Here is a 57,671-nt window from a genome sequence, read left to right on the forward strand (position 1 = left end):
TGATAACGAAATTATTGTGGTTCCGGCGGGTCAGATTTTTTCTCTCGAAAACGTCAACAACATTCACAAAGGCTATATATGTCAGTTTCATCCGGATATTTTAATTCAGAAATATGGCAGCCGCGAAATGATTAATGAATTTGATTTCATGAAAATTTCCGGTAATCCGAAAGTTACTTTAACGCCTGAAGATGTTCCGAATATTACGGCTATTTTGAGCCGTCTTCAAAAAGAATATTCTGAAACCTCAACCGCAAACCTGAATATTGTTCAGTCGTATTTGATTACTTTGTTTTACGAAATGAATAAATATTCGGTTAAAACTTCTAAAAGTATTTCGGCTGCTGAGGCTATTACCAATAAGTTTAAAGAATTAATTCATCAGAATATCAAAACCCATCATTTGGTTCAATATTATGCTTCGCTGCTGAATGTTACGCCTAATCATTTGAATAAATCGGTTCGAACGGTTACGGGTAAATCAGCTGCGAAATGGATTGACGAGACCATATTGCTTGAAGCTAAATATTTACTTTTTCAAACTACACTTTCTGTAAGTGAAATCGCAATTCAGGTAGGCCACGAAGACCAATCGTACTTTAGTCGTTTCTTTAAAAAGCATGAAGGAATTAGTCCTATTCAATACCGAAAAATGATTGATAAGTCCTAATTATTGATTATTGAATCCTAATAAACAGCTGTATGTTTTTCAGAAATTTGCCACTTTAAAAAGTACGAATTATGATTTATGTATTTAAAACTTCTGTTGACAGCCTTTCAAAATTTGAGTCGGCTTCTGCCCTGCTTCATGAATTACTGCCTGATACTTTATGGAATTTTGATCTTGAGGATTGTGATAATATTTTAAGAATCGACAGCGAACTTGATATTCCGTCTTTAATTGAAAACAATGGCATTTTTGACTGCGTTGAATTAGAATAAAATTCGAATTACTTTATCTTTCTTTTATAGTTTCAGGTTTCAGTTTTTAGTCTTTTATTCATTTGGAACTTTGTCAAAGTTTAAAACTCTGATAAAGTTGATAGAAACTGATTTGTTTTACGCAAAAAAGGATGCAAAACGCATCCCTTTTTTTAACTAAATATGAAAAAAATGAATTTATTAATCTAACCAGCGAGGATCTCCAATTTGGTTGTCGATCAGGGTTTGATTTTTAACTGTAAAATCACCTCCGGCTGCATTTACAAATTGCGGATCAGCTGTTGTTCCAGATACATCAATTTTATTTAAGTTGATTGTCGCATCCATAAAACTTGGTGCATTGTAATAGTAGTTTTTACTAAATGTTGGAGCCGTAGTTCCGTTTTGATTCGTATAAATTGCAGTTGTTCCAGCTATTAAAGTGTTTTTTACTGTTGAAGCATTGCTTGCAAAACGAACGTATAAAATTCTTTTTGGAGCTGCAGTATTTGAAACATTATACAATGTACAGCTATCGATTAATACATTTGTTGTTAAACCAGTTCCAGAGAATCCATTTGCAGGAGCTACAGCATCTGCACGAACAAAATCACGTCCTGTTGAACAGGTATCAAATGTGCTGTTTTTAAGTACTATGCTTGCTGCGTATGTATTTCTGAAATCGATAAAATCTGCACCCGCGTTTGTATTTACGTTTTTAACGATACTATTATCTACTGTAAACGAAGTTACTTTAGATGCGCTTGCGTTTGCTGCGATTAAGGCACGTGTGTAATCATGTACTTTACTGCTACTGATTAAAATATCACCATACGTTGTACTTGCTCCGGAAATGGTAATTACAGCTGCATTGTCCATTCCGGTTCCGTCTAAATCCAAATCAATTAATGATAAATTTGAAGTTCCGGCATTTACCGTAAATTTTACATACAATTTTGGTTTATCCGAAGTACGTAAACCTCTTATCGTAATTGATTTATTTAAAGCAATTTCTCCTTTAAATACCTGATAATCTCCCGGCATTAAAACTAATATTGCACCAGAAGCTGCTTCTGTTATTTTAGCATTTAAATCATCTTCTGGTTTAACCAAAATTCCAGTTCCAATATCAATTCCTGTCGTAAAAGTTACTACGCCTCTTTTCTTAGATCCGTTTAATAAAGTTGCGGTATAAGACGTTTCGCCTGTAAGTCCTGTTACGACTGCAACTCCAGCCGTTTTTTCTGCAGCTGTAATAGTATGAGTAATGGCGCCCGGCTCAACAGTAATTTGTGTTACAGCACTATTTGGAGTCCATCTTAAAGTAACTTGTTTAGCCTCAACATCAGCATCCTGAACTGCTGAAAACAATTGTTCTGTTAATGTTGTCGCTGTAACGACAGACCATTTAGAATCTGCTAAACCAGTCGAGCTAACTGCTTTTACCCTAATTGAATAAACAGTTTCTCCTTCTAATGGCACCTGAATTGGCAACTCTGCAGCCGTTACATTTATGGTTTTATAAATGGTTTTAAATTCAGCATCATCTGCACTAAATTCTACAACATAATGATCTGCATCTTCGTCTTCTTTTATAGTCCAGTTTAACTCAACTGTAGTCTGGTTTCTCACTTTTGCTGTTAAGCCTATTGGAGAAAATTCTCTGCTGACATTTAAGGTGTCAATAACGCCTTCGTTATAACTTTCGCAACCAGATATAAGAGCTGTTAGTAATACTCCAGCTATTAATCCTTTTAGTATATATTTTGTTTTCATAAACATAATGCCTTATAATTAATAAATAACTGTGTGAGATTAATAACCGTAATCGTTAACTAGTTTACCGTTACTTCCGTCAATAAACACCTGCCAGATTGGCCAGAATTGTCTGTTATCAGGATTTGCTCCGGCTTTATACAAAGTACTGATTTTTGTATCGGCAGCAGCTCCTGTCCATGTCCATGCGAATGAGGTATAATCTGCACCCGGATTTGTAGTTTCTCCACGGTTTAATCCGTAAATATCCAGACTCACATTATCCGTTTTATATTTATAATATAAGGTTGTTGGTACTGTCGCATATTCTCCCGAACGCTGCGATAAGTTTGTCATTTTGACTTTGGCTTCGTCTAATTTTGTTTTTAGAAGATTCCAGCGAATAAGCGCTTGTTTGCGTTCCATTTCTCCTGTAAACTCAAATTTATTTTCTTCTACAAGCGCATTAAACATAGCTGTTTTGCTTGTTAAAGCATTTACGTAAGCATCTACTTTTGTGGCATGAACTGCTGTTGGGAATGCTCTTTGGCGAATTTCTTTTAAATATGGTGCTGCCGCACTTGGGCCCTCTAACTCGTTTGCTGCTTCTGCTGCAATTAAAAGAACTTCTGCATAACGCATATAAATTTTGTTTACACCATCGTCGTTTGTTGACGTTACAAAACGCGTCATCCATTCGTAACGGTATTTTCCAAAATACCAAGTATTTAAAGCTCCTAATTCTTGTTTCGCAATATTGTTTACTGCTGTTCCGTATTTGTAAGGAACGCAGGTTACATCTCTTCTTGTATCAGCCTGATCGTAATCATAAAAAACAATTGGAAGCGGTCCTGCAGTTCCTCCACGGTTTGCTCCATTGGCATGAAACTGGTCATTTGTTGTATGACGAACGGCAAACGTAAATAACATACGCCCGCGGCCTTCTGAAAATGGAAGTTCCCAAAGAGATTCTCCTCCTGCTACTAAATATTCCTGATTGTATTTTTTCCAGAATGTTTCAAAAGAAGATTCTAAATGTGCAGATCCGCTGGCAATTACTGAGCGGCATTCTGATAAAGCCAATGCGTACATATTGGCTACTGAAAGCTGCGGATCTGTACTTCTTCTAACTCCGTCAGGATATTGCTGATAACCGCTGGCCGCCATTGCTAAACGTGCACGGAATCCTTTTACGAAAGCTTTATTGATTCTTTCTACACTACTTGTTGCTGTTGTTTCTCCCGGCCATGGCACTAATGTGGCAGCTTCTCCTAAATCGGCCAAAAGCTGTTTGTAGATTTCATCACGGCTGGTTTTGGCAACATACAAGTTATTATTGTTTAAGGGTTCAAATCGGTACGGAACATCTCCCCATGCTTTTACTAAATCGGCATAATAAATGGCTCTTAATGTTAAGGCTTCACCAAGTAAATAGCCTAATTCTGAACCCGGAGTTGGGTTTCCGTAAGCACGTAAACCGCGAATGCAGATATTGGCACGTTCTATACCTGAATACATCATGGCCCAGGCATTGTTTGTGGTATTCATCTGCGAATTATTTGCTTTTGCATCATATGTACATAAATCAGATGCATCACTTACCGTCTGCGAAGAGTTGTACCATTCTGTATCTGTATTCAATCCATAAAAAGGAAGAAAACGACCTCTGTATGAATTGGTTTCTGCAAACGGAATTTTAATTCCGTCAATGGCTCCTGCCGCTAAATCAGGGCTTGAAAAAATAACTGATTCATCTAAGGTTGATTGTGCCGGAGCGTCTAAATAATCGTCTGAACAGGAAGTAAAAATACTCGCTAAAATTAATCCTGCTATTAATATCTTATGTTTCATCTTGTGAAAGTTTTACTGAATTAAAAATTAAGGTTTAAACCAAATATCAACTGTCTGCTTCTTGGATAAGCTGAATAATCAACTCCCGGAGTAAGCGGCGTGTTTCTTCTTGTTGAAGCTTCAGGATCCGGGCCTGTGTATTTTGTCCAGACAAAAACGTTGCTTGCTGTAAGATAAAATCTTAGCTTAGAAACGCCTAAAGCAGAAGTTAATTCATTTGGAGTTGTGTACCCTAAACTCAAAGTATTAAGTCTCAAGAATGATCCGTCTTCTACAGCCCAGTCACTAAAAACATAACGAGGCATATAAGGAGACCACATGGTAGTGTTTGCATTTAATGAAGCCAATGCTGTAGGATCTGTTACTAATTGTCCTGTGTTTGGATCAAAGTTTGTCCATCTTGTTCCGTCGGCCATTTCAGAATTTAAATTTCTGTATTGTCCGTTTGGAATTGAAGTAGAAAATTCAACTTTATTGGCATTATAAACATCATTTCCGATGCTGTAGTTGAATGCCGCTGCAAGATCAAATCCATAAGCATTTGCATTCAATACAAAACCTCCGGTACTTTTCGGGTTAGCATTTCCAATAACTGTAAGGTCGTTGGCATTTACTTTTCCATCTCCATCAATATCTTTTAATTTCATAGCACCCGGTTTCATTGGACCTACAATTGTAGTTCCGTCCGGCACTCCGGCTTTTAAAGTATAAGTTCCTGCGTTATAATCGAAATCTGAAACTTCATAACGCCCGTCGCTTTTATATCCGTACATGATACCGATTGGCTGACCTACATTTACTAAATAATCATTTCCGATAGCGGTAGAAGCCCATCCTGAACTTGCTCCAAAATTGCTCATTACACCAAGAGAATTAATTCTGTTTGTGTTGAATCCTGCATTAAAAGACAAACTCACACCGTATTTTTCTCTTTCGATAAGATTAAGATTTAAAGTAGCTTCTATACCGCTGTTTTCAACTTCTCCCATATTTCTGTATTGGAAATCATATCCTCCGGAAATCGGGAAATTGATTAATAAATCTTTGGTCACATTTTTATAGAACTCTACAGATCCTGTTACTTTGTTTTTGAATAAGTCAAAATCTAAACCTATATTTTGTGTTACTGTCGTTTCCCATTTTAAATCAGGATTTGCCATAGTTTTTGATGCTGCCCAGTAATTATCAACACCATTAATCCATGTAGAAGTTGAAGAAATGAAACTTTGAACCATTTGTCCTGTTGGGATATTATTATTTCCAGCTTCTCCATAACTTACTCTTAATTTAAGAAGGTTAATCCATGAAGCATTTTTCATAAATTCTTCTCCTGAGATTTTCCAGGCTGCTGCGGCTGCCGGAAAAAAGCCCCATTTGTTATCTCCTAAAAATTTACTAGAACCATCGGCACGATAGGTTGCGGTAAATAAGTAGCGATCTTTATAATCGTAATTTACACGACCAAAGAAAGAAAGTAATTTATCATCCGGGAAATAGAAATTATCAACTGCAACCGGAGTTCCCTGTGTAGTTAATTTTTTTGCCTGATCTAAGCCAAAAGTTAATGGATAACCGTGAATAGCTGTATTTACGTCGTTTCTTTTATATTCAATTGATTCTTCTCCAAAAAGAAGTTTTAAACTGTGATTTTCACCCACTATTTTTTTCAAATCATAGTTAAGGGTGTTGGCATTTCTAAAACGAGTATCTTTTCTGTCTCCTAAAATCATGGCTGGCATTCCTTGTCTTTCTGCAGCCGGATTATTTTTTACGTAGTAAGTTGAACGTCCGAAATAACGATAATCTAAATAATTGTAGTTATCTAAACCTAATTCTGTTTTAAAAACTAAATCAGAAGTAAGTTTCCAAGAAAAACTTCCCAGCATATTAAAGTTTTTTCTGAATTGCTGGCGATCTGTATCTGCAATAGCCACAAAAGGATGTGTCAAATTTTCAGAGACTGCTTCATCAGTATCATCTGTCGTTAATCCCGGAACCGGAATTGGAGCGTATCCTACCACATTTTTTAAACGTGAATCTGCAGAAGAAACCTCGTTTTGTTCATTCATACCACCTCCGTTAATTTCGGTATCAGAGTAACGCATTGTAAAACTTAAATCAACTTTATCAGAAGCTTTGCTGTTTAAAGCCAAAGACAAGTTATTTCTGTTAAAATCTGAACCCATCATAATGGCTTTTTCATCATAATGAGCATAGTTGAAATTATAATTCATTTTATCCGAACCACCACGAATAGATAAATCACGGCTTTGAACTTCGCCTGTACGTCCAAAAACCTGTCTCTGCCAGTTATTTCCTTTCATGCCTTTGTACATATCGTAATCCTGCCATGAACCAAAATACTTTTCATAAGAACTTAAGTCTGTATTGTCTTTAAGCAAAGCATATTCGTACTGCCATTTTACATAATCATCCGGAGCAGTAACATCAATAGTTTTTGCTATTTTTTTCATTCCGTAAAACATATTATAGTTTACAGAGATTTTTCCGTCTTTACCTTTTTTAGTGGTAACAATAACAACACCATAAGCTCCTCTTGATCCGTAGATTGCTGTAGACGATGCATCTTTTAAGATTGTCATCGTTTCAATATCAGAAGATGAAATATCATTAATGTTATTTACCGGAAATCCGTCAACAATGTATAAAGGAGAAGCATCTTGTGTTAAAGAACCATTCCCGCGAATTCTAATCTGAACGTTTGAATCCGGAGAACCTTCAGAAGAAGTTACCTGAACTCCGGCTACACGTCCTGTTAAAGCTTCGGCTACGTTTGGAACCGGAATTTTTCGCATTTCATTCCCCGAAAATGTAGATACAGCACCAGTCAAATCAGACTTTTTTGAAGTTCCGTATCCAATTACAACAACCTCATTCAAGTTATTAGAATCTTCAGACATCGTAGCATCTACTTTACTTTTTCCTGCTGCAGAAACTTCGATTGTTTTAAATCCTATAAAAGTAAAGCTTAATACAGCTTTCGGATTGGTCAGTTTTAATTTATAATGACCGTCAAAATCAGTAGAAGTTCCGTTCTTAGTTCCTTTCTCCAGGACATTTACGCCCGGAAGAGAAAGCCCTGCTGCGTCTTTCACGGTTCCCTCTATAGTTGTGGTCTGCGCGTGTATTTGACTGCCGATCAATAAGCACAGTAAGAAAACAAGTTTAAAGCAAAAATCTGCTCCTTTGTTTAATAGTTCTTTAAAGTTCATTGGTTGATTGTTTAAGTTATTAATTGTTTAAAGTGGTTTTTTGTGGTTTCATTTTTCAGTTTTCAAGCTCTGCTTTACTCATCATCATCCAGCGTCTTCTCTATCAAGCGATGCCTTTTTCGATTATAGTTTTTGTAAGAAGTCAAAGTTTTATTTAACATTTACAAAAAAGTTGTAATCGATTACACAAACATAGATATTTTTTTTATATAAAAAATTATAATTCATAAAAATTTCCTAAATAAAATTATATATCAAAAATAAATACGGTTTTTTATACGACATGTGCAATTTTATCCACTTATAAATATTAAATATATTATTGTAATTCTAAGTTTTAATGCATTTTTTCTAAAAAAAACAATCGATTACAAGCTTACAATTTAAAATATTTTAAGTGTAATTTTAACATTTAATTAAAGTCTAATAAACACCTCATTCTTTCCTTTCTATTAATTTTTAACAAGTTTTTCTTTTAAAAAGAAATTTCTAACAGGCATTTAAAACTTTATTTAAACACTAAAAAACATTTTATAAAACCTTAAACAACTCTAAAAAAACTGTTGAACATAAAAAAACCCTTAGAAATTAATCTAAGGGTTTTAATAAAATATTGAAGTATAAAAACTTACGCTCTTTGAAGCTGTAAATTATTTTTGCGCATTCTAATTAATGTAATTGTAATCATCATTCCAACAATCGACATTCCAACACCAACAAGATTTGGCGATTCAAAACTATATCCAGCCGTTAACGGCAGACCTCCAAGAAAAGCACCTAAGGCATTTCCGATATTAAAACTTCCCTGCAAAGAAGCCGAAGCGATCATCTCTGCTCCTTTTGCAGTACGAATCATCAGCATTTGAATTGGCGCAATGACTGAGAAAGAAATAGCTCCGGTTAAGAAAGTTAAAAACAATGAAATATATTGGTTTGAAGAAAAGAAATAAACCATTATCAAATCAACCGACATGACAAACAACAATGCCAGTGTTGTGGGTGCAGGCGAATATTTATCTGCCAGTTTACCTCCGGCAAAATTTCCAACTACCATTCCAAGGCCAGCCAGAATTAAAATGTAGGATACATCTCCTTCGGCAAATTTTGAAACATTGGTTAACAAAGGTGCAATATAACTTATCCAGGCAAACAAACCACCAAAACCAATTGCGGTGATTCCTATAATCAGCCAGGCTTCTGTTCTTTTAAAGAATCCAAGTTGTTCTTTCATATTTACCGTTTCTCCTTTTTCAAGCTGCGGCATCCATAATGAAATAAATAATAAGGTAAGCGAACCTACAATAGCAATTAATACAAATGTATATCGCCAGATAAAATTATGACCAATATAAGTACCAATAGGAACTCCTATTAAATTGGCCAGTGTTAAACCTGAAAACATGATTGCAATTGCCTGTGCTTCTTTGCCTTTATCTGCTAAACGGCTTGCAACTACAGCACCAACTCCAAAAAATGCTCCATGAGGTAATCCCGATAAAAACCTCGAAGCAAATAAAAAATTATAAGTAGGCGCTATAATTGAAAGCGCATTAAATACTGTCAACATCAATGCTAAAATTAAAAGCATTTTTTTTGGTGGAAAATTTCTTCCAAGAATTACCAATAAAGGAGCACCAATAACAACTCCAAGTGCATAAGCTGAAATTAAATATCCTGCAACCGGAATACTAACTTTCATATCTGAAGCAATATCAGGAAGAAGACCCATCATTACAAATTCGGTAATACCGATTGTTAAACCTCCAAAAGAGAGTGCAATAAGACTTTTTTTCATTTTGATTTCATGAGAAAGGGAAAGACTTTCTACGTTGCAAATTTACTACCATTATAAAAGAAAAAAGTTGTACATTTACAACATAAACTTGTAATAATAAAACATGCCGAAATTAAATCAGTTTGAAACTCTTGTGATTCACGAGTTCGAAGATGAAAAATTTCATCTGCCACCGCATACGCATACTTATTATGAAATCATTTATATAAAGAAAGGAAGCGGCGTGCATCACCTCAACAATAATCTTCTTCCTTATAAATCTGGAGACTTGTTTGTGATCTCTCCAGAAGACGAACATTATTTTGACATTAAAAAATCAACTCGTTTTGTTTATATCAAGTTTACCGACAATTATTTCAATTCGAAACAAAATTTAACCTGTGATGAATTCCTGATTCATACGCCGGAAAATTTTATGCGGGATAAATTATTAAAAGAAACCGTTCTAAAATTAGACGATCCGTGTAAAACGATTCTCAAAAATACTATTGAAAATATAACGGCTTATAACTGTAAAGCCGATATCTCAACTTCGCCCATAATATTTTATCAGATTCTTTCGATTTTTGGTTTAATTAAGGAAACTATAAAGTGTATGAATTTGCGAATGGAATCGACACATATAGATAATGAGCAAATTGCGACTTACATTCATCAAAATATTTATAATCCAAAACTGGTTCAGATAAAAGTTATTGCCAGTCATTTTAATATTGCCGAAACGTATTTTAGTGCTTATTTTAAAAGGACATTTTCTATCAGTTATCGTGAATACATTAACAATCTGCGCACGACTCTTATCGAAAAACGTATTCATAATGACAAACTTTCTATAAAACAAATTGCCTATGAATTTGGTTTTACAGATGAAAGTCATCTTTCGAATTATTTTAAAAAGAAGAAAAAAATGAAACCGACTGATTTTAAGAAAACATAAAATTTGAAATCTTAAATAAAGAACAGCTCTTAGAAAAATTATCTAAATTTGTATTTCAAAAGCATTTTCATTGAAGAAAAAAATCCACATATTATTTTTTATTTTAACTCTTGGTTTCTTTTTGATGTCCAATTCAGGTTATGCATGTGGAAAATCTTCTGAAAAAACTTCGTGTGAAAAGAAAGCTGTTTCTAAAAAAGAAAAATCCCATTCTTGTCAGGAAGATTGCTGCAAGAAAGGTCATGACTCTAAAGATCAGCATGGCTGCAGCGGAAAATGTGATCATTCGAGCTGTACAACAACTGGTTTACAATTTAGTTTGATAACAACAAACGAATTTGAATTCGAAAATAATCTCTTTAACTTTTCTTCAGAGAAATCTATTTCTTACTATAAAACCGCCAGTATTTCTGATGGTTTTACTTCTATTTGGTTAATTCCTAAAATAAACTAATTCTATTTCTGACAGCCATAGTTGCGTCTGGTTTAACCGCAAAGAATGCAATGATTTACGCAAAGTTCGCAAAGTCTTTTTGCGATAGAGAAACAAAAAAATCTAAATTTAAATATTAGGAATTTAAATTCCTCTTTAATAAAATTACATAAAATGAAAAATTCAACATCAACTATAGCCGCAATAATCATATTATTATTTTCTGCAAATACTATTCAGGCAAATACAATTAAAACAACAAAGACAGGAATTGAAATCGCTGATTCAAGTCAGTTACAATCTGTTTATGATGCTTATTTTACTGTAAAAGATGCTTTAATTAAAAGTGATTCGAAATTAACTTCGGCGAAAGCCAAAGATTTATTGAATGCCATTACTGCGGTAAAAATGGACAAACTAAAAAGCGATGAACATACTGCCTGGATGAAAGTAGTTAAAAAATTAACTGCCGATGCCAAAAGTATTTCAACAACTGCAGATCTTAAAAAGCAGCGCGAAACTTTTAAATCATTATCTAAAAATACTTACACTTTAATTAAAGTTTCAAAATCTGGCGAAACTGTTTACAAACAATATTGTCCAATGGCCGATGCCGACTGGTTAAGCAAAGAAAAAGCAGTTAAAAATCCGTATTACGGTTCTTCTATGTTAACGTGTGGAAACGTGGTTGAAACCATTAAATAACATGACGCTTTACATCAAAAATATGGTGTGCGCCCGCTGCAAAATGGTTGTGAAGTCTGAATTTGAAAAACTCGGACTTCAGACTGTTTCTGTAGAATTGGGCGAAGTTGAACTTCAGGATGAAATCAATGATGCTCAAAAAGAAATTTTACTCAAAAACCTACAGTCTTTAGGTTTTGATTTTCTGGATGACAAAAAGACCAAAACAATAGAAAAGATAAAAAATCTAATTGTCGATTTGGTTCATCAAAAAAATGGAGAACTTAAAACCAATTTGTCTGATTATCTTGCAGAAAATCTAAATCAGGATTATAATTCGTTGAGCAATCTTTTTTCGGAAATTGAAAATACAACCATCGAAAAGTATTTTATAAGTCAAAAAATTGAGAAAGTAAAAGAATTATTGATTTACAATGAGCTTTCTTTAAGTGAAATTGCTGATATTTTAAATTACAGCAATGTGGCACATTTAAGTAATCAATTCAAAAAAATTACGGGCTTTACTCCTACTTCTTTCAAACAATCAAAAGATAAAATGCGTATTCAGATCGAGAATTTGTAGTTTTTTTTATTTAACCGCAAAGAGCGCAAAGGTTTACGCAAGGTTCGCAAAGATGTTTTAAGACAAAGCTTTGCGAACTTTGCGTTTTTATATAAACCCCAGCATATCAAAAATTCTTACGTGCTTTGCGGTTAATAAAATAGTAAATCTTACAAATCATTCCCAAAATTCTACAAACCGTTGTAAATCTTACTTCGGAAATTTGCATTGTAATATCCTAAAAACTAAAACAATGACTCACCAATATATAATTTCAGGAATGTCTTGCAACGGATGCCGAACTAAAGTGGAGAAAACGTTAAATGAAATAGAAGGAATTCATGCAGAAGTAACATTAGACCCGCCATTGGCAACCATAACAATGGAAAAACATGTTCCGACAGAAAAGTTTCAGGAAGTTTTATCTGCTGCCGGAAAATATACCATTGAAATGGATTCTCGTAAAAACGAATCTGAGATAAAATCATGTTGTTCAGCTCATAAAAAAGAAGATCATTCCGGACATTTTCACAAAAAAGAAAAAGCTGCAATACATAATGCAACAGGAGTTTTTTACTGCCCAATGCATTGTGAAGGCGATAAAACCTACAACAAACCAGGAGATTGTCCAGTTTGTGGAATGGATTTGGTACCGCAAATTGCCATTGGAACTCAGTATACATGCCCAATGCATCCAGAGGTTATTTCGAATGAGCCAGGCGACTGCCCAATCTGCGGAATGGATTTATTGCCAATGCAGGCATCTGAATCTGAAGAAAATAAAACGTATACCGACTTATTGAAGAAAATGAAGATTGCGACCTTGTTTACGCTTCCTGTTTTCATTATATCCATGTCGGAAATGATTCCTGATAATCCACTTTTTAAAATAATGTCAATTGAAAAATGGAACTGGGTTCAATTTCTGTTTTCAATTCCGGTTTTGTTTTATGCCGGATGGATGTTTTTTGTACGTGCTTACAAATCAATTGTAACCTGGAATTTAAATATGTTCACTCTAATCGGAATTGGAACCAGCGTCGCTTTTCTATTCAGCATTGCAGGAATGTTTTTTCCTGATCTTTTTCCAGCTGAATTCAAATCACATCACGGAACTATTCATCTTTATTTTGAAGCTGCAACCGTTATTATAACATTGGTTTTATTAGGTCAATTATTAGAAGCCAAAGCGCACGGACAAACAAACGGGGCTATTAAAGCATTATTAAAATTAGCGCCAACCGAAGCGACTTTGGTAGAAAACGGAACTGACAGAACCATATCTATTCACGACATTAAAAAAGGCGATTTATTACGAGTAAAACCGGGAGAAAAAATTCCGGTTGACGGAAAAATAACTTCTGGCGAAAGCAGTATTGATGAAGCCATGATTACAGGAGAACCTATTCCGTTGGATAAAAAAACAGGTGACGCCGTAATTTCGGGAACCATCAACGGAACCAAATCTTTTGTTATGACGGCTGAAAAAGTAGGTTCAGAAACTTTGCTTTCGCAGATTATTCAAATGGTAAATGATGCAAGCCGTTCGAGAGCGCCAATTCAAAAACTGGCAGACCGCGTTGCTAAATATTTTGTCCCAACAGTTGTTGCCATTGCTATTTTGACTTTTATTATCTGGGCAAAATTTGGCCCTGAACCTTCTTATATATACGGATTAATAAATGCGATTGCTGTTTTAATTATTGCCTGTCCTTGTGCTTTAGGATTAGCAACTCCAATGTCGGTTATGGTTGGTGTTGGAAAAGGTGCACAACACGGAATTTTGATAAAAAATGCCGAGGCGCTCGAAAACATGAACAAAATCGATGTTTTAATTACCGATAAAACCGGAACAATTACAGAAGGAAAACCAACTGTCGAGAAAATTTATGCGATCGATAATAATGAAGACTTTCTACTTCAAAATATTGCTTCTCTAAATCAGCACAGCGAACATCCTTTGGCGCAAGCCGTTGTTAATTTTGCTAAAGATAAAAATCAATCTTTCCTTAAAGTTCCGGATTTTGAAGCCGTTGCCGGAAAAGGAGTTTTAGGAACCGTAAATAATTCAAAAATTGCATTAGGAAATAAAAAGCTGATGGAACAGATTAAAGCTTCGGTTTCTGATGATTTTGAAAGCAAAATTACAGCCGAACAAAATCTGGGAAAAACAGTTTCGTACATCGCAGTAAATAACATCGTTTCGGGTTACGTAACTATTACAGACGCCATAAAAACAAACAGTGCCAAAGCAATCAAAGATTTAATCGATCAGGGCGTTGAAGTGATTATGCTTACGGGAGATAATAAAAACACAGCCAAAGCGGTGGCAGATCAACTTCATTTAAGTTCTTTTAAAGCCGAATGTCTTCCCGAAGACAAACTGAAAGAAATCGAACGTTTACAAGCCGAAGGAAAAGTTGTAGCGATGGCGGGCGACGGAATCAACGATGCTCCGGCTTTAGCCAAAGCTGATATTGGAATTGCAATGGGAACCGGAACTGATGTTGCGATCGAAAGTGCTAAAATTACACTCGTAAAAGGAGATTTAAACGGCATTGTAAAAGCTAAAAAATTAAGTTTCTCTGTGATGAAAAACATTAAGCAAAATTTATTTTTTGCCTTTATATACAATGTTTTGGGCGTACCTGTTGCGGCAGGAATTTTATATCCTGTATTCGGGATTTTGCTTTCGCCAATGCTGGCCGCGCTGGCTATGAGTTTAAGTTCCGTTTCTGTAATTGCAAATGCTTTACGCTTGCGAAATCAAAACCTTTAAAAAATCAATATGAAACTATATACTTTTCTAATAGTCTTTCTAATTGCTTTGAGTGTAAAAGCGCAAAAAGTAGTTCGTTACGATCTGCATGTTCGTGATACGATTGTCAATTTTTCGGGTAAAGAAAAACGTGCGATTGCAGTAAACGGGCAAATTCCGATGCCAACACTCACTTTTACCGAAGGCGATATTGCCGAAATTTATGTACATAACGAACTAAAAAATGAAGATACAGCGATGCATTGGCATGGATTATTTCTTCCTAATAAAGAAGACGGCGTTCCGTATTTAACGCAAATGCCTATTAAACCCGGAACAACTCATAAATATACTTTCCCCATTATTCAAAATGGAACGTATTGGTATCACAGTCATTCGGGACTTCAGGAACAAATTGGTTTGTACGGGCTTTTTATCATTAACAAAAAGAAAGACGACCAAACTTTTAGAAAAGGAATTGACGACTTGCCGACTGTTCCAGTTATTTTAAGTGAATGGTCTGATTTAAAACCAGAGAATATTCAACGAATGCTGCACAATGCCAATGATTGGTTTGCGATAAAAAAAGGAACTACTCAAAGTTATTTTGAAGCTCTTAAACAAGGTCAGTTTTCTACCAAAGTCATTAACGAATGGAAACGAATGAATGCTATGGACGTAAGTGATGTGTATTATGAAAAATTCTTAATTAACGGAAAAAACGAAGATCAGCTTTCGCAGTTTAAAGCCGGAGACAAAGTCAGATTGCGAATTGCAAATGGAGGTGCTTCAAGTTATTTCTGGCTTACTTACGGCGGCGGAAAAATCACAGTCGTTGCCAGCGACGGAAATGATGTTGAACCTGTAGAAGTCGATCGTTTGATTATTGCCGTTTCTGAAACTTATGATGTTGTCGTTACGATTCCCGAAAATAAAAAATCTTTTGCTTTTTTGGCTACAGCCGAAGACAGAACAGGATCGGCTTCTTTATTTTTAGGAAATGGCGAAAAACAGCCTGTTCATCATCTTCCCAAATTAAAATATTTTGAAGGAATGAAAATGATGAACGATATGATGAAAATGAATGGCGACATGAATGATATGGGCATGAATATGTCGCTGAATAAAATGGACATGAATGCCGTAATGTATCCTGAAATTTCCGGAGAAGAAGAATCTGAAAAAACAGAAGATCATTCGATGCATATGGAAGGTATGGAAATGTCAAATGATTCTACGAGTACTTCTGAAATTGTAACATTGAATTACGGAATGCTGAAATCTCCAACCAAAACAACATTACCAAAAGATGCTCCGGTAAAAGAATTACGCTTTGAATTATCCGGAAATATGAATCGTTATGTTTGGAGTTTAGATAATAAGGTAGTTTCTGAAACGGATAAAATTTTAATTAAAAAAGGAGAAATCGTTCGTATTACTTTGTACAACGGTTCTATGATGCGTCATCCAATGCATTTACACGGACATGATTTTAGGGTTTTAAACGAACATGGCGATTATTCTCCGCTAAAAAATGTTCTGGATATTATGCCAATGGAAACCGATACGATAGAATTTGCTGCTAATGCTGATGGTGACTGGTTTTTTCACTGTCATATCTTATATCATATGATGGCCGGAATGGGACGCATTTTTAGTTACGAAAATTCGGCACCAAATCCGTTGATTCATCATCCCGAAATGGCTTTTAAAATGCTAAAAATGGATGATCGCATGTTTCATTTAATGGCCGAAAATGATTTTGCCACAAACGGAAATGATGGAGAAGCGATGTACAGCAACACACGTTGGAGCATAGGCACGGAATGGCGATTGGGATACAACGACAAACATGGTTATGAAACCGAAACACATATTGGCCGTTACATTGGCAAAATGCAATGGTTTATGCCTTTCATTGGTTTTGACTGGCGATATCGAAAAATGGGAATGGATGAGCAGGAACAAAATCTTTTTGGACAAAAAAATACTAAAGATAATCGATCAGTTTTTAGCATCGGAGCCGAATATACTTTACCAATGCTTGTAAAAGCGCAGGTCGAAATGTATACGGATGGAAATGTGAGAATTCAGTTTGAACGAAAAGATATTCCGCTTTCGAGACGTTTGCGAATGAATTTAATGTGGAATACAGATAAAGAATATATGGCGGGTTTGAAATATATCGTTGCCAGAAATTTTGGAATTACAACGCATTATGACAGCGATATGGGAATTGGCTTTGGGCTTAATTTGAATTATTAAAAAGAAATGTGTAGTCCCCTGCGGGACATTTTTTACGGACACTATTTTATTTTTCTACCGATATTATACTCCTAACGGAGTATTCATTAGAAATCTATTAACAATCTGATACAAATTAAGATATTGGTAAAAACTATTTCATTTATTTTTCTACCGATATTTAAAATTGTCCCGTAGGGACTATATTAACATCTCCATATTTATCTATTAACTTATCATTGACAATTTCCAAAACTAAATCCCATTATATTTGAACCAACATCTTCAATCAAAAAACGAAAAATATTAACAATTAAATTACACAAAAAATGCAAAAATTATTTACCGTTTTAACTATTGCTTTATTTACAATTGGATTACAAGCTCAGGATACTACGCCTGCTAAAAAAGAAAAAGCGAAGAAAGAATCTTGCTGTAAAAAAACAGAAGATAAAAAAGACAAAAAATGCTGCGCTAAAAAATAATCGCGGCACGAATTGAATTTAAAAAGCCTCAAATATTTGAGGCCTTTTTTATGATATTTTTTTCCGCCACGAATTCACAAATTAATTTATAAAAATTCGTGAATTCGTGGCGGAAAAACTATTTTACTGTTGCCACATTTCCTGTTCTGGTAAGTACTCCCCAGCTTTGACTTTCGCCTTTTATGGCTCTCCTTAAAGCTCTGAATAAAATTACATACATTAATTGTCTGTACACAAATCGCTGTGGAATCAGCCATATTAGTTTCGTTAGTTTTTCTTTTTCAAAAATAAACGCAATTACACTCACCAACATATCTACCAGCATAAATGCTATGTAATAAATCATTATTTTATGAAGACTGTCCGGATCATTATAATTCCAGAATAAACTTAAAATAAGAACCAAATCGGCTAAAGGCGCAAAGATTGGCAATACAATCTGAAAGAGAAGGATATTGGGCAGTGCAACCATTCCTAAACCTTTATATCTCGGATTAAAACACGCATCTCTGTTTTTCCAAAAAGCCTGCATAATACCATAACTCCAGCGAAAACGCTGTTTCATAAATTCTTTTAAGCTTTCGGGAGCTTCTGTAACTGCAATTGCCTCTGTACAATTTGTAATATGATAACCGCTTTTCAAAATTCTAATAGTCAGATCGCAGTCTTCTGCAAGTGTATCGGTTGTAAAACCTCCTGCTTTTTCTATTGCTTCTTTTCTAAATGCACCAATTGCTCCGGGAACAACCGTAATTCCATTGATTAAATCAAAAGCTCTTCTGTCAAAATTTTGTGCTGTTGTGTATTCAATACTCTGCCATTTGGTAAGAATTGTATTTTCATTACCAACTTTTACATTTCCTGCGACAGCTCCAATTTCTTCATTATTTTTCAATTGAACTGTAAATCTTTTCATCAATTGCGAAATGGCATCGGTTTTTAATTGTGTATCGGCATCAATACAAACAACATAATCGTTTTGGGTTAATTTTATTCCGTAGTTTAAGGCAGATGCTTTTCCACCGTTTAGTTTTGTATGTATTTTTACTTTCGGATTATTGGCGAAAGCTTCATTAATCATGGCAAAAGTTTTGTCTTTAGATCCATCATCAACAAAAACAATATCAAAATCCGGATAATCCTGATTTAATAAGTTTTCGATGGTTTTTACAGCATTTATTTCTTCATTATAGGCCGGAACAATAATGCTGACTTTTGGAAAATTCCCTTCAAAAGATTTATAAACAGGCGGATATTTATGATCTTTCCATTTTTTTATAAAAGCCATAATCGCCATTAATGTAATTCTCAAAAAGCCAAGAAAAATAGCAACCCAAAATGTCGCGGTAATAAATTGTCCAAACCAATATCCAAAATCAAAAATTACATTATCAACCGTTATAAAAGGTCCTTCTGCTTTTGGCATAATTTCATCTTTGGTTTTGCCAAGCAAATGATAAACGGTTGTAAACTCTACATTTTTGCTTTTGAAATATTTAATAATTCTAGGCAAAGCGTCGACTGTCGCCTGTCTGTTTCCTCCGGCATCGTGTAGTAAAATAATTCCCTTATCAGGATTTGCTTCATATTGCTGTACAGTTCTAATGTAAACCGAATCGGCACTAACGCCTTTTTCCCAATCATTAGGATCAATACTTTCGCCCACACTATAATAATTTTGTGCTTTGCTTAATGCAATTGGTTTTAGTTCGGCTTCTGTTGTTGGTTCGGCATCAGCATTATAAGGCGCTCTAAAGAGTACGGTACTTTTTCCGGTTATGGCTTCGATTAATAATCGTGTCGTTTCCATTTCTTTCGCGGCACGTTCCGGACTTACCAATGCAATATTTGGATGCGTAAAAGTATGATTTCCTATTTCATGTCCTTCTTTATAAATTCTTTGCAATATTGGAATATTATTTTCTGCCTGAATACCAATAACAAAAAATACAGCCGGAACTTTTTCTTTTTTTAAAATATCTAAAATCTCCGGTGTATAAACAGGATCCGGACCATCATCGAAGGTTAAAATGACTTGTTTCTTTACATTTCCAAATTTACTTATGACATATTTGGTTGGTAATTCTACATATTTCTGTTCTGTAATCGTAGTTTCGTCTTTGTTTATTTCCAGTTCTATTTTTCCCGGTGCCGGACTTGCAATAACATTTAATACTTCGCCGTCTCCAATATAAGCAGGACTTTCGATTCGTGTGTTTACACTTTTCATGACATTAAAATCAAAAGGTTTTTTCGCAAGACTTTCGTTTGTTAAGCTTCGATGGTAAAAACTCCACAAACGCTGATCTTCGCTGCCCAAACGCCACAAAGCAGTTCCTGCCAAACCATATTCGTCACTGAATCTTATTGTGTTAAAATTTGTTGCTGCATCTTCAAAATTTACAATATGTTTTTTGCCATTACTATCTTTATAGCTAAATGAGTTACTGTAGCTGTCGTTATCAAATTTTATAAACGCATTATATTGCTTTGCAATGGCAATTGCGTGATCGTAAGTTACAGTTTCTCCTTCTTGCTTTTCCTGCCAATCGTAGCCATAACCTGCAAAACAAAGTATAATTTTATCTGATGAAATTTCCTTGGCTGTTTTATCTACGATTCTTTCTATCCATTTCTGGCTGCTTATATCTCCGGGAATACTTCCGGCATAATGCTGATCATAGGCCATAAGGAACATATAATCATTGTATTTTGCTAATTCTTTTGTATTAAAATCATCGTCGCCCGTCATTATATCCTGCGAAACAAGATATCCAAGCGGATGCAGTTTTTCGTATAATTCTTTTTGAAAAGCAATTATAGGTTCATCGCCATTTTCCTTAAACTCTTCAAAGTCAACATTTATTCCTTGTAAATCATATTTCTTTAAGTTTTTTACGATATCATTTATGAGTCTTTGTTTTTTGTTTTTGTCATGAAGAATTCTATGAATAAGATCGCCATCAAATTCGCCTTCGCCTAAAGATTCGTTTATATTATTGATTAATGGAAGGATTTTTACTTTCCCTTTTTTCATCACTTTTAATGCTAACGTATCAATATCAGTTTTCAGTAAATCGGTTTTGGGATCAATAAAAAACCATTCCGGAACTACCATATTGAGCTTGTCGATATTTTTTTCAAGCGAAAATAAACTCTGCGGATCCCAATCGACATAAAATGCAGCACGGACTTCTTCGGTGGTTTTAGGTACAGCCGGTATTTTTTTCAGTTTATCTATTTTTGTTTTTTCTCTTAAGAAATAATCAAACCCTTTAAATTGTTTGAGGTCTTTATCGCTTAATTTATTGGGAACAACAGGATTGTCTAAATTATGTCCGGTTCGACTATGAACAGCTAAAAGCGGAAGCGGCGGTTTTAATCCTTTCTTTAAAGTGATAAAGAAAATTGGCACCATTAAAATAAGAAGAAACAAAATAAGCCGGCTCGACCATTGAAAAGTTTTCCAGCGCTTTTGGGTAACGGTCTGAAATATTTGTTTTTTATCATCCATACAATCTTACTTTTAGGCAAACTTTATTAGAAAGATAAATCGAAAAGTTAATTTCAAATCTTTAAAACCTCAACATTCTAATAAAATTCATTCTTAAATGAAATATTTATCTTACAAATATAATTCAATTTGAATATAAATTTATTATTATTAAATGAAGTTTGAATTAAAGAATTAAGCTCTTGGAATTAAAATTATAGAATAAATTTACGAAAGAAAAGGTTTGAAAAACCAATCAAACATAAACAAAAACAATTGAAAAACAATACATTAAGAATAAACAAAAAAAAAAAGACCTCAATAAATTGAGGTCTTTTCTATATCTAAATCTTCCAGCCAACTTTATCAGAGTTCTTCGGCCAGAGTTCTTAATTATTTTAAAAAGAGATTATTTCAATCTAACACTCCATTCAAAATCCATTTCAGAAACCTGAACTCCTTCTTCGTTTGTTCCGATAGATTTCATCCAGAAAGTCTGTCCTTCACCTGTTTCGATTGTATTTTTTATAGCATCGGCAATTAAGTGACCGTCGTTGCAGACAAAAGTAATTCTTCCGGTTGCTTTTTTAGTAAAGTTTCCTTTGTTATTGGCAACCAGCATTGAAATCTTTTTTCCGCTCTGCTGAATCTGCGAAATAACCAAAGCTCCTGTTGTTAATTCTGCCGCCATTGCCTGAACCGCAAAATACATTGAGTTAAAAGGGTTTTGGTTTATCCAGCGATGCTTTACCGTTACGACACATTTGTCCTGGTCGATGGCTTTTACACGCACACCACAGAAGTATGCCGACGGTAATTTGAAAAGTACAAATTTGTTAAGTTTTGATACAGATATTGCCATTTGATATATTTTTTATGTAAAAATACAAAAAAACTATGCATGCACAATAAATTGACACTACTTTATAAAAACTTCAACAAAACCCATACTTCACAATGATTTACAGTTAATTAAACTTTTTATTTTAATTTTAAATTTGTTAATTTTTTGTTAATATTTGGTACTATGCAAAACAAGATACTGTTTTTTAGACATATATTTGCATAAGAAATTACTATATGCTTTTAATCAATCAATCAAAACCACTCATCATGGAAAAATCATCAGAAAAGAATACTTCGGCATTCACACATTTAAGTACATTAAGTCAATACATTATTCCGTTTGGGAATTATATTTTCCCAATTGTAATTTGGTCAAGCTACAAAGACAAATCAGAATTTGTAGATCATCACGGGAAACAAGCTTTGAACTTTCAATTGAGTTTATTGCTTTACACATTAATCTTAGCTTTAATCGCTATTCCGATTTTTGTTACGGTTTTTTTACAAAACCTTCCAATCGAAGCTGTTTTTAATGACAATGAAGATTTCTACATCAGAAATTTCAATTTTGAAGGAAACATTGGGCTTTTAAGTATTGGGGCTACGGCAGTAGTACTTTTTGGACTTTTAAAATTTGTTGAATTCTTTTTAGTGATTTATGCTTCTATAAAAGCTTCAAACGGAGAATTATACAAATATCCAATGACGATTTCTTTTATAAAGTAACACTTCAACTTCGCTTAGTGTATCCCAAAAAGATTAAAGGTTATAGAAAACAATCACAATCAATCATCAATCAATATCATCAATCAAAAAACGAATTGTTCAATCTAAAAAAAACAAAATGAAATTATGAACATTGAAAACACAAAAGCACAGATGCGCAAAGGTGTTCTTGAGTTTTGCATCTTATCAGTTCTAAAAGAAAAAGACGCATATACATCTGAAATATTAGACACTTTAAAAAACGCGAAATTACTAGTTGTTGAAGGAACTGTTTATCCGCTTTTAACTAGATTGAAAAACGACGGTTTATTAAACTATCGATGGGAAGAGTCTACATCCGGACCACCAAGAAAATATTATGGATTAACCGAAATAGGTCAAACATTTTTAAACGAACTAAGCGGTACATGGACAGAATTGTCTGACGCTGTAAAACTAATCACCAATCAAAATCAATAAGTCATGAACAAAACAGTAAATATTAACTTAGGCGGTATGTTTTTTCACATCGATGAAGATGCATATTTAAAATTGTCACGCTATTTTGACGCTATAAAACGATCACTTAACAACTCATCTGGACAAGATGAAATTATTAAAGATATCGAAATGCGTGTTTCTGAATTATTAACAGAAAAACAAAAAAGCGAGAAACATGTTGTAGGACTGAAAGACGTTGACGAAGTGATTGCAGTTATGGGTCAGCCTGAAGATTACAGAATCGAAGACGAGGAAAACACTAATAAGTCTTTTAATAATTATAGCGGAAGAAGCCACAAAAAATTATACCGTGATAAAGAAAACGGAATGATTGGCGGTGTTGCAACTGGTTTGGCTCATTATTTTGGAATCGAAGCTGTATGGGTTAAAATCGTATTCTTGATATTCGTTTTCGCAGGTTTCGGAACCGGAATTTTAGCTTATTTCGTTCTTTGGATTGTAACTCCTGAGGCTGTTACAACTTCTGAAAAACTTGAAATGACAGGAGAACCGGTTACAATTTCGAACATCGAAAAAAAAGTTCGTGAAGAAATAGATTCATTGTCTGAAAAATTTAAAAATGCAGATTATGACAAAATGGGAAACCAGGTAAAGTCGGGAGCTGAGAGAATAAGTAGTTCATTTGGAGACTTTATTATGACGGTTTTTAAAATCTTCGCTAAATTTTTAGGAGTGGTTTTAATTATAGCAGGAATCTCAACTTTGATTATGCTGTTAATTGGGGTTTTTACTTTAGGAACTAATGTTTTTGTTGAGTTTCCTTGGCAGCATTTAATCGAAGCAGGAAACTTTACTGAATACCCAATCTGGTCATTTGGTTTACTAATGCTTTTTGCAGTTGGAATTCCGTTCTTTTTCTTAACGCTTTTAGGGTTTAAATTGTTATCTCCAAATTTAAAATCAATTGGTAACATTACTAAATATACTTTGTTAGCTATATGGATTATCGCAATTGCAATCGCAATTAGTTTTGGAATTAAACAAGCAACAGAAGTTTCAAGAGAAAATAAAGTAGTTGAAAAGAAAACAATTGCCATTACACCAAAAGACACTTTGTACATAAAATTCAGATACAGTGATTATTATGCTAAAGACATCTATCGTCATGGAATGCAATTTGCGCAGGATTCAGCTGGAAATGATGTAATTTACTCAACTGATGTTCGTTTACATGTTTTACACACAGATCAAGCTTCTCCTTATATACAGGTAGAAAAAATGGCCAGAGGAAATTCATTCACAAGTGCTAAAAAAAGAGCAGAAAAAATAAATTTTAAATACCAGATTAACGGAAATCATTTAATTTTGGATAATTATTTTCTGACAGATGTTAAAAACAAACTTAGAGGCCAGGAAGTAGATGTGTTCTTATATTTACCAGAAGGACAATTATTTAAACCAGATGCGTCTATTCAGGAATATGATGACTCTGATGATAATTACTTCAACTTACATTTCAGCGGTAACTACGCTTATAAAGTAGAAGGTTCTAAAATTAAATGTTTGAACTGCCCTGCAGATGAAATGCACAACGAAGATCATGATGGAGATTATGATGAGGATTATAATGAAGAAAGCCATATTGAAAAAGATACTGTAAACGAAGTTTCGATTAAAGTAAACGGAAAAGAAATTCTAAACGGTAAAAAAACTAACGGAAAACTAACCACTGATAAAAACGGAGTTATAATTAAAATTAACTAAGCCATGATCAAAATAATCATTCATATTACGAAATTTATTATTGCCACTATTACTGCATTACTATTTGCTTCATGCAACTTTAACATGAACACTATTGAAGGAAGCGGCAATGTAACAACCGAGAAAAGAATTGTTCAGGGAGATTTTAAAAACATCGAAGTAAGCAATGCTATAGATTTAGTTGTAGAACAATCAGACTCAGTAGATATTACAGTTGAAGCTGATGATAATCTGCAAAAAGAAATTATTACAAAAGTTGAAAACGGAACTTTGATTATTGAATGCAAATTCTCTTCATTCCGCAATATCACTCAGAAAAAGGTAACGGTAAAAATGCCTAAAATTGGCAAAATCGAAGCTTCGAGTGCAGCAAGTGTTTTAAGTAAAAATACAATTCAGGGTGAAAGTATTGAGCTTGAAACTTCAAGTGCCGCATCGATGAATGTAGATGTAGAGTCTGATAATATTTCTTGTAATTCAAGCAGCGGAAGCTCAATTGGCATTAAAGGAAAAGCTTTAAAAGTACAGACTTCAGCTTCAAGCGGATCTTCTATCGACGCAGGTAAATTACAGGCTAACGATATTGATGCCGAAGCTTCAAGCGGATCTGTAATAAGTGTTCATCCAATTTTGAGTTTAAAAGCTCAGGCTAGCAGCGGCGGAAACATTAACTATAATAATGTTCCTAAAACTATCGAAAAGAGTGCAAGCTCAGGAGGAAGTGTAAGTCAGAGCTAATATTTTTTAGTGTTAAATATAAAAGAAATCATTCATCTAAAGTGGATGATTTTTTTATATTTGTCAAAATCAAATCTAGAATTAATGAAAAAAAATACTGCCCTATTCCTGCTGCTTTTGGTTACTACATTAACCTTTGCTCAAAAAAGAGAAAAAGTAAAAGGGTCAAAAGTTGTAACTACATCAGTTAAAGAAGTTGGAAGTTTCGATGCACTTGAAGTGGATGACAATTTGGAAGTTTACCTTGAAAAAGGCGAAAAAAACGAAATTAAAATTGAAGCTGATGATAATCTTCATGAGATTATCGCAATGGATTTAAGAGAAAAAACACTTCGTTTATACACTGCAAAAGAAAGTACAATTTTCAAAAAACTTGCTGTAAAAGTTACCTACACAGGTACTTTAAATAAAGTTATTTCTAAAAATGATTCAAAAGTTTATGCTATTCAGGAAGTACAGCTGGATGATATTACTTTCAACAGCCTTGATTACTCAAGACTGTATTTGAATGTAAACTCAAAAAAGTTCAGTTTAATTGCTGATGATAAATCAAAAACAGAATTAAACTTAAAAGCTGACGACGGAAATTTACAATTGAGCAAAAATGCATCAATTAAAACTTTGGTTTCTGCCATTAAATTCAAATGTGATTTGTACCAAAAAGCAAGCGCTGCGATTGAAGGAATTGCAGAAAAAGCTACCATTCGTTTAGATAATAATTCGGTTTTTACCGGAACAAAATTTACTCTTAAAGACGCTAACGTAACAGCAGAAAGTAATTCTGTTGGAAGTATTTTAGCCGAAACCACTGTTTCTATTGCAGTTAGCGATAAAGCCGAATTATCTTTATTTGGAAACCCAAAAATCGAATTAACACGCTTTTCTGAAGAAGCTAAATTGATTAAGAAGATAAAATAGGTTTCAGGTTTTCTTTGTTTCAGGTTTCAAGTTGAAATTAGAAACGTTAATCATAAAAAAATAAAATCCCGTTCCAAAAAATTTAGAACGGGATTTTTTATTACTGTTTTACAGATATAGGCAAACTTGAAACAAAGAAAAACCTGAAACCTGAAACTAAAAAACTTATTCTTTAGAAGCTAAATAACGTTCAGCATCAAGAGCAGCCATACAGCCTGTACCAGCAGCAGTAATTGCCTGACGGTAAACATGATCTGCAGCATCTCCAGCTACGAAAACACCATCAACATTTGTTTTAGATGTTCCCGGAGTATTAATGATATATCCAGTTTCGTCAAGAGTAATATAATCTTTGAAGATATCAGTATTTGGTTTGTGCCCAATTGCCACGAAAAATCCTGTTGCAGGAATTTCGATTGTTTCTCCTGTAGTTTTGTTCAATGCTTTAATAGCATGTACTACATTATTATCACCCAGAACTTCTAAAGTATCGTGATTCATTAAAATCTCGATATTTTCTGTTTTACGAACACGCTCTTCCATAATTTTAGAAGCTCTGAATTTATCGCTTCTTACCAGCATGGTAACTTTTTTACAAAGTTTAGATAGGTAATGTGCTTCTTCACAAGCAGAATCTCCAGCTCCTACAATTACTACTTCCTGATTTCTGTAGAAGAAACCGTCGCAAACTGCACAGGCAGAAACTCCTCCACCCATATTTAAATAGTGTTGTTCTGATGGTAATCCTAAATATTTAGCCGATGCTCCTGTAGAAATAATTACTGTTTCGCAGTGCAGTTCGATTGAATCATTAATCCAAACTTTATGAATATCTCCTGAGAAATCAACTTTTGTAGCCCATCCGTCACGGATATCAGCACCAAAACGTTTTGCTTGTTCCTGCAGCTGAACCATCATTTCTGGTCCTGTAACACCATCAACATAACCCGGAAAATTTTCTACTTCATTAGTTGTGGTTAACTGACCTCCTGGCTGCATACCTTGATATAAAACCGGATTCATGTTTGCTCTGGCTGCATAAATTGCTGCAGTATAACCTGCAGGGCCAGAACCTATAATAAGGCATTTAATTTTTTCGATTGTATCTGACATAATGTGTATTGTTTTTTTGTGATGCAAATGTAAACTTTATTATAAAAAATAACGCCTAAAATAAATCTGAAATAGCTATCTCAAAATAAGTTTTATTTATTTTCAATTTTTCCTTTTGTAAACAAAATTTATTACTATATTTGCATCCGCTTTCGGGCAGTATACTAATACATCTTCGGGGTGTAGCGTAGCCCGGTTATCGCGCCTGCTTTGGGAGCAGGAGGCCGCAGGTTCGAATCCTGCCACCCCGACAAAAGCCGAACAGAAATGTTCGGCTTTTTTATTGTCTTTAATTTATTATTTATGTTTTTCGTTTACATTCTTTATAGCATTACAAAAAAAAAGTTTTATATAGGTCAAACAAATGATATCAACGACAGACTTAAAAGACATAATAGCGGGCAGTCATTATCTACAAAGAATGGCATTCCATGGAAAATTATATATACGATTCAACTAAATTCAAGATCTGAAGCAGTAACTTTAGAAAACAAAATAAAAAAACGAGGTGCAAAAAGATATCTTCAAGATATAAGTTTTGATTGTCAATTGTAGCGAAGAACGGTTATAGCGTCCCGCCTTAAAGCGGGAAGGCCGCAGGTTCGAATCCTGCCACCCCGACCAGAAGACCTTCAAAGGCATTCAAAACCCCTTAAATCGTATGATTTAAGGGGTTTTTCTTTTTATTCAACTCCAAAATATTCAAGTTATATCAAAGAAAATGGGACCTATTCGGCTACCATTTTCTTTTTTTACCTTGCAGGTCCCAAAAATCATTTTAATGCTTTAAAAATCAGTCAATTGTGGTGAAATTTTAACATTTTATGCTTCTCGAATTAAGCAGTTTTTCAAAATAAAACCCAGCTTTCTTAAGACCCATTTAATGTGCAATTGATATGAAACATTAAATTTTTGAGATATGAAAACAGCAGGAATTACATTCGGAGTACTCTTTTACCTAAAGACCCAAAAAACCACGATCCAAGGTTCGGCTCCTATCTGTGCCCGAGTAACGGTAAATGGAAGACGGACTGAGATTTCAGTCAAGCGTTCCGTTAAGGCAACCGAATGGGATGAAAGAAAAGGCATGGCTAAGGGAAACCGCAAAGAAATTACTGAACTCAACATTTTTCTTAACCAGTTCAAGGCAAAAATCATAAATACCTATCAGCAGATGCTACTGAATGATGATGCTATAGACGGCCCTGCGATACGCGACCGGGTAATGGGCACGGACAGCAAATCTCCAACTCTAATGGCACTGATGGAATATCATAATGAACAGCAGATGCATAAACTTGCTCCGGGAACCATGAAGAATTACCATACCACCCAGCGGTATATAAAAACATTCTTGAGGGAAAAACTCTACAGAAACGATATTGCCCTTTCGCAGCTTAAGCACAAATTTATTCTGGATTTTGAACGTTATCTATTTAATTATGTTCCAAAGGACCACCAGAAGCCACTTAATAACAACGGCATCATGAAGCATATCGAAAGGCTACGAAAAATGATAAATATGGCTGTCAAGCTGGATTGGCTTGCTAAAGATCCTTTTGCCAGCTTCAAAAAACATTTTGACAAAGTAGAACGGCATTCATTGAATGGTAAAGAACTTGCATCGCTGATAGATAAAGAATTTACTATCGAAAGGCTGAGAAATGTTCGGGATATGTTTCTGTTCAGCTGTTATACAGGTCTTTCTTATATTGAACTCGCTGAACTAACCCCAAGCAAGATTGTTACAGGTATAGACGGTGGTCTATGGATATCTACATGCAGAGCAAAAACAGACACAGGAGTAAATGTACCTTTACTTCCTCAGGCGACAGATTTAATGGAAAAATACCGTGATGATCCACGGGCACTGAATAACGGCACGGTATTTCCAGTAATTTCAAACCAGCGAATGAACGGATATCTTAAAGAGATCGCTGATATTAGTGGTATAACTAAAACACTAACCTTTCATATTGCTCGACATACTTTTGCAACGACCGTTACTCTTAGTAACGGCGTACCAATTGAGAGTGTATCTAAAATGCTGGGACATACAAGCATTCGCACCACTCAAATCTATGCTAAGGTGGTTGAACAAAAACTCAGCGAGGATATGTGCAAGCTTAAACAGCGGATGTCTAATCTTTTATTAGATGATTGAAAGCTTTCGAATTTTTACAAAGGCAGTCTGAAATTAATGACTGCCTTTTTTTTATTGGTTTAATCTAATTTGATTTGGAGAAGATTTTTTTAAGCTTTGATTATGTAAAATCTACTTTTGTATTAACAACTTCTTTAACAGAAAAAAAGAGCAAAAGCCTGCCAAATAGAACACATTTGTTCTCCCTAATGCTACAATACTTTTATTTTGTATGCTCTGAAGCCAATAACCTTATTGTAATGACAGAGTAATGTAAATATGAGTATTATGAATGTAGATCTTATTACAAGAGATGACCTTGAAAAGTTTAAAAAAGAATTACTGGAAGAGATCAAGCGATATCAACAATACCCTCGCAAAAAAGGCGAGGAAACCCGCGTATGGCTTAAAAGTTATGAGGTGCGTAAACTTCTAAATATTTCGGCTGGAACGCTTCAGAATCTTAGATTAAACGGCACTCTGCCCTACAATAAAATTGGCGGGCTTATGTATTACCGCTATGACGATATCCAAAAACTGATGGATGGTAAGTAATATAAAGTAAATTGAGATTTTGATTTACATTATTCCAATAATTTTACAAAATCTTTTCTTGTGATTCTTTAGAGCCACTTATAAATGCATTCAATACTCATAATTTAGTTTAAAAATTATAAACTATTACTGCTAACCGAAACAGACTTTCAATTACTTCCTGTCCCTCCGATTCTGATACTGTTTCAAAACCTCTACAGCTTCTTAATTCTTCAATAGTTAATTTTTCAGCTTTTTGTTTCTGATCGCAAAAATTGCTTTCTTTTTGTTCGAGTCTTATATCCCGACTTTCAGCCTGTGGCTTTTTCAGAGTTCTATCTGCCATCATTCTCCTTTTAATAATTTATTTACTATCTTTCACCTCCTGCAGTAAACTGCAAAAGATCATTTTCAAGATCTTTACTATTTACACATCATTACTTATTTTAATTAATAAAAAATGCATGCTTAAAGTCATTTCAATAATAGTGTCACTGGTACTCTTTATCTTTTAAAACCCTAATCTTCAAAATAAAAAAGTCAGGCTAACACTTTATGATTGTATAGATTAAAGCTGTGACAGTATATAGCCATTCATCTGATAAACAGCAATTAATAAAATCTTACCGATGTATCTTATCAATTCTTTATATAGGGTACGCTAAAAATCATGTTTCATACATTGTATATGAATCAACACTAGCATAAATATGCTATTCTTAGAATTTCCCTGTCATATCAATACTTTTTTTTATATGCTTTTCTTCAAATTCCTCTGTGAGCTGTATTATCTTTTTAGATAAAACAGCCAATTCTATTGTCTGCTTTTCGAGTTTGTACAGATATGCCGAAGCTTTCTTTTCGGAAAATTTGTGGTATAAAAGCTTTACGGCCTGATTGTAATTTATCCCGACAGCTCTAAACTGGCTGTAAAGAGAGGTCAGGCGCATATAGTAGTCCATTGCGGCTTTATCGATCCTGACTATTTTAACTCCCTTCTGAAATACGCAGGCGGTAATAAAATGCGCCATTACGTGCATTCCTGACGTTTCAAAAAGAGTTAGGAAACGGGCATTTTCTTCTGCAGTAAGGCTGATGGAATATCGGTGAACGGCAGGATCTGTTTTGGAAGGCCTGCCTCCTTTGTGCGGGTTATTTTTCTTTTCATTTTCCATGGCTTCAGTTTAATGGTATTGCTTAAGCCCAATATATCTTATAACTGACAGTTAAAACCGGATTTGGAATTATGTGGAATTATTTGGAAGCATTTGGCGTACTACCTCTAAATACGGTCTTTAATCTTAATAATTGGACATCCTCAGCCAAATAAAGCCACCGGCAGACACTCTTAAGAAGCAGACAGTTTTCAGAATTAAATTTTCCGAAAACATAATATTATGCTCTACAAAGAAACTGTTACTCCCAAGATGTGGGAACTGCTCCAAATGCTTATGAAAGATGAAAAACTGAAGGATTTTAATCTTGTAGGAGGAACTGCATTAAGCCTGATGATAGGACATCGGTTAAGTGTGGATTTAGACCTGTTCTCTACACAAGATTTTAATGTTCAGACTATGCTTGCTCATTTAAGCAGTAAGCATCCTGTCACAATCAGGGATTTATTTGACAATACAATGCTTTTAAATATTGGTCAGGTCAAGGTAGACATTCTAGCCCATAAATATCCATGGCAGGAGCCTATTCAAACCGAAGAGGGAATCAGACTTGCGTCTTTACGCGATATAGGTGCTATGAAACTGCATGCTATTTTTCAAAATGGCACAAGAATAAAAGATTTTGTGGATATGTATTTTCTTTTGGAACATCATCCACTTAGAACCTACTTGGATGCATACCAGAATAAATACAATGGTAATCCCGCACTCGCTTCTCATTCATTACTCCATCATGAAAATATAGACATGGAAGAAAAAGTCAAACTGCTCAAAGGAAAGCAAACCAATTGGAACAAAATGACCCAGCGTCTTAAAAAAGCAGTTTTCAATCCTTCTTTTAATTTTTCCGAGCCAAAAAATCAAGTCCCTCCACCCAATAAAAGACGCGGATTTAGGAGATAAAATTTGAATAAGAAGCTTAAAAATCGTACTTTTACTATATGGCAGCAGTTAAAAAAAATAATGGCGTTCCAAATTTGGATCGGGTCTTTTTTTGGGATTTCGATATAGATGCTATGGACTTTAAGAAAGCCTACAAAACTATTATCGCACGTATCATAGAGCGTGGAGGGCAGTATGAAATGGATGAGATAGTACGCTTTTATGGTCATGAAAAAGTTATAAAAGCTATTCGTGATGAAATCTATTTCCTTCCCAATTATGCCATTGACCGTGCTTTAAAATTCTTTCCCGAACTCAAAAAGGAAGAAATGTACTGCTATATCAACCGAAAGGATAAACCATATCATTGGATTTAATCCTGCCTCTAAATTTACCAAACACGAGATTCTTTTTACTTGATATTTTTTAAACAGAAATAAAAAAAAGAAACCGAAGGTATGACGGGAAGCCTCAGCCTGTCCAAAAGACTACGGCATAATGTTTTGCTCGTTCCTCTCAAAACACCCTTCGGGACTTATTCCGTTTCCTTTTGGCCTGTCTGCATCCCGTCCTATGAAATAGCTTTCTTTTTCTTTTTTCTATTTTTCTTTTTCTTTGAAAAAATATTTTTATCCTTACTAATTTCCAGCCTATAATGAGGCTATAAATTATCTTAAATTTATTTTATCAAATTCTTCGATGGTTTTGTAGCCTAAAAATGAATGTCTTCTCTTTTTGTTATACCAATTTTCAATGTATTCCTGTACCTCAGCTCTCATCTGTTTTCTCGGAAGAAGTTTGTTGCGATTAATCAATTCCCTTTTAAAAGACCCGAAAAAGCTTTCTGACACAGAATTATCATTATGATTTTGTTTACGGCTCATACTGCGTGTTACACACTTATAAGATTCTAATTTGCTGGTGAAAATTTTGTTGGCGTATTGAACACCTCTATCAGAATGGAAGATTAAATTTTTAGTAATTTTTCTGTTTGCAGCTGCCATATTCCATGCAGGTAAAATTGTTGCTTTAGTGCTCATTTTGGTGCTTAGACTCCATCCTATGATTTTCCTGTCAAATAAATCCATAACAATAGTAAGATATAAAAAGCCTTTGGTTGTCTGTATATATGTAATGTCTGAAACCCAAGCCACAGCAGGCTCACTAACCCGGAATTCTCGATTTAAAACATTTGGGACTACATAGTTATTATGATATGAGTCAGTTGTCACTTTATAATTTCTTTTAGCTATACTGCGCAAACCCAGCATTCTCATATAAAATTTTACTGAAGAGCTTTTTATTTTAAATCCTCTGCTTTGAAGTTCCCTTGTAATTTTAGTGCCTCCATAGCTTTTTTCAAATTCATAAAATATGGATGCAATTTCTTGTTTTAATAAAATTACTCTAGCCTCTGTATCTGTAATCTCCTGCTTTTTTCTTCTATAATATGTCGTTTCCGATACTTCTAACACGGCACATATTTTTCGAATCGAATATTGTGATTTATTGTTTTCAATGAACTGTTTAGTCATTATTTTTCCCTGCGAAACATATCTGGTTCCTTTTTTTAAAATTTCCAGCGTAATTTTTGAATCTTTGATTTTTTTTTCCAGACTGGTAATGACGGCTTGTTCAGGGGTCATTCTTGGATGGCCGCATCCGCAGAAACTGCCTGTTCCATATTTTTCAAAGTCTTGTCTCCATTTGTACAGGTAATCAGGGACTATTCCCATCTCTCTTGCAAAACCTGCAATCTGCCCTTTTCCCCGCTCATAACTTAACTTGACTGCATTCTCTTTGAAAGTACGTTCATAGTGTCTCATAGCTTGAAGTTTTATAATTTATCGCACAATATTTCTTTATTCTTAATTTTCTTTAAGATATTCAGATATTTTCCCTGCCATCTGTTCTGTAGTTAAAAGCACATTTAAATCGGCCAGTTTAGATTTAAGGGAAGCAAAATAGCTTTCGCACACAGAATTGTCAGAATGATTTCCTTTTCGATTCATGCTTCGTCTAATGAACTTATAGGAGTTTAATTTACGGGTAAACAGCTTGTTTGCGTATTGAGCTGACCTGTCAGAATGAAATAGCAGACCTGCTTTTGTTTTCCTGTTTTTAACGGCCATTGCCCAAGCTGGCATTGCGGTTTCTCCGACCGTCAATCCATTGCTCAAGCTCCAGCCTATAATTTTCCTGTCAAACAAATCCATAATAATAGTTAAAAACAAAAGTCCTTCCGTCGTTTGGATGCGGCTTATTCCTGAAATCCAAGTTTTCGAAGGTTCTTCAACCGTGAATTGCTGATCTAAAATATTAGGAAAAATATAAGGATTATAACGCGAAACATTTTTGGCCTTATAAGTTCCTCTCAGCCTGCTGACCAGACCCAGTTCTTTCATATGACTGCAAACCTGCCGTGCCGAAATCGTAAATCCCCGGCTTCGTAATTCTGCAGCAATTCTCCTGCTGCCATATATTTTTTTGTATTCAAAAAAGATCGAAGTTATTTCTTTCTTTAATAAATTTGTTCTGCTTTCTGTCGGAGAAAGCACCTGACTTTTCCATCTGATATATGCATTTCTGCTGACTCCAAAAACTTTGCATATTTTTTTGAGTGTATACTTTTCTACATTATTTTCAATAAAATGATAAGTCATCAGCCTGCCTTGAGAAACATATTGATGCCCATTTTTAAAAATCTCAATTTTCAGCAATGATTCTTTAAGCTCGATTTTTAGTTTTCGTTGTTTTTCAGAAAATAGTTTTTCTTCGGGAGTAAGTCTCGACTTTCCAGTTCCGCAAAAACTTGCCTCTCCATATTTAAGAAACTCTCTTCGCCATCTGCTTATATGCGATGGCTCTATCCCGAGTTCTCTTGAAGCTTTTCTCACGCCCAATTCTGACCCCAACTGAATTGCTTTCACTTTGAAATTTCTATCGTAAGTTTTACATTTCATTTCTTAATTTCAGATACTATTCTCACGTGAATTTAAGAATTATAACTTACACATATACAGATAATAAAAGATAATCACACTGCTCAGGAAATTATACCTTAATATTAAATCGACTTACTCGGTTATATTTAATATTAAAGCAGGAACCTGGGTACATTGTTATCATTAATTTTTCTAAAATTTAGTGATGAATTTCTGAACAGCCGCAGATCTGCGTACATAATCACAGGCTTGATTTCATGACTGCGTGCAGGCTTGCAGGCTTGCAGGCATGAATGCAAACCTGCATACATGCACACCTGCCTGCATGGTTACATGAAGACATGAATGCATGAACACTCGAAGACATCTCTGCATGCATATATAAGTCAATTTTCACCATATCTTCGGCTTTATTTTAAAACCTTCGGTATTTTTAGTCTGTATTGTATAGTCCATTATTGCCTGCATTTATAATAAATTTTTAAATCTGACAACAAAAAAAGGGCATCAAGCCCTTTCCATTAAAACCCATTCTAAAAAATGTTGTCGCCAGACAACTGCAAGTTGTGTTTTGAGATGCTTGAAATGAATTCAGCATCTCAAAACAACTTGCCCTGCGGGGCTGGAAAACGCCTCCGAAGTCGGCGTTTTTTTTAAATTAATAACGGAAAAATCAGTCCGCACTGCTTTTTTTATTCTGCTTTAGATATTTCCTGTGGAGGATGTCCAGCAGATCACCCTCTTCCAGAGGAATCAGCATTTCTATTATCCTCAGCAGGCTGTAAACGTATCTTTCCACATGCCTCGGACTGTTATTGGCACCAACTTCCATTCCGTCTAATGCCAGCATTCCTGCTTTGAGCAGATCCATAATCATACAGAACAGATCTGAATATCCTTGAACATTTATTTCCAGATTGTGTATATCGTTCCGCATTTTTGATGCAGGCTTGAGCATTACAAAATAATGCTCCGGATTTTCTACCAGATTATTCAATTTGACTTTATTTTTTTTCATAACAATATATTTATTAGTTAATCGGATATCTCATAATGAAGTGATCAGCATTCTGCATTCTCTTTAGAACCTTTATTTTTTTTTATTTTTTCAATGCCTCTTTCATTGATAAGCTCTCCTGCATCCAGCAGTTTTATCAGGTGGATATATGGAGTGGTTATATCAGAGTCGGGATCTGAACCGAAAGGAGATAACGAAAGCTCCGTGATTTCGCTCAAGAAGAATTCAAACTCCTGCAGTGTTTTCTCTTCAAATGCATTTTGAATCGCCCGATAAGGATTGTCGTATTCTTCTTTGGTCAGGGAAGAGAGATGAAATACCGTTTCAGAACGGGTTGATTCTTTCACTTTCCATTTTTTGCTTTTATCCAGCATCCAGTAGCAGATCCTGACAAACGAACACACAGCAGTATAAAAAACAAAAACGTTGCAGGGAGTTTCCTGCTTGTATACTTTACCCTTATAACAGTGGAGAACCGCTTGGGTTAGGTTCTGTTTATAATAATCAAGATGGGCAAAATCAAGAGCCTCTTCCAATGCGCTGAATGGGTTTCCCGTTTTAAAGCCTGCCCAGAATCTTGTTTCGAAAGATATTTTATTCTTTTTCATAATTCCAGAGATTATCCGTTATCATTTTCCTTATTGATCTCCAAATAAAGCTTGTGCAGTTTATCAAGCCCTTCGGATTCAGAGCATGGCAGGAGCTGTAATGCAATTTCCAAAACGCTTGTAAGATGGAAAGCGGAATCCTCAATCTGGCTGGAGTTTTCCAGATCGGAATTCTCAAGCGTGTGGAGGGCTATTTTCAGAAGATCCTGTACAGTAAATATAAGATTGATGTAGCCTGTGAATTTTAGGCTTGCATAATAAGCGCCTTCTTTGTCTTTCTGCGGGGTCAAGGTTCTAAAAAAGAAACTATCTTTCAGCTCTTTGATAAATTCATCCCCTGTTTTGGTTTCATTTGTTTCCATAAGTTCTGCTATTTTATTTTCTCAGGCTCTTCCTTTTCGGCTTTCTCCAGCCTGTCAAGTTCATCTTGAGTCAGAATATCAGCCTGCTTTCTAAATTTCCCGCATCTTTCTTCCATAAGCTGGTAATAGAGATAATCAACATCGTTAGCCTTGGCGAAACGCAGTACATGGGACTGCTGTTTAAGCAGATTAAACATTGCTCTGTCTTCCTTGCTCTGGCGAGGAAAGAAATCTGCAGTAATGCTGGAAAAGTATTCGCAGAGGCTGAACAGATGCTCCATCGCAAAATGGCTTGGGGTGTAGCCTGTAAAAACACGGATCATGGAAAGGCAGGTCTGCTCCACTATCTGATGAAGGGAAAACATTTTCACCTCATCCGAACTTGAAGCATCATCATCATTGTAAACCCAGTCCCAGATTGTAGCGGTGATATTTCTCCTGCTTGATGCATAATTTGATGCAAGTTTTAAATTTCGTTTTGGGGTTTCGCTGATGTTTAAAAACGGAGGATTGTTAACATCCTTAAATAAAAGCTCTGCATCCTGCATGATCTGCCAGAAGAAAAACTGCTGGTCTTGCCCTAAGTTTTTAAGGCTCTGTACATGGTGCAAAAGAATAGTTGTAGTTAAAGTTCCTTTAGTTTTTGTTTTAATCTTATCGCTTATGTCATTGCTTGCATTCTCTATAGTTTCCGATACAAAAACCAAAAGGTACAAATGGAGATGTTTTTTTTGCATCCCATAGTCGGAATAAACCTTTCTGCTTGAGTTGTAAGCCGTATCATCACTTCCAAAACAGTAAACCGCTGATGTCTTGATGTGCTCTGTAATTGCTTCAATTACCTCTTTTTGCGTTGAAATTTCAATTGCTTTCATAATTTTACCTTTTTTAATTAATACTTGTGTGAAAAATTGTATTTTTGTTTAATACACAGCCAAGTAAGTGATTAGTCGTACTGTACCGTATCAATTTGTGTTGTACCGTACAGCGTTATTTCTATATCATACAGCAGACTTACTTTTTTATTCTTAATTAATATCTTTGAGCTATGAGTACATCAACAAAACCAAATCACATGGGGCGCAAAATCAGCCGTATCCGTGAACTGAAAGACATGAAACAGGAAGCACTGGCACAGGCTATGGGAACAAACCAGCAGGCGATTTCTATTATGGAAAACAGCGAAACTATCGAGGAAGACAAATTAAAAGAAGTAGCCAAAGCATTGGGTGTAAGCGTGGAAGCAATCAAGAATTTTTCAGAAGAAGGTGTGTTCAACTATTTCAATAACTTTTACGATAATAGTCAAGGAACTGTAGGTAATTACCACTGCACATTTAATCCATTAGACAAACTAATGGAATCCGTAGAAGAGAATAGAAAGCTTTACGAAAGATTATTAAAATCCGAGCAGGATAAAATTGAGTATTTGGAGAAATTACTGAAAGCAAAATAATGCTTTTATAAAAGATATATTAATTCCAAAAAGAGACTTTCTAGTCTCTTTTTTGTTGCCACTATTACCGTAATTATATTTAAAATATTAGATGTTGTAGCTATTCAAATTTATACACATCGAAAACCTAACTAATTTTAATTAGTTTTTGTAAACTATTAAACCATAACACCAAAAGTTTATTACATTAGTGCCTTCTTAAGAACTATTAATCCCTAATCTTAATAACAATTATTTCAAATGTCAGAAGAACAGAAAAAACTATTGGAGCAACAGCTTTGGAATATAGCGAATACTTTACGAGGAAAGATGAATGCGGATGAATTTAGGGATTATATACTAGGATTTATATTCTATAAATATTTGGCGGAAAAAATGGAAATTTTTGCTAATTCAATTTTAGAACAAGATAACATTCAATTCAGAAATATTGATGAAAATACACCCGAAGGTCAAGAATTTATTGAAGCGATCAAAGAAGAATCTCTTGAAAACTTAGGTTATTTTTTGAAACCATCTGAACTATTTAGCGAAATTGCAAAAAGAGGAAATAGTGGCACTAATAATTTCATCTTAGCAGATTTACAAAAAATCCTGACCAATATTCAGCTGAGTACAATGGGAACTCAAAGTGAAGAAGATTTTGAAGATCTTTTTTCAGACATGGACTTAAATAGTAATAACTTAGGTAGGACTGCTGAAGCAAGAAATACAATCATAGTAAAAGTTTTGGTGCATCTTGACGAGATTGATTTTAAATTGGAGCATACTGAACTAGATGTATTAGGTGATGCTTACGAGTATCTAATTGGTCAGTTTGCCAGCGGTGCAGGTAAAAAGGCAGGAGAATTTTATACACCGCAAGAGGTTTCTAAAATTCTGGCAAAAATTGTTACAACAGGTAAAAATAGATTAAAATCAGTATATGATCCAACCTGTGGTTCTGGATCACTATTGTTGCGTGTAGCGCGAGAGGTAAAAGATGTCAATAATTTTTACGGGCAGGAAATGAATCGAACCACCTACAATCTTGCCCGCATGAATATGATACTCCACGGGGTACATTATCTTAAATTCGACATAAAGCAAGAGGACACTTTAGAACACCCCCAGCATTTGAATGATATGCCATTCGAAGCCATTGTGGCAAATCCACCATTTTCTGCAAATTGGAGTGCAAATCCTTTATTTCTTAATGATGATCGTTTCAGCCAATATGGTAAGTTAGCTCCTGCAAGTAAAGCTGATTTTGCTTTCGTGCAACATATGATTTATCATTTAGCAGAAAATGGCACGATGGCAATTGTATTGCCACACGGAGTTTTGTTTCGTGGTGCTGCAGAATTACACATTCGTAAATATCTCATTGAACAAAAGAATTATTTGGATGCAGTAATTGGATTACCTGCCAATATTTTCTATGGCACGAGCATTCCAACATGTATTTTGGTCTTCAAAAAATGCCGAGAAACACCTGATGATATTTTATTTATAGATGCCAGCAAAGAATTCGAAAAGGTTAAAAATCAAAATATGTTGCGAGACAATCATATCACTAAGATTGTAGAAACATATCGTAATAGAACTGTAATTGAAAAGTATAGTCATTTGGCTAGTTTAAAAGAAGTCGCTGACAATGATTTTAATCTAAATATTCCTCGCTATGTAGATACATTCGAAGAGCAAGAAGAAATTGATATCCAAAAAGTAATGATTGAAATTAAAGAACTTGAAGCCAAAAGAGCCAATCTCGATAAGGAAATAGACATTTATTTTAAAGAACTAGGACTAGTTTTTTAATTTCTTAAATCCTTAATGTTTTTAATAACAAACAATAAATAATTGAGATGGCGAATAAAAAATTAAAAGTAGGTAACGTTCCTAATTTGAGATTTCCGGGGTTTGAAGGGGAATGGGAAGTGACCGAATTGAGTGAACTAGGAGATTTTTTGGGAGGAGGAACTCCTTCATCGTGGAATGAAGATTTTTGGAGAGGGAGTATTCCTTGGGTTTCTTCTTCTGACCTGTCAGAGAGCGATATACGTTCTGTAAATATTTCAAGATTCGTAACCGAAGATGCGATTAGTAATTCAGCAACAAAACTGTGTCAAAGTCCTGTTATATTAGTAGTTTCAAGAGTTGGGGTAGGTAAAGTTGCATACTCAGAAAAGGTTTTATGCACAAGCCAAGATTTTTTGAATATTATAAATTTCAAGTGTAATGGAATCTTTCTATCTTATTTACTTTCGATAGAAATGAAAAAGGCTATATCTACTGTACAAGGGACATCAATTAAAGGAATTTCTTCTGCAGAAATAAAATCGAAGAGATTATCTATTCCACAAAAAGATGAACAACAAAAAGTAGCATCATTTATATCACTTATAGATGAAAGAATCGAAACCCAAAACAAAATAATTAAGGAGCTAAACGTATTAAAAACTACTATTACCAAAAGAATATTCTCAAGGCAATTGAGATTTAAAGATCAAGATGGTAATGATTTCCCAGAATGGAAAAATATGAAATTGGGAGATATTGGTGAAGTAAAAATGTGTAGAAGAATTTTTAATGATGAAACATCATTAACTGGTGAAATTCCATTTTTTAAAATTGGTTCATTTGGAAAAGTGGCTGACGCATTCATATCCCAAGAATTATATTTAGATTACAGAAACAGATATTCTTTTCCTAAAAAAGGAGATATTTTAATATCCGCAGCTGGTACAATTGGGAGGATAGTTGTTTATAAGGGAGAAGACGCTTATTATCAAGATTCAAACATTGTATGGATTGATAATAACAATACGATAGTCATAAATGAATTTTTATATTATATTTTGCAAATTGTTAAATATAATACAGAAGGTGGCACTATTCAGCGTTTGTACAATAACATTTTAAAATCTACAAAGTTTGATTGTCCCACGCTACCAGAACAGCAAAAAATCACTAATTTCCTTTCATCTATCGACTCAAAAATTGATATTGAGAATAAACTATTACAAAAATTAGAAGAACAGAAAAAGTTTTTGTTGCATCAAATGTTTGTCTAGAAATTTATACAAACATTTGGTGCAATAGGTATTTCTTCTGCTTTTCAAACTGTACTAAAATTGCTTTTTCAGCTTCAATCTTTTTGTCAATTTTGGATAAAAATGAAGTTATTTGTTTTTGCTCATTTATTGAAGGAATCTCTATTTTAATTTTTTCTATAGTAGATTTTGATAAACTCGGCACACCTGATGCTTCATTGTATTCCAGCCAGTTAATTGTTTGAAAAAGATAAAATATAAATTTAGGAATGCACGATTGAAATGAATGTGTGTAAAATAAAGTATCTACAGTCCAAATTGGACCTTCGTGATACATTGGTTTATCAATTGTACCTTTTCTTCCAATACAAACTGTTTCTCCATCATAAAGAAAATCATCAACTAAGGTCATAAAGCCCCCAGTTCCAAAAACAGGAACTTGACCAGATGGTAAATGTTTGTAATCTTTACCATTACCGATTTTTAAAATATCACCAATCTTTACTTCTCTCCATTCAGAAAAATCATTACCATCTTCATCTTTAAACCTTATTTTTTGTTTGAATATTTGATTGCAACAATTTTGGATTAAGGTTTCTAATTGTTCAATTATTTTGTTTTGGGTTTGAATTCGAAAGTCAATTAGTGATAAAAAAATCGTTATTTTCTGTTGTTCTAAAATATTTGGAAAAGTAATTTCAATATTTGATAAACGTCCAGCATTTATACTTAAAACCTTAGAACCTTGTGCTTCTTTTTGTATCTTTAATCTAACAGTATTTGATTTAAATAAATAACCATTAAATCCCTTCTGAAAATAATTTGCTTTTGGTCTTGCTAAAAGTGTATGCAATCCAGAAAGTAATTTTTCATTATTCAATTTTAGAATTTCAATACTTTTTCCAACATCATTTAAATCTTCCGAAGCATCTGCAAATATAATATCTCCTTCTCTGCAATAATTTTCATCAGCAATTCTTACAAGATTTATATCTTCATTGATAAAAGGAACAACTTCCTTAGTAATATTAAATAAAGTCTGGAATTTGGTATGAATATCTCCGTAATGAATATTCTTTACAATTCCTGCTTCGTAATTTAAAATCTCACGAGAAAAGGAATTAGTAACTTTGAAGCTCATAACATCCCCCAACTTCTTAGTTTTCCATTCTTCAGTAAACCCCGGAAATCTCAAATTAGGAACCTTAGTGTAATAAAATCCTCAATTCTTTATTTCTTTCCTTTGGATTTCATAAAAATAAATAATAATGAATGATCAAAAACAAATTTTAGATGTAATCGACCTATGGAAAAAAAACAAAAAACAATACGTAAAAAAATCAAGTTTTTCAGCTTATACACTCTTAATAGAAAATCATATACTGCCAATATTTGGCACTAAATATTCTATTGAAGAAGCAGAAGTGCAGGAATTTGTATTTCAGAAATTGGATTCAGGTTTAAGCCAAAAAACAATCAAGGATATTTTGATTGTTCTGAAAATGATACTAAAATATGGCGCTAAGCACAAATGGGTCAATTATACTCCATTTGAGATACAGTTTCCAACAGAACGAGAAAAACATACAATTGAAGTTTTAAACCGTTCAGATCAGAAAAAAATCATGAATTATATACAAGATCATTTTACATTTCGAAATTTAGGAGTTTATATTTGCTTAAGCTCTGGAATGCGTATAGGAGAAGTTTGTGCCCTAACTTGGGAAGATTTAGATACAGAGAAGGGTGTTATCAGTGTTAACAGAACCATTCAGCGCATTTATATGATAGAAGACGGAAAAAGAAAAACGGAACTCATTTTAGACACTCCAAAAACAAAAAATTCCATTCGTGAAATTCCTATAAGCAAAGATTTATTAAGGATTCTCAAACCATTTAAGAAAATTGTTAATCCATCTTTTTTTGTTTTAACGAATGATATTAAGCCGACAGAACCTAGGACTTATCGTAGTTATTACAAAAACTTAATGGAACATTTGAAAATGCCAGATTTAAAATTTCATGGACTCAGGCATAGTTTTGCTACCCGATGTATTGAAAGTAATTGCGACTACAAAACTGTTAGTGTTCTTTTGGGGCATTCTAATATTAGTACAACCTTGAATCTCTATGTTCACCCAAATATGGAGCAGAAAAAGAAAGCAATCGAACAAATGTTTAAAACTTTGAAGTAAACTTTTATATTATGAATTAGGAGAAATGAAAGAAACCTCTTTATTTTGTTAAATTTGCGATATTAAAGCTAATTTAAATAACTCCTAATTCATAATTATTTTGAGCAAACAGTCTGAACAAATCTTAGAGGAACAACTTATAATTCAATTACAAAAATTAGGATATAAATATAAGACTATTGCAAATGAAAGAGAACTGCTGGAAAACTTAAAAACGCAACTAGAGAAGCACAATAACATTCAATTTAGTGAGGCTGAATTTGAAAAAGTAATGAATATCATTACCAAAGGTTCAGTATTTGAAAAAGCCAAAATATTACGTGAAACGAAACATCATATTTTAAGAGATAATGGAGAAAATCTTTATTTTGAATTTCTTAACGTAGAGCATTGGTGTCAAAATGAATACCAGGTTACCAATCAGATTACCCAGGAAGGTAAATACGAAAATCGTTATGATGTTACTTTGCTAATTAATGGGCTTCCATTAGTACAAATAGAACTGAAACGTAGAGGTTTGGAGATGAAGGAGGCTTTCAACCAAATAAGTCGTTATCAGAAGCATAGTCTTGGAGCAGGAAAAGGACTATTTCATTTTGTGCAACTATTCATAATCAGTAATGGGGTAAATACAAAGTATTTCAGCAATTTTGGCACGCATAAACAAGAATATCTACAAACTTTCCATTGGACAGACGAGAACAATAATCCTCTCAATAACATTCTTAATGGTTTTACTGATACCTTCTTAGAGCCTTGTCATATAAGTAAAATGATATGTAAATACATTGTACTTAACGAAACTGATAAAAAACTAATGGTTCTTCGCCCATATCAGTACTATGCTGTGGAAAGTATTATAAAGAGAGTAACGGAAAATGAAATATTAAATGACTACAATGTTGAGAAAAATGGATATATCTGGCATACTACAGGAAGTGGAAAAACCTTAACAAGTTTCAAAGCTAGCCAAATATTATCAAAAATAACTGCTATTAAAAAAGTAGTTTTTGTAGTAGATAGAAAGGATTTGGATTATCAAACCAATAAGGAATATGATAGTTTTAGTAAAGGCTCAGTAAGCTCAGCAACTAATACGGATGATCTTATAAAGAAATTCAATGATCCAAATGTAAAAATTATTGTTACGACCATTCAAAAGCTTAATAATGCCATTTCGGTTAGAAATTTAACTAAAATGAAAGCTCTTAAAAATGAAAGAATGGTTTTTATTTTTGACGAATGTCATCGTTCACAATTTGGCGATACACACCAAAACATTGTTAGCTATTTTGAAAATATTCAATTATTTGGCTTTACGGGTACACCCATCTTGGCAGAAAATGCTAATGGAGAAAAAACCACAGCCAGTTTATTTGGGAAATGCCTTCACAAATATGTAATTACTGATGCCATCAGAGATGAAAATGTTTTGCGATTCTCAATTGAATATATTCAAACTTTCAAGAAAAAAGATAATATAATTGACTTGAAGGTTGAAAAAATTAATGAAACAGAAGTTTTTGAAGCTCCTGAACGGAAAGAAGCAATTGTTGATTATATAATTCAGCACCACGATCAGAAAACACAATCCAAAAAATTCTGTGCGATGATGTGCGTCCAAGATATTGATGCCATTATTGAGTACTATGAAATTTTTAAACGTAAGAGGTTGAATGGTGAGCACAATTTAAAAATATCTACAATTTTTAGTTATGCTCAAAACGAAGAAGAGATAGAGGATCAATTGGCTAGTCGATTGAATATAGCTGCAGATCCACAAGCGGAATATGGATTAAAACCACATCGTAGAGAATTATTGGAAGTCTATGTACAGGATTTTAATGAATTATTCGGAATGGCAGAGAACATTAAGGATACCGAAGGCTTTTACAATTATTATAATGCAGTTGCTAGAAAATCAAAACATCCTAAACATGAAACCGATATTTTATTAGTAGCAAATATGTTTTTAACAGGTTATGATAGTAAAAATCTGAATACATTATATGTCGATAAAAATCTCCAATACCATGGACTTATTCAAGCTTTTAGCCGTACAAATCGTACACTAGACAAAAATAAGACACAGGGTAACATTGTATGTTTTAGAAATTTAAAAGATAAAACAGATGAAGCAATTGCATTATTTAGTAACAAGGAAGCAATTGATGAAATCATCGTCGAACCTTATGAAGTTTATACTGAAAAATTCAACGAGGTAACTAAAAAATTGCTTGAAATTGCTCCTAAAATTGATGCTGTCGATGATTTGTATTCAGAAGAAGATAAATTACAGTTCATTTTAACATTCAGAGCACTTATACGCTTACACAAAAAAATGAGCCATTATTCCGAATTTACTTGGAATGATTTGGAAATAGAGGAACAGCTATTTGCAGATTACACCAGTAAGTATTTGGATTTAAAAGATAAGCTAAGCAGTAGCTCTCCAATAGAAAAAACATCGATTTTAAATGACATCGATTTTGAACTGGAGCTGATTAGACGTGATACAATAAATGTTAACTACATTATTCAACTATTAATTAAATTTAAATTAAAGCACAGCTCAAAAGATAAAGAAAATATTGAAAAAGAAATCTCGAACTTATTGAACACAGAAGTTTCATTAAGAAGTAAGAGAGAACTGATTGAGAAATTTATTCAAGAAAGCTTACCGCACATTTCGGATACAGATATTATACCAGAAGAATTTGAAAAATTCTGGAATGAAGAACAAGATAAAGCGCTAAAAGATTTAGTAAAAACGGAAAATCTTTCTGATGAAAAAACGGAAAAATTGATAGAAAATTATCTTTTTACTGAGCGAGAACCTTTAAGGAAAGAAATTTTAGACCTTCGCATAGATGGAAGACCTAGCGTTTTAAAATCTAAGGAAGTGGGTGACAGAATATTGAATAAAATTTTAGATTTCGTAGATACTTTTGTTAATGGCATATCTGGACTTTAAAGTGCTCATGATATAACTTATATTTAATAGTACAGAACAAATATTTGATAAAACACTTTACTTATTTTAATTTGATTAAATATTTGTTCACTTTACGGTAAACCATAATCATATCATTTTTTTGTGTAGTATTGTAGATAAAATATTATATAGACAAATTATTTATCCTTTTTCTCAATAAATTGCAGTAATTGTATTTAATGTGTAGATGTATTTGTAAAATTGTATAAGGTCTCATAACCAATGATTAGTTCAAGCAAAATTATATTAAAAAATAACGTCGAATTACACTTAATTAATTTTGATGGTTATGATAGTAGCTATAAAAAATTATTAGATGAATATCTTGCTTTTATATGTGAGGGCACAAGTGATAAAACAAAATTAAAGCGGGTTAAAGAAATAGTTAGTCGGTACCTGAAAGGTAAAATTGGAGATCCTACTAAAATCGTGGGATGGCTAGCTGAATTGTTTTGTCATATATATCTAAATCAGAAAAAATATAAACCTGCATTTCTATTTTTAAATTTAGAAGAGCAAAACTCTATGAAAAAAGGATTTGATGGTTTTTATATAAAAGAAATAAATATTTTATCTATGAATCTAAGTCAACCTTACCTTCTGAGAATGATAAATTTCATTATGATAGTTTAAAAGTTGCATTTAATGATATAAAAGCAAAAATAGGCGGTAAGAAACTAAATAAGCACGGCGACCCTATTGATCCTTGGTCAAATGCAATACATCACTTTAAAAACTCCCAGTATAAGTGGGTCTAAACCAATTCTCAAACAATTAGATGAATTAAAAGATAGATTTTTTTGATAATGATTTCCTCAATATTGAAGATTGTAATATTATACCAAGCTCTACGATTTATTTAGAAGATAAATACGTAGAAATAAGCAAGAAGGAATTGAAAGAAATCATCAGTGAAAATATTAATTATTTCGAAGCAAAAGAGCTTATCCTTCTTTGTATCAATAAAAGGACTTTTAATTATATTCAAGACTATCTAAATGAGTAAGGAAATAAATGAAAATACGTTGGAACGGGGAACCAATATGCCCTCATTGCGGAAGTCAACGAGAAAATCATTACAAAATTTTAACAAGAGGAGAAGATAAAGCAAGATATAAATGCAAGGACTGCAGATTACCTTTTAGCGTTACAATTGGTACAATTTTCGAAAAATCAACTATTCCATTAGAAAAGTGGTTTAGAGCGGTTTATTTATTCACGATAAACAAAAAAGGTATAAGTACTCGTCAATTAGAAAAAACTATAGGAGTTACACAGAAAACAGCTTGGTTCATGTTAAGTAGACTTAGAAATGCTGTTCAAAACAAAGTCGAATTTGAATTTGAGGGTATTAACAGGTGGATGAAACTTATGTTGCTGGTAAGAATAAAAATCGTAAAAAAGAAAAAAAAAAAAAAAAAAAAATGAAAATTAAACTTGTTTATTCGGACAAGAGTCCTAATTCAATTATTTCTCTAATGCTGTGTGTTTTTAGCTTTTCTTCCAGAGATGCATAATAATCATCCTCAAGCATCATATACACAAAATTACCACGATTAAGCTTAGAGGGCAAAGTATGAAGACTAGATTTCACTTCACAGTTTTCATTTTTACATTTTATCTTTTTAATTGACTCTATATCTATTAATAGAGATGTCATTTCGCAACATAATTCTGTAGTGTCGTCCACAGAATAACTATATTTTTTTGATGGTTGCATATTGTGCTTTGAATCCAATAAAACAATTTGGAAGCTTCTATTATTGAAATCCCAAAAGCCAATTATTCGCCCTAAAGCTTGTGATATTTGAAATTGAAAAAATGGGAATTCTTCTTCGTTCTTTATAATGTCTTCAGAAATCCAAGTAAAATCCGTTCTAGAATATGGAATGTTTTTTGCTGACCAATTGATCTTGTGGTATCTATTGGCATTTCTTAATCTTTGATTTTTTTCAAATTCTTGTGGATTAGCATTAGATAATTCTTTTAATTTTTCTAAAAACGACACAAACCATTTAGTGCTTGTTTCTCCCAATCCGAAGTATTCTATTTGCTTAAAATATTCAAAAGAGAACGACCATTTTTCAGAGAATGAGAATTTCCCAGTTATTGGTTTTGTTATATCTAATGGAGTTCCTACAGGTATTTTTGGTCTAGACGGCTGAAGCATATCTAAGAAAGTCTAGCAGAATAATAGCTTTTCATAACCTCTGTGTCAATATCTACTTCACATCGTTGATAAGGCCCATAACCTTCTCTTGCTTCAATCCAAGGTTTTTCATTATGCGTCATGTGTTCTAATTGAGTAGAGCTAAATTTAGCGTATGCATCTAGAACATTATCAATATGTATCTTTTCCTCACTTGTTAATGTATCAATATTTTGCATATTTAATATGTCATTGACATGCATTTCGCTGTATAAATACTTTTTATCTCTATATAGATTGTAAATCTCTCTATTAACAGGCCCATGTATCCACGCTTGAAATTCAGATTCGAACATTTTGGTTCCATTGAAAACCAAATGCCAAGCTTGTACATAATATAAAAGTTTTTGATGTTTTAAAGTATCTAAAGAATTTCCTCCTTCACTTTTCAAGCGAAAAATGATATAGTCTGAAACTTGTCTAACATTTACCATAATTTTTACTTTTAAAAATTCGCATTTAATCCGCAAAAAACAATTGAAATGATGAGGAATTAACAATATTCTAATAGGTTTTGTTAGAATATCACAAAGTCTTACTGTTATGCTTTTTTAGGTTTTTTGAATCTAGATTCAAAAAACCTAAAAAAGCATAACACGCGCAAAGCTACGGTTTTATACTGAAAAAAGCAAATTTTGTAAATAACTTCCTCTTTTTGATTGAAATATTAATCGAATTTAAATTATTTTTTAATTGAATCTTTACTGTTTTCCGTAAAGTATTTTTTTCTAATTATATATACCTATAATTGTTCCATGTTACCCTTTTTATTTATTTTTTGTATTGTAAAAATATTCGTACTTAAATACGTTATTGCTAAATCTAAACTACCACCCTGAGACTCAATAGCTTCTCGATTTAACAAGCAAATAATGTATGTGAGATACGCCGTCATGGCGTGGCTTTGCATCATTGCTTGTTTAAGGGTGTGGTAGCCCGGGATTTAGCTTGGTGTAAATGTCCACGCTTCTTTTTTCACTAAACATTTATAAATCCTAACTACCACCACAATGAAAAAGCACTACCAAAAGTACTGCATGCATTTCGCGTATGCCATTATTTCCATTTCCACATTCTTATTTTCTACACGGGCAGTTGGCCAAGAAAACAATTCTCTATCAATTACAGAAGACATCTGCAAATACATGAAGGAGAAAGATTTAAAATTTCTACGAATAATTCATGACACAATTGTGGAAACTAAAAGGCCTGTTTTATTCATGAGTAACGAACTTTTAAATGACGATGAAATCATTGGTTCATATTCCGCAATTCCAACTCAGTATCTGTATGCTCGAAGAGATGATCGTCAAGGGGATTATATTTAAGCTCAAGAAATGATAAAAATTGTTCAAAAATTGGGGTACAAGGTTTATGAGACAAATGAAACTTACTACGAGAACTACTATTACATTAAATCTAAAACTTGTAAAATAAAGCTTGACAATTAGACATACAATGAATTGAAAAAGAATCCATCTTACATTACTTCATTAGATAATTACCAGATCAAGCTAAAGTCTTTAATTTAACAAACTGTTCCACACTCAAAAATTCTCGACAAATACCTTGCTCTTTATCGTATTCAGAGAAATAAAATGTCTATTGCCAATATAAACGCTTGGAACAATGCAACTACACAAGCACAAAAACTTAATAACCAAATTGCAAAGTTAGAAGAACAATACGCTGGCAATTATTCTTTTACACCATTTGATCGCATGATGGGTTCGAGACAGCAATTTACTGATAATCTAGGAGCTTCAAAAGGAGTATTAGGAATGTGATAACATAAAACTCCTGCTCAATGAGCGGGAGTTTTTTATAATAACTTAACTTTAGACAGCATCTTTATACTTTTCTGGGTAAATTAGGTTATGCTCTCTAAAATTGACTTTCTTTAAATCATAAATACATAACTGAATTGGCGGTAATAGGTTAAGAAATTGATTTTTACCTATTTCGAACGGCATTTTTAAATTATAGGTCAAATTTTTTGCCCCAATTGACAGCTCACCAGAAACTCGTACAGAAGTGAAATGATCAATACCAACTATATTTCTCATGTAATACAGAATATCTGAAACAGTTGTGTTTTTGTGGTCATCTTCAAGATCTTGTTCTAAAACTAATTTTACCATTGAATTAAATAATGCTAAATGTTCCGGTTCCCCATGCAAATCCAAACAGTATCTAGTATCAAAATCACATTCAGCTTTCCATACCATGTAAGGAACGCGTAGTTTATACTCGCCCCACCAATGGCTTAAATCTTCAAAGGTATCCCAAAAGTAATATCCATGTCCCAACCATGCATCATCATTACTGCATAATATTGGTCCGTTTTCTTTAATTTCTTTTGGATTTCCTTTATCTTTTACTGTTTGATAAAGTACTTTTTTTGCCATTACACTACTGTTGTATTATTGCGTAATGGTTCTCCAAGTTCAACCAAATTAAATGTAGGTAGAACCAATGCAGTTATATTAGCCTGTACAGTTAATATACTAACTCCCGATCTTAAGTACGGAAATAAGATTGCAATTGCATTTGAGTAGAAATAAGGAGGGATTTCTGAAAGTGAATTTACATCTTGCAATTGAAACGTACCAATGCAATTAACCTTAATGAAGTTATCTTCTCTATCTGTTTTAGGAAAAGCAGTAAATGCCAAGTGAATATCAAATAGATTTTGGGATTCATTATACTCTCCTCTTACATCAAAATTTACATTAACATCTTTAGGCGTATCCTTTTGAAAATTAAGTTCAAATTTATTAAAAAAGTAGTTTGTTAGTTGAAACTTGGCTGGTGTAGTGCTCATGTTATTTTATTTATGATTTTGGATAAAAATAACACGTTTTAGTCTATAAAAAAACAAAACCCGAAGAAATTTCTTCGGGTTTATTATTTATAGGTTGATTTCCGTTTATTGTTACACGACCAATTTGACTTGGACTTGATCCGTATTGAATCTCTGCAAAACAGAGAAATTCATTTAATTTCGGGCCGCCTTTTGGTGCATTTTCTTTAGCTTTTTTCCAGCCTTTTAAAACTTCCTCTCTAGGAGTCTCTCGAAAATACTTCTTTAAATCTTCTAAAATATTTTCCATGACATTTCGTTTTGGTTAATAATTAACTCACAATATAGTTGCTAATCGCGACAAAAGTATACAATTGACTCAATGAACTGATATTAAAAATATTAAATTTTAAGTTTAAAACGTAATTTTTAATGATTCTAAATAATAATATCTCTGATTATATATTCCTTTTAAAATTCTTAATGCAAATTTACAACCTTAAATTCAATTATAAATGCGTATTAATACTTGTTTAACTTTGTTTTGTACCTACAATTCAATCTTAGTATAAGCTTCTCCATTTTTAATTTAGCTTTCAAATATAGCGACATATAATAATTTTTTTCAACTACTTGCAATGGCACCAAACATATATGTTTGGATTTTGAACAGGTATGTTAAGATAATAAACACTAATTTAAAATTAATATTATAATCTATAACATCTTTCATTAATTACAATTTGATGTTTAAAAATTACCACATAAATTAATTGTTTTCTTTTCTTCTTCATTAACAGTTTCGTCTTCCTTGCTGTCAATTGATTCTCTTTAACTGTTGTTTGTTGTTCTTCCTGCACAGGTTTAAAACTTTCTTGAATATGATTTGAAAGTGTTTTCATCATATTGATTATTGTTTATGTATAATTGAACAATAATCCATAGTTTGAAAACATTTCTTAGGCAAATGTACATCCCAAGTTGACGATAAAACGAATTTTTGACATTGTGTTTTCTGTTGTTTCAGTAAGTTTTAAATCCTTTTTCAAACAATAATAGCAATTCGCTATATTTGATAAACTTAAAACTAAAACTATGAAAGGATTTATTAAAATTACCGATTTACATGACCGAGAACATTATCTAAACTTAGCTTATATTTTAAAATTTGAACCAGTAGAAAATGCAAATGCAAATTCAGCTATATTTATTGTAGGCTTAGAAAAAGTAACAAAGCTTTACACTAAAACAACAGCTGAAGAAATTGCAGACATGATAGCATTAGCTAGCTAAAGAAATAGAATATATAAAAAATCGGCTCACGTAATTAGTAAGCCGATTTTTCAATTTTAAGAGTGGTATACTGGGTATATCATTATCTATTTTTATTTATTAAATATAGATTAATTTATTCAGTGATTTTAATTTCATTTATCACTTTATAAACAGGATTCACGATCCAGACCAATGATATTATTGAGTCAGTTTTTGTTCTCATAGACACTCCTTATTTAAAATTGAGTCTAGATATTCAAAACGTGCCAAAACTATTTATCCAAACCATACCCAAAAAATATAGTCCAAGTTGCCAATTTACCCAATTTATAACCTTAATAATTCACAATATGGATTATTATATGTTGTATCATAATGACATTTTTAATACTTTTACATATATTAAAGTACATTGACTCACTGCTATTAAATTGATCAAGGAAACAAAGGGCTCCAATGTATATCATTATAAATGGGACCTATTCGGCTACCCTTTTTGGAAGAGTACTTGAAAACACCAGTAAAATCAACGGATTAAGGAATAGGTAGGTCGTCCTGCCACCCCGACAAAAGTCTTTTCATTTTTGAAAAGACTTTTTTTTTTGCAATAGACTCAAAAACAAACTATTTAAAACATAGCCCGTGGTTTCAACCACGGGGACAATTATATATTACGATATTTTTCCCGTGGTTAAAACCACGGGCTATGTTTAAAAAAACCTCTAAAAATCAATTGATCATTAGAGGTTATTTTTAATATTACATTTTGTTTTATTTTTCCATACTAATATAAGCAGGATATGATTCTTTATTCGGTAAAGTAAATTCTTCATCAAACGGTTGTGTACCTTCACCATTATTGTATAATGCAACACGTTTTACACCAGTAGCCGTACTTCCTCCTGTACTATTAATAACATTTTGAATATTCCCTGAACCGGCAAAACGAGTAATACACATTTTCTCCAATTTCACATTTGGGCTGTTTGGTATTTCAAAACCATTTTTCTTATTTACATTTCCGTCAGTTCCAGTAAAAACAGCATAAGACCCCAATCCAATTGTATGGTGCTCTTTTACAGTATTAGCTACTTTGAATGCTGCATAACCATCAACTTTTCCTCCCTGACTGCTCCAGCTAGCTTGATTTGGTGCATCATATGGCGGTTCGTTTTGAAAGAAATAAGTTCTGCCGCGTTCTCCAAGCCATACAACTTCATATTCCTGAAAATGTTCAACAAACAAACCATAAAGCGTAACATCATCGCCCGTAACAATAAGTCCGTTTTTACATCTGTCTCTTACCCAGCGTGCATCTCCGCCTTTCTGCGAACCATGGTCTGCACGCCACAACCAGAAGTGATCACCGACTACATTATTGCTATTAATTTGCATAGCAGCTTGTATCTGTATATTTTTTGACTGTACTCCACCTACCCTGCAGGTAATATCTGTAAGCAGTATCGGATCTGTCGAATGATCAGCTTTTGCATCTTCGCCACCAATTCTAACCTGATAAGTAGTACTATTAAACGAATCCATAAGAAGTCCGGCAATAATAATTCCGTCTTTATCATCAGCATAAATACAACCCCAGGAATTTTTCTCTGTCGGCTCCAGCGTTACCGAAGCAATACCTGCACCAAGAAGAATAGCATCTTTTCGGTTTACTTGTATAGGTGCATTCAACGAATAATGTCCCGGAGTAAAAAAAATATTTTTCCCCGCTTTTAATGCATTATTAATTTCAATATCCGTATCCCCTTCTTTTGTAACGTACCAATTGGAAAGCAAATCCTGAACTTGTCCTTTCCCCATATCTGTTGAAGACCACGAAACTCCTAATCTATCTTTTTGCCATGCCGGAACAAAGACTTTATATTCTCCATCTTTATCTATAAAAAGAAAAGGCTTTTCTCTAATAATAGGTGTTGCAGCAACCGGAGTATTAATTTCATCTGCTTGTGGAGGATTTACACAACCTTGCCAGATCATATTATAAGAACCTCCCATAGCTCCGGAACCTGAAGGGAAAACGGCATTTCGGGTATACCATTGCTGCTGTCCGCCCCAGTTTGGTCTTGATGATGTATAATGAGCATCGGCAATAAAACCACCGCTTCCCCAAAAATTAGTATTTCCAATATCTGAAATGTATTTAGAAGTGCTTTCAATCAATATTCTTCTAGCGCTTGTAGATTGCGAAACCGTCCAGGCAAAATCTCTCATTACGGTTACATTTTCTACCGAACGCCAAAAAGTACAAGTAGCATTTGCACCGCCCGAAAGATGGGGTCTCGTAAATACCGATCCTAATTTAACATCAGCCGGTACTCTTCCTAATCCTCCTATATGAGAATAAAATCCCAATTCTATTGAGTTAGCTTCTGCTGATGATGCAGAACCAGACCCTCCAGAATCGTAAGTCTGCTCTTTTATATTTGCTTTTAAATAATAAGCCTGACGCTTTGTAGTCCATTCTCCATTCGCTCCGCCTAAACCAATAGCACTAAATTGTGAATTAATATCATTACGGGCTGTTTCAGCTTTTTCATATTTTCTATCATAGAAATACATGTTATCGCCAAAAATCTGATTTTCCAGTGAAATAATTATAGTTGTAGAATTACGGGTAATTTTATAATAGTTCTCGTATTTGTCCTTATTAGGGTTATTATCAGTAAATGTTAATTTAGAAGTAGATCCTATTGACACAAAATCAGATGCCAAACGACTGCCTCCTCTTGTAATGACATAATTTCCAGATGAGCCAAATTCCGGCCACGACAATGTTATATTATTTTTTTTCTTGTTGTAAACAATCTTGCCTTCTATCTTATTCTCTTGTTGTGTTTCATAAGATGAACTGGTCGCTGCAAAACTGCATAAAATCAGCATAAACATGAATGCCGTAAATACTGAGGTAAACTTTTTAATCATAAAAATTGTTTTGGTTTAATAGTTTTTTTAGGGTTTCTAAAATAGTAATAATCCTCAACCTATATCTTCGTTTACGGTTCCGATTTTCTTATCAAAAACTATACAAAACCTATTAAATATACCTTTTTATAGCACAAATAAACCGTTTACAGTATTCTTCATCTTTCCCTAATAGCTTTTTTTGCCCGCTAATAGAAATTCGAATATGAAAAAAATATTACTCTATATAGCTTTAGCGGTTTCCGGAACAGTTGCAGCGCAGGAAAGTTCAGTTGACACAGATTCTGAAGTTGAAAAGTGCGAGTATATTATGTACAAGAAAAATGCCCACGCTTCGTATTATCATGATAAATTCACCGGAAGAAAAACAGCGAGCGGCAGGAGATTTAACAATAATGAACTAACAGCCGCTCATAAAAAATTTCCTTTTGGCACTAAACTAAGAGTTACAAACGAAATAAATAATAAATCTATAATTGTAGAGATAACCGACAGAGGCCCCTTTATTAAAGGTAGAGAAATAGATCTAAGCAAAAGAGCTTTTATGGATATTGCTTCAAATAAAAAAAGCGGTTTAGTATATGTAACTATAGAAATTTTAAAATAAAAATATCTTCCCTTTTTCAGCTTAAATATTTTACAAAAGAAATCGACAATGAGGTTATTTTTTTAGTGTAAATTTTAAATTTATTCGCTTTTACTGAAAAACCAACAGCGAAATTCATCAAAATTTAGCCGGCAGTTTTATTCATAACTAAAATTATTTTGAGCCGAAGACCCATAAAACAACGATTAAGCAAACTTTCTTAAATGTTAACAAAATAGATTTTCAAAAACCATAAATAATTGTATTTTTACGGTTCAAAATTCAGAAAATAAATGGGCAAAATCATTGCTATTGCTAATCAAAAAGGAGGCGTTGGAAAGACTACTACATCAGTAAATCTTGCAGCCGCATTAGGTGTTTTAGAAAAAAAGTATTATTAATTGATGCTGATCCTCAAGCCAATGCTACATCTGGCCTTGGGATTGATGTAGAAACAGTTGAAACTGGAACTTATCAAATCCTCGAGCATACTGTAACACCAAAGGAAGCCATTTTACAATGTACAGCTCCAAACGTAGATGTGATACCTGCTCACATTGACCTTGTTGCTATCGAAATTGAATTGGTTGACAAAGAAAACCGTGAGTACATGCTTAAAAAAGCATTGGAAGAGGCAAAACAAGAATATGACTTTATCATTATCGACTGTGCGCCATCTTTGGGCTTATTAACACTGAACGCTTTAACAGCTTCAGACTCAGTAGTTATCCCTATTCAATGTGAATATTTTGCACTTGAAGGATTAGGAAAATTATTGAATACCATTAAAAGTATTCAAAAAATTCACAACCC

The 57,671-nt window shown here is 33.5% G+C and carries 51 protein-coding genes, 1 tRNA gene and 1 pseudogene (2 of these 53 cut by a window edge); 30 read left to right on the forward strand and 23 right to left on the reverse strand.

The features are described 5' to 3' along the window. Nucleotides 1-670, forward strand: the 3' portion of a protein-coding gene (locus ABDW27_RS08070; RefSeq protein ID WP_343695428.1) for a helix-turn-helix domain-containing protein. The gene continues 251 nt to the left of window position 1, outside the view; the window shows 670 of its 921 coding nt (coding positions 252-921); its start codon lies beyond the left edge, outside the window; its stop codon occupies nt 668-670. Between the two features lie 71 nt (nt 671-741). Beyond that, entirely contained in the window at nt 742-942 is a 201-nt protein-coding gene (locus ABDW27_RS08075; protein ID WP_343695429.1) for a hypothetical protein, read from the forward strand. 180 nt (nt 943-1,122) lie between these two features. Here ABDW27_RS08075 and ABDW27_RS08080 read toward each other — a convergent pair whose 3' ends face one another. From ABDW27_RS08080 to ABDW27_RS08095, 4 genes are all read right to left on the reverse strand, one after another. Then, the gene (locus ABDW27_RS08080; protein ID WP_343695430.1) at nt 1,123-2,697 is read right to left on the reverse strand and encodes a DUF5123 domain-containing protein; all 1,575 of its coding nucleotides are present in this window, start codon (nt 2,695-2,697) and stop codon (nt 1,123-1,125) included. 39 nt (nt 2,698-2,736) lie between these two features. After that, nucleotides 2,737-4,527, reverse strand: coding sequence for a RagB/SusD family nutrient uptake outer membrane protein (locus ABDW27_RS08085; protein WP_343695431.1), 1,791 nt, complete (start codon nt 4,525-4,527; stop codon nt 2,737-2,739). 20 nt (nt 4,528-4,547) lie between these two features. Next, entirely contained in the window at nt 4,548-7,760 is a 3,213-nt protein-coding gene (locus ABDW27_RS08090) for a TonB-dependent receptor (protein ID WP_343695432.1), read from the reverse strand. 628 nt (nt 7,761-8,388) lie between these two features. Beyond that, nucleotides 8,389-9,555 carry an MFS transporter gene (locus ABDW27_RS08095; RefSeq protein ID WP_343695433.1) on the reverse strand — a complete coding sequence of 389 codons (1,167 nt, stop codon included), beginning with the start codon at nt 9,553-9,555 and terminating at the stop codon, nt 8,389-8,391. A 103-nt stretch (nt 9,556-9,658) separates the two neighbouring features. Between ABDW27_RS08095 and ABDW27_RS08100 the strand changes: the two genes are divergently transcribed. The 7 genes from ABDW27_RS08100 (at nt 9,659) to ABDW27_RS08130 (ending at nt 17,658) form a co-directional block, all read left to right on the forward strand. Beyond that, on the forward strand, nt 9,659-10,492 hold the full coding sequence (locus tag ABDW27_RS08100; protein WP_343695434.1) for an AraC family transcriptional regulator: 834 nt from the start codon (nt 9,659-9,661) through the stop codon (nt 10,490-10,492). A gap of 70 nt (nt 10,493-10,562) precedes the next feature. Next, nucleotides 10,563-10,946 carry a hypothetical protein gene (locus tag ABDW27_RS08105; protein WP_343695435.1) on the forward strand — a complete coding sequence of 128 codons (384 nt, stop codon included), beginning with the start codon at nt 10,563-10,565 and terminating at the stop codon, nt 10,944-10,946. A gap of 153 nt (nt 10,947-11,099) precedes the next feature. Continuing rightward, nucleotides 11,100-11,630, forward strand: a complete 531-nt coding sequence (locus tag ABDW27_RS08110; protein WP_343695436.1) for a DUF3347 domain-containing protein — start codon at nt 11,100-11,102, stop codon at nt 11,628-11,630. Between the two features lies 1 nt (nt 11,631). Continuing rightward, a complete protein-coding gene (locus ABDW27_RS08115; protein ID WP_343695437.1) occupies nt 11,632-12,192 on the forward strand; it encodes an AraC family transcriptional regulator in 561 nt (186 codons plus the stop codon). Between the two features lie 232 nt (nt 12,193-12,424). Beyond that, nucleotides 12,425-14,950, forward strand: coding sequence for a heavy metal translocating P-type ATPase (locus ABDW27_RS08120; protein WP_343695438.1), 2,526 nt, complete (start codon nt 12,425-12,427; stop codon nt 14,948-14,950). 9 nt (nt 14,951-14,959) lie between these two features. After that, nucleotides 14,960-17,194: a multicopper oxidase domain-containing protein gene (locus ABDW27_RS08125; RefSeq protein WP_343695439.1), complete on the forward strand. Its 2,235-nt coding sequence runs from the start codon at nt 14,960-14,962 to the stop codon at nt 17,192-17,194. A gap of 308 nt (nt 17,195-17,502) precedes the next feature. Further along, nucleotides 17,503-17,658 carry a hypothetical protein gene (locus tag ABDW27_RS08130; protein WP_343695440.1) on the forward strand — a complete coding sequence of 52 codons (156 nt, stop codon included), beginning with the start codon at nt 17,503-17,505 and terminating at the stop codon, nt 17,656-17,658. A gap of 118 nt (nt 17,659-17,776) precedes the next feature. Here ABDW27_RS08130 and ABDW27_RS08135 read toward each other — a convergent pair whose 3' ends face one another. Both ABDW27_RS08135 and ABDW27_RS08140 read right to left on the reverse strand, forming a co-directional pair. Then, nucleotides 17,777-21,172 carry a polysaccharide deacetylase family protein gene (locus ABDW27_RS08135; protein ID WP_343695441.1) on the reverse strand — a complete coding sequence of 1,132 codons (3,396 nt, stop codon included), beginning with the start codon at nt 21,170-21,172 and terminating at the stop codon, nt 17,777-17,779. Between the two features lie 388 nt (nt 21,173-21,560). Further along, nucleotides 21,561-22,013: a DUF4442 domain-containing protein gene (locus ABDW27_RS08140; protein WP_343695442.1), complete on the reverse strand. Its 453-nt coding sequence runs from the start codon at nt 22,011-22,013 to the stop codon at nt 21,561-21,563. A 251-nt stretch (nt 22,014-22,264) separates the two neighbouring features. Here ABDW27_RS08140 and ABDW27_RS08145 point away from each other — a divergent pair, with 251 nt between their 5' ends. From ABDW27_RS08145 to ABDW27_RS08165, 5 genes are all read left to right on the forward strand, one after another. Then, nucleotides 22,265-22,723 (forward strand): DUF4870 domain-containing protein, encoded by a 459-nt coding sequence (locus ABDW27_RS08145; protein WP_343695443.1) that lies wholly within the window; start codon nt 22,265-22,267, stop codon nt 22,721-22,723. A 126-nt stretch (nt 22,724-22,849) separates the two neighbouring features. After that, nucleotides 22,850-23,182, forward strand: coding sequence for a PadR family transcriptional regulator (locus ABDW27_RS08150; RefSeq protein ID WP_017498072.1), 333 nt, complete (start codon nt 22,850-22,852; stop codon nt 23,180-23,182). Between the two features lie 3 nt (nt 23,183-23,185). After that, the gene (locus tag ABDW27_RS08155) at nt 23,186-24,928 is read left to right on the forward strand and encodes a PspC domain-containing protein (protein WP_343695444.1); all 1,743 of its coding nucleotides are present in this window, start codon (nt 23,186-23,188) and stop codon (nt 24,926-24,928) included. A gap of 3 nt (nt 24,929-24,931) precedes the next feature. Next, a complete protein-coding gene (locus ABDW27_RS08160) occupies nt 24,932-25,666 on the forward strand; it encodes a head GIN domain-containing protein (protein ID WP_343695445.1) in 735 nt (244 codons plus the stop codon). A gap of 84 nt (nt 25,667-25,750) precedes the next feature. Further along, nucleotides 25,751-26,584: a DUF2807 domain-containing protein gene (locus ABDW27_RS08165; RefSeq protein ID WP_343695446.1), complete on the forward strand. Its 834-nt coding sequence runs from the start codon at nt 25,751-25,753 to the stop codon at nt 26,582-26,584. 165 nt (nt 26,585-26,749) lie between these two features. Here ABDW27_RS08165 and trxB read toward each other — a convergent pair whose 3' ends face one another. Then, complete coding sequence (gene trxB, locus ABDW27_RS08170; RefSeq protein WP_343695447.1) at nt 26,750-27,697, reverse strand: thioredoxin-disulfide reductase; 948 nt, start codon at nt 27,695-27,697, stop codon at nt 26,750-26,752. 176 nt (nt 27,698-27,873) lie between these two features. Between trxB and ABDW27_RS08175 the strand changes: the two genes are divergently transcribed. From ABDW27_RS08175 to ABDW27_RS08185, 3 genes are all read left to right on the forward strand, one after another. Next, a tRNA-Pro gene (locus tag ABDW27_RS08175) sits at nt 27,874-27,948 on the forward strand. A 668-nt stretch (nt 27,949-28,616) separates the two neighbouring features. Continuing rightward, the gene (locus ABDW27_RS08180; RefSeq protein ID WP_343695448.1) at nt 28,617-29,861 is read left to right on the forward strand and encodes a site-specific integrase; all 1,245 of its coding nucleotides are present in this window, start codon (nt 28,617-28,619) and stop codon (nt 29,859-29,861) included. 267 nt (nt 29,862-30,128) lie between these two features. After that, nucleotides 30,129-30,395 carry a helix-turn-helix domain-containing protein gene (locus tag ABDW27_RS08185; RefSeq protein ID WP_343695449.1) on the forward strand — a complete coding sequence of 89 codons (267 nt, stop codon included), beginning with the start codon at nt 30,129-30,131 and terminating at the stop codon, nt 30,393-30,395. Nucleotides 30,396-30,504: 109 nt separating this feature from the next. On the opposite strand, the gene ABDW27_RS08190 is transcribed toward ABDW27_RS08185, so the two are convergent. Both ABDW27_RS08190 and mobA read right to left on the reverse strand, forming a co-directional pair. Continuing rightward, nucleotides 30,505-30,720, reverse strand: coding sequence for a hypothetical protein (locus ABDW27_RS08190; RefSeq protein ID WP_343695450.1), 216 nt, complete (start codon nt 30,718-30,720; stop codon nt 30,505-30,507). 373 nt (nt 30,721-31,093) lie between these two features. Continuing rightward, entirely contained in the window at nt 31,094-31,549 is a 456-nt protein-coding gene (mobA, locus tag ABDW27_RS08195) for a conjugal transfer protein MobA (protein ID WP_343695451.1), read from the reverse strand. 222 nt (nt 31,550-31,771) lie between these two features. Between mobA and ABDW27_RS08200 the strand changes: the two genes are divergently transcribed. Both ABDW27_RS08200 and ABDW27_RS08205 read left to right on the forward strand, forming a co-directional pair. Beyond that, nucleotides 31,772-32,452, forward strand: coding sequence for a nucleotidyl transferase AbiEii/AbiGii toxin family protein (locus ABDW27_RS08200; protein WP_343695452.1), 681 nt, complete (start codon nt 31,772-31,774; stop codon nt 32,450-32,452). 38 nt (nt 32,453-32,490) lie between these two features. Beyond that, complete coding sequence (locus ABDW27_RS08205) at nt 32,491-32,808, forward strand: hypothetical protein (protein WP_343695453.1); 318 nt, start codon at nt 32,491-32,493, stop codon at nt 32,806-32,808. A gap of 291 nt (nt 32,809-33,099) precedes the next feature. On the opposite strand, the gene ABDW27_RS08210 is transcribed toward ABDW27_RS08205, so the two are convergent. The 6 genes from ABDW27_RS08210 to ABDW27_RS08235 form a co-directional block, all read right to left on the reverse strand. Continuing rightward, nucleotides 33,100-34,272 carry an IS3 family transposase gene (locus tag ABDW27_RS08210; protein WP_343695717.1) on the reverse strand — a complete coding sequence of 391 codons (1,173 nt, stop codon included), beginning with the start codon at nt 34,270-34,272 and terminating at the stop codon, nt 33,100-33,102. A 27-nt stretch (nt 34,273-34,299) separates the two neighbouring features. Next, nucleotides 34,300-35,394, reverse strand: coding sequence for an IS3 family transposase (locus tag ABDW27_RS08215; protein WP_343695454.1), 1,095 nt, complete (start codon nt 35,392-35,394; stop codon nt 34,300-34,302). A 655-nt stretch (nt 35,395-36,049) separates the two neighbouring features. Then, on the reverse strand, nt 36,050-36,394 hold the full coding sequence (locus tag ABDW27_RS08220) for a hypothetical protein (protein WP_343695455.1): 345 nt from the start codon (nt 36,392-36,394) through the stop codon (nt 36,050-36,052). Between the two features lie 44 nt (nt 36,395-36,438). After that, a complete protein-coding gene (locus ABDW27_RS08225) occupies nt 36,439-37,002 on the reverse strand; it encodes a hypothetical protein (RefSeq protein WP_343695456.1) in 564 nt (187 codons plus the stop codon). A gap of 11 nt (nt 37,003-37,013) precedes the next feature. Then, nucleotides 37,014-37,364, reverse strand: a complete 351-nt coding sequence (locus tag ABDW27_RS08230) for a hypothetical protein (protein WP_343695457.1) — start codon at nt 37,362-37,364, stop codon at nt 37,014-37,016. A gap of 8 nt (nt 37,365-37,372) precedes the next feature. Then, nucleotides 37,373-38,239 (reverse strand): hypothetical protein, encoded by an 867-nt coding sequence (locus ABDW27_RS08235; RefSeq protein ID WP_343695458.1) that lies wholly within the window; start codon nt 38,237-38,239, stop codon nt 37,373-37,375. Nucleotides 38,240-38,412: 173 nt separating this feature from the next. Here ABDW27_RS08235 and ABDW27_RS08240 point away from each other — a divergent pair, with 173 nt between their 5' ends. From ABDW27_RS08240 to ABDW27_RS08250, 3 genes are all read left to right on the forward strand, one after another. Further along, complete coding sequence (locus tag ABDW27_RS08240) at nt 38,413-38,820, forward strand: helix-turn-helix transcriptional regulator (RefSeq protein ID WP_343695459.1); 408 nt, start codon at nt 38,413-38,415, stop codon at nt 38,818-38,820. Between the two features lie 240 nt (nt 38,821-39,060). Further along, the gene (locus tag ABDW27_RS08245; RefSeq protein WP_343695460.1) at nt 39,061-40,620 is read left to right on the forward strand and encodes a type I restriction-modification system subunit M; all 1,560 of its coding nucleotides are present in this window, start codon (nt 39,061-39,063) and stop codon (nt 40,618-40,620) included. A gap of 47 nt (nt 40,621-40,667) precedes the next feature. After that, nucleotides 40,668-41,876 carry a restriction endonuclease subunit S gene (locus ABDW27_RS08250; RefSeq protein WP_343695461.1) on the forward strand — a complete coding sequence of 403 codons (1,209 nt, stop codon included), beginning with the start codon at nt 40,668-40,670 and terminating at the stop codon, nt 41,874-41,876. Between the two features lie 4 nt (nt 41,877-41,880). Here the strand turns inward: ABDW27_RS08250 and ABDW27_RS08255 are convergent, their stop codons facing one another. Beyond that, nucleotides 41,881-43,050 (reverse strand): restriction endonuclease subunit S, encoded by a 1,170-nt coding sequence (locus tag ABDW27_RS08255; RefSeq protein WP_343695462.1) that lies wholly within the window; start codon nt 43,048-43,050, stop codon nt 41,881-41,883. A 73-nt stretch (nt 43,051-43,123) separates the two neighbouring features. On the opposite strand from ABDW27_RS08255, the gene ABDW27_RS08260 reads away from it, so the two are divergent. The 4 genes from ABDW27_RS08260 (at nt 43,124) to ABDW27_RS08275 (ending at nt 48,473) form a co-directional block, all read left to right on the forward strand. Continuing rightward, nucleotides 43,124-44,050, forward strand: coding sequence for a site-specific integrase (locus ABDW27_RS08260; RefSeq protein WP_343695463.1), 927 nt, complete (start codon nt 43,124-43,126; stop codon nt 44,048-44,050). Nucleotides 44,051-44,150: 100 nt separating this feature from the next. After that, nucleotides 44,151-47,024 (forward strand): type I restriction endonuclease subunit R, encoded by a 2,874-nt coding sequence (locus ABDW27_RS08265; protein ID WP_343695464.1) that lies wholly within the window; start codon nt 44,151-44,153, stop codon nt 47,022-47,024. A 243-nt stretch (nt 47,025-47,267) separates the two neighbouring features. Continuing rightward, entirely contained in the window at nt 47,268-47,678 is a 411-nt protein-coding gene (locus ABDW27_RS08270) for a hypothetical protein (RefSeq protein WP_343695465.1), read from the forward strand. A 381-nt stretch (nt 47,679-48,059) separates the two neighbouring features. Beyond that, nucleotides 48,060-48,473 (forward strand): IS1595 family transposase, encoded by a 414-nt coding sequence (locus ABDW27_RS08275; RefSeq protein ID WP_343695466.1) that lies wholly within the window; start codon nt 48,060-48,062, stop codon nt 48,471-48,473. A 13-nt stretch (nt 48,474-48,486) separates the two neighbouring features. Here the strand turns inward: ABDW27_RS08275 and ABDW27_RS08280 are convergent, their stop codons facing one another. After that, nucleotides 48,487-49,215 carry a hypothetical protein gene (locus ABDW27_RS08280; RefSeq protein WP_343695467.1) on the reverse strand — a complete coding sequence of 243 codons (729 nt, stop codon included), beginning with the start codon at nt 49,213-49,215 and terminating at the stop codon, nt 48,487-48,489. Between the two features lie 2 nt (nt 49,216-49,217). Next, nucleotides 49,218-49,688 carry a type II toxin-antitoxin system antitoxin SocA domain-containing protein gene (locus tag ABDW27_RS08285; RefSeq protein ID WP_343695468.1) on the reverse strand — a complete coding sequence of 157 codons (471 nt, stop codon included), beginning with the start codon at nt 49,686-49,688 and terminating at the stop codon, nt 49,218-49,220. A gap of 1,164 nt (nt 49,689-50,852) precedes the next feature. On the opposite strand from ABDW27_RS08285, the gene ABDW27_RS08290 reads away from it, so the two are divergent. Next, nucleotides 50,853-51,041, forward strand: coding sequence for a hypothetical protein (locus ABDW27_RS08290; protein WP_343695469.1), 189 nt, complete (start codon nt 50,853-50,855; stop codon nt 51,039-51,041). Nucleotides 51,042-51,092: 51 nt separating this feature from the next. Here ABDW27_RS08290 and ABDW27_RS08295 read toward each other — a convergent pair whose 3' ends face one another. From ABDW27_RS08295 to ABDW27_RS08310, 4 genes are all read right to left on the reverse strand, one after another. Next, entirely contained in the window at nt 51,093-51,662 is a 570-nt protein-coding gene (locus ABDW27_RS08295) for a hypothetical protein (RefSeq protein WP_343695470.1), read from the reverse strand. Continuing rightward, nucleotides 51,662-52,078, reverse strand: a complete 417-nt coding sequence (locus tag ABDW27_RS08300) for a protein-export chaperone SecB (RefSeq protein WP_343695471.1) — start codon at nt 52,076-52,078, stop codon at nt 51,662-51,664. The genes ABDW27_RS08295 and ABDW27_RS08300 overlap by 1 nt, the downstream gene beginning before the upstream one ends. Nucleotides 52,079-52,121: 43 nt before the next feature. After that, nucleotides 52,122-52,367 carry a hypothetical protein gene (locus ABDW27_RS08305; protein WP_343695472.1) on the reverse strand — a complete coding sequence of 82 codons (246 nt, stop codon included), beginning with the start codon at nt 52,365-52,367 and terminating at the stop codon, nt 52,122-52,124. A gap of 400 nt (nt 52,368-52,767) precedes the next feature. Continuing rightward, nucleotides 52,768-52,962, reverse strand: coding sequence for a hypothetical protein (locus tag ABDW27_RS08310; protein WP_343695473.1), 195 nt, complete (start codon nt 52,960-52,962; stop codon nt 52,768-52,770). A gap of 190 nt (nt 52,963-53,152) precedes the next feature. Here ABDW27_RS08310 and ABDW27_RS08315 point away from each other — a divergent pair, with 190 nt between their 5' ends. Beyond that, complete coding sequence (locus ABDW27_RS08315; protein ID WP_343695474.1) at nt 53,153-53,350, forward strand: hypothetical protein; 198 nt, start codon at nt 53,153-53,155, stop codon at nt 53,348-53,350. A 753-nt stretch (nt 53,351-54,103) separates the two neighbouring features. Here ABDW27_RS08315 and ABDW27_RS08320 read toward each other — a convergent pair. Next, nucleotides 54,104-56,272 (reverse strand): hypothetical protein, encoded by a 2,169-nt coding sequence (locus tag ABDW27_RS08320; protein ID WP_343695475.1) that lies wholly within the window; start codon nt 56,270-56,272, stop codon nt 54,104-54,106. A gap of 205 nt (nt 56,273-56,477) precedes the next feature. Here ABDW27_RS08320 and ABDW27_RS08325 point away from each other — a divergent pair, with 205 nt between their 5' ends. Continuing rightward, a complete protein-coding gene (locus ABDW27_RS08325) occupies nt 56,478-56,879 on the forward strand; it encodes a septal ring lytic transglycosylase RlpA family protein (protein ID WP_343695476.1) in 402 nt (133 codons plus the stop codon). A 272-nt stretch (nt 56,880-57,151) separates the two neighbouring features. Continuing rightward, nucleotides 57,152-57,671, forward strand: a pseudogene (locus tag ABDW27_RS08330) (AAA family ATPase) (it continues 247 nt past the right edge of the window).

Source organism: Flavobacterium sp., assembly GCF_039595935.1.
In the GTDB taxonomy this organism is placed as follows: Bacteria; Bacteroidota; Bacteroidia; order Flavobacteriales; family Flavobacteriaceae; genus Flavobacterium.

Bases quoted from the DNA above. Each gene is read 5' to 3' on its own strand.
- ABDW27_RS08240 (WP_343695459.1), top strand. From the start codon at position 38,413: ATGAGTACATCAACAAAACCAAATCACATGGGGCGCAAAATCAGCCGT.
- ABDW27_RS08245 (WP_343695460.1), top strand. From the start codon at position 39,061: ATGTCAGAAGAACAGAAAAAACTATTGGAGCAACAGCTTTGGAATATA.
- ABDW27_RS08150 (WP_017498072.1), top strand. From the start codon at position 22,850: ATGAACATTGAAAACACAAAAGCACAGATGCGCAAAGGTGTTCTTGAG.
- ABDW27_RS08135 (WP_343695441.1), bottom strand. From the start codon at position 21,172: ATGGATGATAAAAAACAAATATTTCAGACCGTTACCCAAAAGCGCTGG.
- ABDW27_RS08325 (WP_343695476.1), top strand. From the start codon at position 56,478: ATGAAAAAAATATTACTCTATATAGCTTTAGCGGTTTCCGGAACAGTT.
- trxB (WP_343695447.1), bottom strand. From the start codon at position 27,697: ATGTCAGATACAATCGAAAAAATTAAATGCCTTATTATAGGTTCTGGC.
- ABDW27_RS08140 (WP_343695442.1), bottom strand. From the start codon at position 22,013: ATGGCAATATCTGTATCAAAACTTAACAAATTTGTACTTTTCAAATTA.
- ABDW27_RS08230 (WP_343695457.1), bottom strand. From the start codon at position 37,364: ATGGAAACAAATGAAACCAAAACAGGGGATGAATTTATCAAAGAGCTG.
- ABDW27_RS08215 (WP_343695454.1), bottom strand. From the start codon at position 35,394: ATGAAATGTAAAACTTACGATAGAAATTTCAAAGTGAAAGCAATTCAG.
- ABDW27_RS08120 (WP_343695438.1), top strand. From the start codon at position 12,425: ATGACTCACCAATATATAATTTCAGGAATGTCTTGCAACGGATGCCGA.
- ABDW27_RS08225 (WP_343695456.1), bottom strand. From the start codon at position 37,002: ATGAAAAAGAATAAAATATCTTTCGAAACAAGATTCTGGGCAGGCTTT.
- ABDW27_RS08285 (WP_343695468.1), bottom strand. From the start codon at position 49,688: ATGGTAAATGTTAGACAAGTTTCAGACTATATCATTTTTCGCTTGAAA.
- ABDW27_RS08220 (WP_343695455.1), bottom strand. From the start codon at position 36,394: ATGAAAAAAAATAAAGTCAAATTGAATAATCTGGTAGAAAATCCGGAG.
- ABDW27_RS08095 (WP_343695433.1), bottom strand. From the start codon at position 9,555: ATGAAAAAAAGTCTTATTGCACTCTCTTTTGGAGGTTTAACAATCGGT.
- ABDW27_RS08290 (WP_343695469.1), top strand. From the start codon at position 50,853: ATGTCTATTGCCAATATAAACGCTTGGAACAATGCAACTACACAAGCA.
- ABDW27_RS08320 (WP_343695475.1), bottom strand. From the start codon at position 56,272: ATGATTAAAAAGTTTACCTCAGTATTTACGGCATTCATGTTTATGCTG.
- ABDW27_RS08305 (WP_343695472.1), bottom strand. From the start codon at position 52,367: ATGGAAAATATTTTAGAAGATTTAAAGAAGTATTTTCGAGAGACTCCT.
- ABDW27_RS08100 (WP_343695434.1), top strand. From the start codon at position 9,659: ATGCCGAAATTAAATCAGTTTGAAACTCTTGTGATTCACGAGTTCGAA.
- ABDW27_RS08260 (WP_343695463.1), top strand. From the start codon at position 43,124: ATGAATGATCAAAAACAAATTTTAGATGTAATCGACCTATGGAAAAAA.
- ABDW27_RS08110 (WP_343695436.1), top strand. From the start codon at position 11,100: ATGAAAAATTCAACATCAACTATAGCCGCAATAATCATATTATTATTT.
- ABDW27_RS08180 (WP_343695448.1), top strand. From the start codon at position 28,617: ATGAAAACAGCAGGAATTACATTCGGAGTACTCTTTTACCTAAAGACC.
- ABDW27_RS08125 (WP_343695439.1), top strand. From the start codon at position 14,960: ATGAAACTATATACTTTTCTAATAGTCTTTCTAATTGCTTTGAGTGTA.
- ABDW27_RS08115 (WP_343695437.1), top strand. From the start codon at position 11,632: ATGACGCTTTACATCAAAAATATGGTGTGCGCCCGCTGCAAAATGGTT.
- ABDW27_RS08185 (WP_343695449.1), top strand. From the start codon at position 30,129: ATGAATGTAGATCTTATTACAAGAGATGACCTTGAAAAGTTTAAAAAA.
- ABDW27_RS08145 (WP_343695443.1), top strand. From the start codon at position 22,265: ATGGAAAAATCATCAGAAAAGAATACTTCGGCATTCACACATTTAAGT.
- ABDW27_RS08080 (WP_343695430.1), bottom strand. From the start codon at position 2,697: ATGAAAACAAAATATATACTAAAAGGATTAATAGCTGGAGTATTACTA.
- ABDW27_RS08130 (WP_343695440.1), top strand. From the start codon at position 17,503: ATGCAAAAATTATTTACCGTTTTAACTATTGCTTTATTTACAATTGGA.
- mobA (WP_343695451.1), bottom strand. From the start codon at position 31,549: ATGGAAAATGAAAAGAAAAATAACCCGCACAAAGGAGGCAGGCCTTCC.
- ABDW27_RS08250 (WP_343695461.1), top strand. From the start codon at position 40,668: ATGGCGAATAAAAAATTAAAAGTAGGTAACGTTCCTAATTTGAGATTT.
- ABDW27_RS08090 (WP_343695432.1), bottom strand. From the start codon at position 7,760: ATGAACTTTAAAGAACTATTAAACAAAGGAGCAGATTTTTGCTTTAAA.
- ABDW27_RS08300 (WP_343695471.1), bottom strand. From the start codon at position 52,078: ATGAGCACTACACCAGCCAAGTTTCAACTAACAAACTACTTTTTTAAT.
- ABDW27_RS08270 (WP_343695465.1), top strand. From the start codon at position 47,268: ATGATTAGTTCAAGCAAAATTATATTAAAAAATAACGTCGAATTACAC.
- ABDW27_RS08160 (WP_343695445.1), top strand. From the start codon at position 24,932: ATGATCAAAATAATCATTCATATTACGAAATTTATTATTGCCACTATT.
- ABDW27_RS08165 (WP_343695446.1), top strand. From the start codon at position 25,751: ATGAAAAAAAATACTGCCCTATTCCTGCTGCTTTTGGTTACTACATTA.
- ABDW27_RS08315 (WP_343695474.1), top strand. From the start codon at position 53,153: ATGAAAGGATTTATTAAAATTACCGATTTACATGACCGAGAACATTAT.
- ABDW27_RS08155 (WP_343695444.1), top strand. From the start codon at position 23,186: ATGAACAAAACAGTAAATATTAACTTAGGCGGTATGTTTTTTCACATC.
- ABDW27_RS08205 (WP_343695453.1), top strand. From the start codon at position 32,491: ATGGCAGCAGTTAAAAAAAATAATGGCGTTCCAAATTTGGATCGGGTC.
- ABDW27_RS08275 (WP_343695466.1), top strand. From the start codon at position 48,060: ATGAAAATACGTTGGAACGGGGAACCAATATGCCCTCATTGCGGAAGT.
- ABDW27_RS08075 (WP_343695429.1), top strand. From the start codon at position 742: ATGATTTATGTATTTAAAACTTCTGTTGACAGCCTTTCAAAATTTGAG.
- ABDW27_RS08085 (WP_343695431.1), bottom strand. From the start codon at position 4,527: ATGAAACATAAGATATTAATAGCAGGATTAATTTTAGCGAGTATTTTT.
- ABDW27_RS08295 (WP_343695470.1), bottom strand. From the start codon at position 51,662: ATGGCAAAAAAAGTACTTTATCAAACAGTAAAAGATAAAGGAAATCCA.
- ABDW27_RS08190 (WP_343695450.1), bottom strand. From the start codon at position 30,720: ATGGCAGATAGAACTCTGAAAAAGCCACAGGCTGAAAGTCGGGATATA.
- ABDW27_RS08310 (WP_343695473.1), bottom strand. From the start codon at position 52,962: ATGATGAAAACACTTTCAAATCATATTCAAGAAAGTTTTAAACCTGTG.
- ABDW27_RS08200 (WP_343695452.1), top strand. From the start codon at position 31,772: ATGCTCTACAAAGAAACTGTTACTCCCAAGATGTGGGAACTGCTCCAA.
- ABDW27_RS08280 (WP_343695467.1), bottom strand. From the start codon at position 49,215: ATGCTTCAGCCGTCTAGACCAAAAATACCTGTAGGAACTCCATTAGAT.
- ABDW27_RS08235 (WP_343695458.1), bottom strand. From the start codon at position 38,239: ATGAAAGCAATTGAAATTTCAACGCAAAAAGAGGTAATTGAAGCAATT.